At 43.0% G+C, this 57,671-nt stretch carries 45 protein-coding genes and 1 tRNA gene (1 of these 46 running past the window's edge); 26 read left to right on the forward strand and 20 right to left on the reverse strand.

Translation table 11 applies throughout. The features are described from left to right. Positions 1-249: 249 nt before the first annotated feature. The 3 genes from IEW93_RS04565 (at position 250) to IEW93_RS04575 (ending at position 3,551) form a co-directional block, all read left to right on the forward strand. A complete protein-coding gene (locus IEW93_RS04565) occupies positions 250-1,728 on the forward strand; it encodes an ATP-binding cassette domain-containing protein (protein WP_188737388.1) in 1,479 nt (492 codons plus the stop codon). 504 nt (positions 1,729-2,232) lie between these two features. After that, on the forward strand, positions 2,233-2,778 hold the full coding sequence (locus IEW93_RS04570; RefSeq protein WP_188737390.1) for a thioredoxin family protein: 546 nt from the start codon (positions 2,233-2,235) through the stop codon (positions 2,776-2,778). Between the two features lie 116 nt (positions 2,779-2,894). Continuing rightward, the gene (locus IEW93_RS04575) at positions 2,895-3,551 is read left to right on the forward strand and encodes a nitroreductase family protein (protein WP_188737392.1); all 657 of its coding nucleotides are present in this window, start codon (positions 2,895-2,897) and stop codon (positions 3,549-3,551) included. 80 nt (positions 3,552-3,631) lie between these two features. Here IEW93_RS04575 and IEW93_RS04580 read toward each other — a convergent pair whose 3' ends face one another. Beyond that, positions 3,632-4,921, reverse strand: a complete 1,290-nt coding sequence (locus tag IEW93_RS04580) for an alpha/beta fold hydrolase (protein WP_188737394.1) — start codon at positions 4,919-4,921, stop codon at positions 3,632-3,634. 199 nt (positions 4,922-5,120) lie between these two features. Here IEW93_RS04580 and IEW93_RS04585 point away from each other — a divergent pair, with 199 nt between their 5' ends. From IEW93_RS04585 to IEW93_RS04610, 6 genes are all read left to right on the forward strand, one after another. After that, the gene (locus IEW93_RS04585; protein WP_188737396.1) at positions 5,121-5,765 is read left to right on the forward strand and encodes an MBL fold metallo-hydrolase; all 645 of its coding nucleotides are present in this window, start codon (positions 5,121-5,123) and stop codon (positions 5,763-5,765) included. Between the two features lie 208 nt (positions 5,766-5,973). Beyond that, positions 5,974-6,993 carry an XdhC family protein gene (locus IEW93_RS04590; protein WP_188737398.1) on the forward strand — a complete coding sequence of 340 codons (1,020 nt, stop codon included), beginning with the start codon at positions 5,974-5,976 and terminating at the stop codon, positions 6,991-6,993. Positions 6,994-7,021: 28 nt separating this feature from the next. After that, positions 7,022-7,669: a nucleotidyltransferase family protein gene (locus tag IEW93_RS04595; RefSeq protein WP_188737400.1), complete on the forward strand. Its 648-nt coding sequence runs from the start codon at positions 7,022-7,024 to the stop codon at positions 7,667-7,669. Between the two features lie 9 nt (positions 7,670-7,678). Then, complete coding sequence (locus tag IEW93_RS04600; RefSeq protein ID WP_188737402.1) at positions 7,679-8,131, forward strand: (2Fe-2S)-binding protein; 453 nt, start codon at positions 7,679-7,681, stop codon at positions 8,129-8,131. Between the two features lie 2 nt (positions 8,132-8,133). Next, complete coding sequence (locus tag IEW93_RS04605) at positions 8,134-10,377, forward strand: xanthine dehydrogenase family protein molybdopterin-binding subunit (protein ID WP_188737404.1); 2,244 nt, start codon at positions 8,134-8,136, stop codon at positions 10,375-10,377. 190 nt (positions 10,378-10,567) lie between these two features. Then, positions 10,568-12,013, forward strand: a complete 1,446-nt coding sequence (locus tag IEW93_RS04610) for a methyl-accepting chemotaxis protein (protein WP_188737406.1) — start codon at positions 10,568-10,570, stop codon at positions 12,011-12,013. A 181-nt stretch (positions 12,014-12,194) separates the two neighbouring features. On the opposite strand, the gene xthA is transcribed toward IEW93_RS04610, so the two are convergent. The 10 genes from xthA to IEW93_RS04660 all read right to left on the reverse strand — a co-directional run bounded on the left by xthA (position 12,195) and on the right by IEW93_RS04660 (position 21,688). Further along, complete coding sequence (gene xthA, locus IEW93_RS04615; protein ID WP_188737408.1) at positions 12,195-13,001, reverse strand: exodeoxyribonuclease III; 807 nt, start codon at positions 12,999-13,001, stop codon at positions 12,195-12,197. Then, a complete protein-coding gene (locus IEW93_RS04620) occupies positions 13,001-13,300 on the reverse strand; it encodes a YciI family protein (protein ID WP_188737410.1) in 300 nt (99 codons plus the stop codon). Before IEW93_RS04620 ends, xthA begins: the two co-directional genes overlap by 1 nt. A 35-nt stretch (positions 13,301-13,335) precedes the next feature. Beyond that, on the reverse strand, positions 13,336-13,887 hold the full coding sequence (locus IEW93_RS04625; protein WP_188737412.1) for a septation protein A: 552 nt from the start codon (positions 13,885-13,887) through the stop codon (positions 13,336-13,338). Between the two features lie 103 nt (positions 13,888-13,990). Beyond that, positions 13,991-14,893, reverse strand: a complete 903-nt coding sequence (locus IEW93_RS04630; RefSeq protein ID WP_223419944.1) for a substrate-binding periplasmic protein — start codon at positions 14,891-14,893, stop codon at positions 13,991-13,993. A 103-nt stretch (positions 14,894-14,996) separates the two neighbouring features. Next, positions 14,997-15,800, reverse strand: coding sequence for a tryptophan synthase subunit alpha (gene trpA / locus IEW93_RS04635; protein ID WP_188737414.1), 804 nt, complete (start codon positions 15,798-15,800; stop codon positions 14,997-14,999). Further along, the gene (gene trpB / locus IEW93_RS04640) at positions 15,793-17,004 is read right to left on the reverse strand and encodes a tryptophan synthase subunit beta (RefSeq protein ID WP_188737415.1); all 1,212 of its coding nucleotides are present in this window, start codon (positions 17,002-17,004) and stop codon (positions 15,793-15,795) included. The genes trpA and trpB overlap by 8 nt, the downstream gene beginning before the upstream one ends. A gap of 56 nt (positions 17,005-17,060) precedes the next feature. Next, positions 17,061-18,464, reverse strand: a complete 1,404-nt coding sequence (gene trpCF / locus IEW93_RS04645) for a bifunctional indole-3-glycerol-phosphate synthase TrpC/phosphoribosylanthranilate isomerase TrpF (protein ID WP_188737418.1) — start codon at positions 18,462-18,464, stop codon at positions 17,061-17,063. Beyond that, positions 18,457-19,500 (reverse strand): anthranilate phosphoribosyltransferase, encoded by a 1,044-nt coding sequence (trpD, locus tag IEW93_RS04650; protein ID WP_283104346.1) that lies wholly within the window; start codon positions 19,498-19,500, stop codon positions 18,457-18,459. The genes trpCF and trpD overlap by 8 nt, the downstream gene beginning before the upstream one ends. Then, positions 19,500-20,102: an aminodeoxychorismate/anthranilate synthase component II gene (locus IEW93_RS04655; protein ID WP_188737645.1), complete on the reverse strand. Its 603-nt coding sequence runs from the start codon at positions 20,100-20,102 to the stop codon at positions 19,500-19,502. Before IEW93_RS04655 ends, trpD begins: the two co-directional genes overlap by 1 nt. A 29-nt stretch (positions 20,103-20,131) precedes the next feature. Further along, on the reverse strand, positions 20,132-21,688 hold the full coding sequence (locus IEW93_RS04660) for an anthranilate synthase component 1 (RefSeq protein ID WP_188737420.1): 1,557 nt from the start codon (positions 21,686-21,688) through the stop codon (positions 20,132-20,134). 449 nt (positions 21,689-22,137) lie between these two features. Between IEW93_RS04660 and rnm the strand changes: the two genes are divergently transcribed. From rnm to scpB, 4 genes are all read left to right on the forward strand, one after another. After that, entirely contained in the window at positions 22,138-22,998 is an 861-nt protein-coding gene (rnm, locus tag IEW93_RS04665; protein WP_188737422.1) for an RNase RNM, read from the forward strand. Beyond that, positions 22,995-23,615: an L-threonylcarbamoyladenylate synthase gene (locus IEW93_RS04670; RefSeq protein ID WP_188737425.1), complete on the forward strand. Its 621-nt coding sequence runs from the start codon at positions 22,995-22,997 to the stop codon at positions 23,613-23,615. Before rnm ends, IEW93_RS04670 begins: the two co-directional genes overlap by 4 nt. Before the next feature lie 33 nt (positions 23,616-23,648). After that, positions 23,649-24,437, forward strand: coding sequence for a segregation and condensation protein A (locus IEW93_RS04675; RefSeq protein WP_188737427.1), 789 nt, complete (start codon positions 23,649-23,651; stop codon positions 24,435-24,437). A 71-nt stretch (positions 24,438-24,508) separates the two neighbouring features. Further along, positions 24,509-25,186: an SMC-Scp complex subunit ScpB gene (gene scpB, locus IEW93_RS04680; protein WP_188737430.1), complete on the forward strand. Its 678-nt coding sequence runs from the start codon at positions 24,509-24,511 to the stop codon at positions 25,184-25,186. Positions 25,187-25,352: 166 nt separating this feature from the next. On the opposite strand, the gene IEW93_RS04685 is transcribed toward scpB, so the two are convergent. Then, the gene (locus tag IEW93_RS04685; protein ID WP_188737431.1) at positions 25,353-26,276 is read right to left on the reverse strand and encodes a LysR family transcriptional regulator; all 924 of its coding nucleotides are present in this window, start codon (positions 26,274-26,276) and stop codon (positions 25,353-25,355) included. Positions 26,277-26,462: 186 nt separating this feature from the next. Here IEW93_RS04685 and IEW93_RS04690 point away from each other — a divergent pair, with 186 nt between their 5' ends. The 6 genes from IEW93_RS04690 to IEW93_RS04715 all read left to right on the forward strand — a co-directional run bounded on the left by IEW93_RS04690 (position 26,463) and on the right by IEW93_RS04715 (position 34,443). Next, positions 26,463-27,542 (forward strand): efflux RND transporter periplasmic adaptor subunit, encoded by a 1,080-nt coding sequence (locus IEW93_RS04690; RefSeq protein WP_188737434.1) that lies wholly within the window; start codon positions 26,463-26,465, stop codon positions 27,540-27,542. A gap of 3 nt (positions 27,543-27,545) precedes the next feature. Further along, positions 27,546-30,629 carry an efflux RND transporter permease subunit gene (locus tag IEW93_RS04695; RefSeq protein ID WP_188737436.1) on the forward strand — a complete coding sequence of 1,028 codons (3,084 nt, stop codon included), beginning with the start codon at positions 27,546-27,548 and terminating at the stop codon, positions 30,627-30,629. Positions 30,630-30,829: 200 nt separating this feature from the next. After that, positions 30,830-31,702 carry a 23S rRNA pseudouridine(2605) synthase RluB gene (gene rluB / locus IEW93_RS04700; protein WP_188737438.1) on the forward strand — a complete coding sequence of 291 codons (873 nt, stop codon included), beginning with the start codon at positions 30,830-30,832 and terminating at the stop codon, positions 31,700-31,702. A 189-nt stretch (positions 31,703-31,891) separates the two neighbouring features. Further along, positions 31,892-32,221: a hypothetical protein gene (locus tag IEW93_RS04705; protein ID WP_188737440.1), complete on the forward strand. Its 330-nt coding sequence runs from the start codon at positions 31,892-31,894 to the stop codon at positions 32,219-32,221. A 239-nt stretch (positions 32,222-32,460) separates the two neighbouring features. Beyond that, positions 32,461-32,546: transfer RNA gene (locus IEW93_RS04710), tRNA-Leu, on the forward strand. A 535-nt stretch (positions 32,547-33,081) separates the two neighbouring features. After that, on the forward strand, positions 33,082-34,443 hold the full coding sequence (locus IEW93_RS04715) for a DUF4397 domain-containing protein (RefSeq protein ID WP_188737442.1): 1,362 nt from the start codon (positions 33,082-33,084) through the stop codon (positions 34,441-34,443). A gap of 88 nt (positions 34,444-34,531) precedes the next feature. Here the strand turns inward: IEW93_RS04715 and IEW93_RS04720 are convergent, their stop codons facing one another. Beyond that, positions 34,532-34,816 (reverse strand): HU family DNA-binding protein, encoded by a 285-nt coding sequence (locus IEW93_RS04720; protein WP_188737444.1) that lies wholly within the window; start codon positions 34,814-34,816, stop codon positions 34,532-34,534. 231 nt (positions 34,817-35,047) lie between these two features. Here IEW93_RS04720 and IEW93_RS04725 point away from each other — a divergent pair, with 231 nt between their 5' ends. From IEW93_RS04725 to rplY, 3 genes are all read left to right on the forward strand, one after another. Continuing rightward, positions 35,048-36,469 carry a L,D-transpeptidase family protein gene (locus tag IEW93_RS04725; protein ID WP_188737446.1) on the forward strand — a complete coding sequence of 474 codons (1,422 nt, stop codon included), beginning with the start codon at positions 35,048-35,050 and terminating at the stop codon, positions 36,467-36,469. A 278-nt stretch (positions 36,470-36,747) separates the two neighbouring features. Next, the gene (gene mepK / locus IEW93_RS04730) at positions 36,748-37,299 is read left to right on the forward strand and encodes a peptidoglycan L,D-endopeptidase MepK (protein ID WP_188737448.1); all 552 of its coding nucleotides are present in this window, start codon (positions 36,748-36,750) and stop codon (positions 37,297-37,299) included. A 123-nt stretch (positions 37,300-37,422) separates the two neighbouring features. Beyond that, positions 37,423-37,710, forward strand: coding sequence for a 50S ribosomal protein L25 (gene rplY / locus IEW93_RS04735; protein ID WP_188737451.1), 288 nt, complete (start codon positions 37,423-37,425; stop codon positions 37,708-37,710). Between the two features lie 115 nt (positions 37,711-37,825). On the opposite strand, the gene tamB is transcribed toward rplY, so the two are convergent. Together tamB and IEW93_RS04745 are read right to left on the reverse strand one after the other, a co-directional pair. Further along, complete coding sequence (gene tamB, locus IEW93_RS04740) at positions 37,826-41,683, reverse strand: autotransporter assembly complex protein TamB (RefSeq protein ID WP_188737453.1); 3,858 nt, start codon at positions 41,681-41,683, stop codon at positions 37,826-37,828. Further along, positions 41,680-43,470 (reverse strand): autotransporter assembly complex protein TamA, encoded by a 1,791-nt coding sequence (locus tag IEW93_RS04745; RefSeq protein WP_188737455.1) that lies wholly within the window; start codon positions 43,468-43,470, stop codon positions 41,680-41,682. Before IEW93_RS04745 ends, tamB begins: the two co-directional genes overlap by 4 nt. A gap of 210 nt (positions 43,471-43,680) precedes the next feature. Between IEW93_RS04745 and IEW93_RS04750 the strand changes: the two genes are divergently transcribed. The 3 genes from IEW93_RS04750 to hrpA all read left to right on the forward strand — a co-directional run bounded on the left by IEW93_RS04750 (position 43,681) and on the right by hrpA (position 49,461). After that, positions 43,681-44,715 carry an isoaspartyl peptidase/L-asparaginase family protein gene (locus IEW93_RS04750; RefSeq protein ID WP_188737457.1) on the forward strand — a complete coding sequence of 345 codons (1,035 nt, stop codon included), beginning with the start codon at positions 43,681-43,683 and terminating at the stop codon, positions 44,713-44,715. A 375-nt stretch (positions 44,716-45,090) separates the two neighbouring features. Continuing rightward, on the forward strand, positions 45,091-45,507 hold the full coding sequence (locus IEW93_RS04755) for a CBS domain-containing protein (RefSeq protein WP_188737460.1): 417 nt from the start codon (positions 45,091-45,093) through the stop codon (positions 45,505-45,507). Positions 45,508-45,585: 78 nt separating this feature from the next. Further along, on the forward strand, positions 45,586-49,461 hold the full coding sequence (hrpA, locus tag IEW93_RS04760; protein WP_188737462.1) for an ATP-dependent RNA helicase HrpA: 3,876 nt from the start codon (positions 45,586-45,588) through the stop codon (positions 49,459-49,461). A 614-nt stretch (positions 49,462-50,075) separates the two neighbouring features. Here hrpA and IEW93_RS04765 read toward each other — a convergent pair. The 3 genes from IEW93_RS04765 to ackA form a co-directional block, all read right to left on the reverse strand. Next, on the reverse strand, positions 50,076-50,531 hold the full coding sequence (locus tag IEW93_RS04765; protein ID WP_283104345.1) for a hypothetical protein: 456 nt from the start codon (positions 50,529-50,531) through the stop codon (positions 50,076-50,078). A gap of 1,139 nt (positions 50,532-51,670) precedes the next feature. Then, on the reverse strand, positions 51,671-53,818 hold the full coding sequence (gene pta / locus IEW93_RS04770) for a phosphate acetyltransferase (protein WP_188737465.1): 2,148 nt from the start codon (positions 53,816-53,818) through the stop codon (positions 51,671-51,673). A gap of 43 nt (positions 53,819-53,861) precedes the next feature. Further along, positions 53,862-55,064 carry an acetate kinase gene (gene ackA, locus IEW93_RS04775; RefSeq protein WP_188737467.1) on the reverse strand — a complete coding sequence of 401 codons (1,203 nt, stop codon included), beginning with the start codon at positions 55,062-55,064 and terminating at the stop codon, positions 53,862-53,864. A 191-nt stretch (positions 55,065-55,255) separates the two neighbouring features. Between ackA and yfbV the strand changes: the two genes are divergently transcribed. Next, positions 55,256-55,693 (forward strand): terminus macrodomain insulation protein YfbV, encoded by a 438-nt coding sequence (yfbV, locus tag IEW93_RS04780; RefSeq protein ID WP_188737648.1) that lies wholly within the window; start codon positions 55,256-55,258, stop codon positions 55,691-55,693. A gap of 53 nt (positions 55,694-55,746) precedes the next feature. On the opposite strand, the gene pflA is transcribed toward yfbV, so the two are convergent. Together pflA and pflB are read right to left on the reverse strand one after the other, a co-directional pair. After that, positions 55,747-56,484, reverse strand: a complete 738-nt coding sequence (gene pflA, locus IEW93_RS04785) for a pyruvate formate lyase 1-activating protein (protein WP_188737469.1) — start codon at positions 56,482-56,484, stop codon at positions 55,747-55,749. A 65-nt stretch (positions 56,485-56,549) separates the two neighbouring features. After that, positions 56,550-57,671 carry the final stretch of a formate C-acetyltransferase gene (gene pflB / locus IEW93_RS04790; protein ID WP_188737471.1) on the reverse strand. 1,161 nt of this gene lie beyond the right edge of the window, so only the last 1,122 of its 2,283 coding nucleotides appear in the window; the start codon falls outside the window, past its right edge; its stop codon occupies positions 56,550-56,552.

Raw genomic sequence — 57,671 nt, forward strand, 5'->3', positions numbered from 1 at the left:
GATAATGCGGATAAAAACGCTGCTAAAGTGGTCCTAAATCGCTATTTACGCGAATTAGAGCAAGCGGCATAAGTAATTAATCAGGTTCGGGCAGAGCCGTAGCGTCTGTGAAGTGAATTGCATTAGCAATCAGCAGCAGAAAGTCGATGATAAAGTAATTTATTATCGCCTGTATTCAGGAATCCCCGTCATTCATGGCGGGGAGCATGTCAATCAAACTATGTTAAGTGCGAAGAGGATAAACAGTAGATGGAAATAAGGTTTACCCAACTGAAATGCAGTTCATCGAGTGTTAGTTTAGTCATTGACGAATGGCTCATTGCGTCGCAGCAATCGTGGGGGATATTTAGCACAGAGGGTGATGTGGGCGCCACATTAGGCCAATTATTAACCCAACAGCCTCATGAAAAAAGTATCGATTATAGTGGCAAATTTGAAGGAGGCGATCCTTCAAAGGTGGCTGTCGTATCGCTACTGGAGCAGCAGTCATTACTCGAGGATATTTTAGCGTTTGATGACAGTGAAACACTTGGCTACTGCGATCCTAAAACCACAGTATTTGGGGTGATTTATGCTCAATGTCATGACAATGCATTAACCCATCAATTATTGCAGCAACTCGATTTAACCCATTTGAGTCAAAGCCATTTTACTCACTTATCAACAGGTGAGGGGCGCCGAGTGATGCTGGCGCGAGCAGTGGCAGCACAAGTACCGTTTTTGGTATTAGATGAGCCATACGCAGGGCTTGATGTAGAGCATCGCAAGACGTTAACGACCTATTTACAACACTTATCGCAAACCATGCAAATCTTGGTGGTGGTGTCGCGTGAAGAGGATATGCCCGACTGGATTGAGCATGTTGCGTTGTTTAGCCATGGAAAGTTAGACAGCGTGATGACCAAGGCACAGTGGGATAACCATCCGGTTATTAGCCAATTAACCGCACAGTCTGGGCAACAAAGTGAAGCCTTATTGGCACTTATCCGCCGTCATCGTCACAGTGCCAAGTTTGCCGCCCCAGTATTTGAACTGCATGATGGCCGAGTGGCTTACTCAGATAAAGTGATTTTTTCTGGGGTGAATTGGCGTATTGATAATGGCGTTCATTGGCAAGTTAAAGGCCCTAACGGCTGTGGTAAGAGCACTTTGCTTGGGCTTATTTTTGGTGATCATCCACAGTGCTACAGTAACGACATTGATATTTTTGGTAAAAAAAGAGGCTCTGGTGAGAGCATTTGGGAAATAAAACAGCATATAGGCATGGTGTCGTCGGCTTTACATATGCAATATCGTGTCAATTGCAGTGCGCTAGATGTGATTGTGTCGGGGTTTTATGACTCAATAGGCTTATATCAAAAACCGACACAGCAACAAGTGGCGATTGCCTCCGAGTGGCTAGCAATTTTGCACATGGGCCATTTAAGCAAAACAGCATTTAAACAATTAGAATATGGCCAGCAACGTTTATTGCTAATCGCCAGAGCGATTGTAAAGCAACCTACCTTATTGATCCTCGATGAACCCTACCAAGGCTTAGATTATTTAGGCAGAAGGTTGATTAAAAACTCCCTCGAATTGATAGCAAAAGAGCATTTGAGTCAGTTGCTTTATGTGTCACATTATCAACAGGATAGCCTTGATAGTATTAAGCATTTTATTGAGTTTGTACCAGATGAAAACCACCAGGGTTATCGTGCTTTGGTGAGCGGCCCGAGTATCGATTAACCAGTACGACTTACATAGCGATTAAACAGTCAGCTAGCAGTCGACTATCAATCGACTATAAATCAACTATCAGTTTACGATCTGCCTGCGATGAGTCGACTATCAGTTAACAAAAGTTGGCTGTTTTTGTTTTCTTAACTTGGTTTTTCATTGAAAACCACCAGGGTTATCGTGCTTTGGTGAGCGGCCCGAGTATCAATTAACCAGTACGGCTTACAAAGCGATTAAACAGTCAGCTAGCAATCAACTATCAATCAACTATCAATCAACTATCAATCAACTATCAGTTTACGATCTGCCAGCGATGAGTCGGCTATCAGTCGGCTATCAGTCGACTATGAGTTAACAAAAGTGGGCTGTTTTTGTTTTCTCAACGTGGTTTTCTCATTATTAAAAAAAAATTGAAAATGTTTCAATTTTTACCCTGTATATGGTGATTAATTATAAGCGTATGATGGCGACTTAGAGATTAACCCTCGTATTTAGCTTAAAAGGTTGACTGTTATGCTTCTTGATACGCCCATTTGTGATTTTGGCTGGAAAGCACCCGATTTTACGTTAAAAAATCCTAATGGTGATGTGTTTACCATGAGCGAACACTTAGGGGAAAAAGGCTTGTTGATTATGTTTATTTGTAATCACTGCCCGTATGTTAAAGCCATTGCAGCGCGTTTGGCTGAAGATACCAAGCTATTGATGGCAGAAGGCATCAATGTACTTGCAGTGATGTCAAATGACTACCAGGCATTTGATGCAGACTCGCCAGCCAATATGCTGCGTTTTGCCGAGCAACACGGTTTTACATTCCCGTATTTAGTCGATGAAAACCAACATGTTGGTAAGCAGTATGGTGCAGTGTGTACCCCAGACTTTTTTGGCTTTAATGCACAAGGTGAATTGCAATATCGCGGTCGTTTAGACGATGCACGATTACAAGATGATCCCAATCGTGTTCCTGAGCTGGTCAATGCGATGCAATTAATTGCCGCAACGGGTAAAGGGCCTAAACAACAAACAGCCAGTATGGGCTGTTCGATTAAATGGCGCTAATGCCCTTGAATAATGCTTTGTCAGCACAATATTAGCACCAGGGCAAAGTACTTAGAATTTTTGTTAACTATTTGATTGATTTAACCAGTCATATTTTATTTATTACGGAGCATCACATGACTCACGCTATTATTTCTGATTTAGAAAAACGTTACACAGCAAAACGTTACGATGCGACTAAGCGCGTATCTGCTGAAGATTTAGCTGTTATTTATGAAGCAATGGTGTTGTCACCATCATCAATTAACTCTCAACCATGGAAATTTATCGTGATTGAAAGTGATGAAGCAAAACAACGTCTTCATGACTCGTTTGCAAATAAGTTCCAGTTTAATCAACCACATGCTAAAGCGGCATCTCACACTATTTTGTTTGCTTACAACCCTAAGTATACTCGTGAAGATTATGCCAAAGTGATTGACCAAGGTATTACCGATGGCCGTACTAAGCCAGAAGAGCGTGAAGGTGCATTTGGTGCGTTTGCATTTGTGGATTTAAACACAGATGAAGCAGGTAACAACGCAGCCTGGACTAAATCACAAACTTATTTAGCACTGGGTAACACCATGCACACCTTAGCACGTTTAGGCATTGATTCTACGCCGATGGAAGGTGTTGACAGCGAAATGCTAGGACAGATTTTTGCAAAAGAATTAGACGGTTATGTGTGTGACGTTGCATTAGCATTTGGTTATCACCATTCAGATGAAGACTATAACGCTAAGTTACCTAAGTCACGTTTAAAAACTGAGCAAGTGTTACAAGTAGTGTAATTGTAAAACGGTAAAATCCCCATAAAAAGGGGCATAAGATTGAGTCTTATGCCCCTTTTTACATCTCACAATGTCATTCTTTAACGTAAACAATGGCCGCGATTAAGGCTAATAAGCTTGTCTAAAATATGCTCGCCGGCCATGCGAATACCATTATGTTCGTACTCTGATGTGAGCCAATATTTAAGATTACCCACTTGTTTAGCAGTTTCTAGGCTGTACTGCATCTCTACAAACATGTCTTCGCTGTAAATTGCTGCAGCCACAGGCACCTTGTTGTTTGCGAGTTTTTCAATATCGTACAACGCAGGCCAGTCTTTTTTAGCGGCAAGTAAATTGGCCGCTTGTTGTAATGGCTCAAGTTGCTCAAATTGCGAGAACATCCACGGGTAGATCATTTCGCCTGTAAATAACACAGGTTTACCCGGGCGATAGTTAAATTGCGGGTACTGATCTCTAACCCTGTGTGCAGCCCATGCCGAGGCGTGTTGTTGGCAATATATTGACTCGTGCAATAGCGCAAAAATGGGGTTAGTGTTGTAGTCGAGAAATTGGCTAAATTGATGCAAAAACAATGGGTTTACATCAACACCATGGGGCGTATCAATTAACGCTTGTTCTAACAAATAATAAACGGCCTCTGGCCCTTGCTCCATGCCGAGATTAATACCTAATAACTGTAACATTTCAACGGTTAATAGTTCACCAGTAGCAAGGTAGACTTTGTTTTCGAATAAGTGTTTAGCTAGGTTGTCGACTAATACTCTGGCATCACTAAAACGCGCAAAAAAGTCGTTATTTTTAGCGATAACACGCTGATAGGTGGCTTGATAGACTTCATCTGCAGTGCGGGTTAATGATGGAATACCACCAGTAATGTAAGCTTCTTTTAAGCCTTCTGGCGCGGCAGATAAATAATGCAACGCACAAAACCCACCAAAGCTTTGGCCTAAAATGCTCCATGGCTCACCAGGTGATAATTTAGTGCGAATGTATTCTGCATCGCGAATGATATTGTCGGCTCGGAAAAAACTTAAGTAGTCAGCCTGATCGGTTGCACTCATATAACTTAAGCTGGTGCCATTTATTGGGGTTGATAAGCCTGTGCCACGCTGGTCGAGCAGTAAAACGCGATATTCTGTTAAAGCGCGTTTTATCCAGCCAGTATTGCTCAGCGGTCTAACAGCGCCAAAACCTGGGCCACCTTGAAAAAACACTAAATAGGGTAGTTGCTTATGTTGATTTTCAACGCTTACAAGTTCACGGACAAAAACCTGAATGTGTTTACTCGGACTGTGTTGATAATCAAGTGGCACCGAGAAAAAATGTTTACGGGTTTTGATGTCTGCTAGAGTGCTATCAATTTGCATACATGTCCTACTAAGTCATTGGTTTTATATTGGGATACACCATGGTCTATGTTTGTTCCCAATATACAAGTTGATTAGCTATAGTGTACATCATCAATACAAAGCGTGATGCCTATCATATAAAATATGTATCTAGATCAACTCTGCTTAAGTAAAATTAACGCATAATAAACATATGAGCATAAGCCCGAGGTTGCCGATGAAGTATCAAATTATCCCCGTCACACCTTTTCAGCAAAACTGCAGTGTTATTTGGTGTGAAAAGACGTTAAAGGCTGCTGTGGTTGATCCCGGTGGTGATATTGATCGCATCATGGCAGAAGTGAGCAAGCTTGGGTTGAGCGTTGAAAAAATTTTACTGACACATGGGCATATCGATCATGTGGGCGGTGCGGCAACCTTAGCGAATAAGTTGTCTGTGCCGATTATTGGCCCACATGAGGCCGATAAGTTTTGGTTAGACAACTTAATGAAACAAAGCCAAAACTTTGGCTTTCCTCGTGCTGAGGCTTTTGAGCCTTCGAAATATTTAAATGATGGCGATGAAGTCAGTGTTGGTGAGCAAAAGATAAGCGTGCTGCATTGCCCTGGCCACACCCCTGGCCATATAGTGTTTTTTCATGCTCCGAGCGCGTTAGCCTGGGTGGGGGATGTGTTGTTTAGAGGCTCAATTGGCCGCACTGACTTTCCGCAGTCCAATCACCAGGACTTATTACATTCTATTACCACTAAATTGTGGCCATTGGGTCATAATGTCAGCTTTATTCCTGGCCATGGGCCTATGTCGACCTTTGCTGATGAGCGTCAACATAATCCGTTTGTGGCCGACCAACTGTTTGGCTAAATGACAGTCCATTTCTTTGTTGCATTGCCTTAGAAGGGAATAACCATTATTTCAACAATGCGCCTCAAACTGAACAGTCTGAGCGACTCTGATTGGTCACATAATTAATGGAAATGGTATAAAACATAAATTGAAACCATTGAATCTTTGCATTGTAAAGACAGTCTGTTAGCTTAAGAGACTGCGTTTATTATGATGGACTGTTTTCATGGTGCAACACCTTGTAGATTTACTCGATGCCTGGTTACCGACTTATCAAGAGGACTGGGTGCTTGCGGTGTTAACACAGGTGCAAGGATCTTCATACCGCAAACCTGGCGCGATCATGTTGTTCCATCCCATGGGGAAAAGCCTGGGTATGCTTAGTGGTGGCTGCCTTGAAGCCGATCTTCGTCGTCACGCTCAGCGTGCAATCCAAACCCAGCAAATATTGCAATTAACCTATGATGCGACTGACGAGTCTGATACCAGCTATCAGCTTGGCTGTGGTGGTATTGTGAATATTATGATGGTGTTGCTCAATAAAACGAATAATTACCTTGGTTTGCTTAAGGTTCATGACGCGTTAATGCGCGGTGATAGCGGTGTTTATCAGCTCAGTCTTGCTGACGACGGCGCTCCAAGCCATGCCATTACTGGGCAATATATAGAGCAACATAGTTGGCCTTCAGCCAAGATCAACTTAAACCGCAAAACAGAAAAAGTCATTCAGCAACACAATACAGTATTAAATATTCCGCTTAGGCCACCGGTGCATATTGGTATTTTTGGTGGTGGATTAGACGCTCAACCCCTTGCGCAAATGGCCCAAACAATGGGGTGGAAGGTGACGGTTTTTGATGAACGAACCGCTTATGCCCGCACTTATGATTTTCCTGGTTGCCAAATAATTAAGCACCCAATTACCAACATTTCTCAGGATATCCTAACCAGTTTAGATGCCGCTTTTGTTATGAACCATAACTTACAACTTGATGCTAAAACCCTAAATGCACTAAAGCCATTGGCATTAGCGTATATCGCATTATTAGGACCTGCGCATCGCCGAGACAAAGTATTTGGGATTGCAACGTTAAGCCTTGCTGATTTTAGCGGTTACTTTGCCGCGCCTGCAGGGCTTGCATTAGGCGGGGAGTTACCCGGTTCGGTTGCGTTAAGTATGTTATCTCAGTGCCATGGTGTGCTGTATCAGGCTAAATTAACTCGACTTGATAGCGTGATGGTATAACGATGATGCTTACCGAGATTGAGCTATTATGACTGAGCAATACACTAACAAGATCGCTACGGTGATTTTGGCGGCAGGTGCCAGTAGCCGGTTTAATGGCTGTAAAATGATGGCTAAAGTTCTAGGTGAAAAAAGCCTATTGGCCCACAGTGTTGAAACGCTTAAACAGGTTACTCAAGCAGCAAACATCGCCCCAGCGGCAGTGGTGTTAGGCGCGCACATTAACGATGACATTATGACGATGACACAGGGCGCGGTGCGTATTATTAATCGGCAATGGCAAACGGGGTTATCTAGCTCTGTTAAGTTGGCCGTGAATTATGCGATTGAGGCTAAATCAGATGCATTATTACTGGTATTGGCCGATCAAGTTGCGATTACAGCAAATGAGTATTTACGCTTAATTAATGCTTTTTTACAAAATAAGCAAACCTGTTGCAGTTTTTACCAACAAGATGTGGGTGTACCTGCTATTTTTTTAGCGCAAGATTTTAATGCATTAATGGCCATAGAAGGCGACAAAGGCGCTAAACGCGTGTTGAAACAACATGCAAAAAATCAACATTTAACTATTTTATCTATCGATAATGCCGCATGTGATATCGATACCCCAGCCGATTTAACGCGTTGGTTAAGTCAATGCAATAAGCCAGATGTAAGCGAATGCCCTAATTAAGGAGTGATTATGACAACCCCTACCCAAAAGTTAATGGTTAATGGAAAAGACTTTACCTTAGACGCAGACCCCAATATGCCGGTGTTATGGGCTTTACGAGATATATTAGGTTTTACCGGTACCAAGTTTGGTTGCGGTGCGGGTCTGTGTGGCGCCTGTACTATCCATGTAGATGGCAGCCCAATGCGCGGCTGTTTAACTAGCCTTAAGCAAGTGCAGGGCAAGCAAGTTACTACGATTGAAGGTCTTGAAGCACAAAAGCTTAAACAGGCATGGCTTACACATAATGTGCCTCAGTGTGGTTATTGCCAGGCGGGGCAGTTAATGTCTGCTGCGGCGCTGTTAAAAACCACTGCAAAACCTACAGATGCGCAAATTGATGATGCCATGTCGGGCAATATTTGCCGTTGTGGAACGTATCCGCGTATAAAAGCGGCCATTAAATCTGCGTCGGAGGCCTAATCATGACAACATTTACCGCAGTTGAAAATATCAGTCGTCGTAACGTGCTTAAGCTCTTTGGCGCCGTTGGTGGTGGCCTTGCCTTAGGTGGGACCAGTTTAGCCTGGAGCCCTATGGCGCTGGCACAAGACAAACAAGCCTTAATGAATTTATTTGTCGCCATTGGTGAAGACAACAAGGTGTATTTAACCTGTCATCGCTCTGAAATGGGGCAAGGCATTCGTACCGGGATCCCACAAGTATTAGCGGATGAGCTTGAAGCCGATTGGGACAAAGTGGTTGTGGTGCAAGGTTTAGCCGATAAACGTTATGGCAGCCAAAACACCGATGGCAGCCGCAGTATTCGTAAGCATTACTTACGTATGCGTCAAATGGGCGCAACGGCTCGTACCATGCTAGAACAAGCCGCAGCAGTGCAATGGAATGTGCCTGTAAGTGAGGTGTATGCCAAGGCGCATAAAGTGCACCACAAAGGAAGTAAAAAGTCTTTATCCTATGGCGCGCTGGCCGTTGCAGCATCTAAACTTACTATGCCTGCGTTAGATAAGGTGACGCTTAAACCAGAAAGCGAGTTTATTCATATTGGTAAGTCGCACACGATTGTCGATATGGACGCCATGCTCACAGGTAAAGCCAAGTATGGTTACGATATCAAGCTCGATGGCATGTTATACGCCAGCATTACCCGTCCGCCAGTACTTGGCGGTGATGTAGTCAAACTGGATGACACAAAAGCGCGCAGTATTGCGGGTGTGGTGGATATTATTACCTTGCCTGTGCCAAAAGGTGCGCCGTTATTTCAGCCCCTTGGTGGGGTTGCGGTTATTGCCACGAATAGCTGGAGTGCAATTGAAGCGCGCAAAGCCTTAGCGATCACCTGGTCTGAATCAATCAATGACAGCCATGATTCTGATGTTTATTTAAAAGCGTTGGTTGAGCGGGTTAAACAGCCTGGTAAGGTGATTCGCCAATTTGGCGCGTCGGTGACAGATTGGCCTGCAGATAACACGGTGAATGCGGTGTACACCGTACCTTATTTAACCCATGCCATGATGGAGCCGCCCGTTGCCACTGCAAGTGTGACGGCCGATGGGTGTGAATTATGGGCATCGACACAAACACCACAAAGCACTCAACAAAATGTAGCGGGTGCACTAGGCCTTACAGAAGAACAGGTAAAGGTGAATGTTACCTTGTTAGGCGGCGGTTTTGGTCGTAAATCAAAGCCCGACTTTAGTGTTGAGGCCGCAGTGCTATCACAAAAACTAAATAAGCCGGTTAAAGTGTGTTGGAGCCGTGAGGATGAGATCCAAAATGGTTATTACCATGCGATTAGCGCGCAACTGTATCAGGCTAAAGTTGATGATAATAAGTTACCGACAGCTTTGCTTGCGCGTACTGGGTTTCCGGCGATCAGTTCGACCTTTGCTGAAGGGGTTGAATATCCGTCAGATGGTGAGCTCGATTTAGGTTTTAGTGATGTGCCGCTAGCCCTTGAACACATTCAACTTGAAGCGGTTAAAGCCACTGCCCATACCCGTATTGGTTGGATGCGCTCTGTGTGCAATATTCAGCATGCGTTTGGTATAGGCAGTTTTGTGGATGAACTGGCTGTTAATGCCAATAAACCCTGTATCGATATGTGGCGGCAATTATTGGGTAAAGCCCGCATTGAAAACTTTGAAAACAACGGTTTTAAATACGGTAATTACGGCGAAGAGTTAGCCGATCATCCTGTTGATGTTGGGCGCTTTCTTAAGGTGTTAGATACGCTTGAAACAGTACTCGCTAAGGCACCTAAAGCGGCTAAAAACCAAGGTTGGGGAATGGCGATACATCGCAGCTTTGTCAGTTACGTTGCTGTTGCGACTTTGGTTGAGGTAGTTGATAACCAACTTAAGGTGATTAAATCTATTGCGGTAATGGATGCCGGTACTGTCGTGAATCCTGATCGCGTTCATTCGCAGTTAGAAGGCGCGGTGATTTTTGGACTAAGCCTTGCAATGATGGGCGACATTAGCTTTAAAAATGGCAAAGTGGTGCAGTCTAATTTTCATGATTATCCGCTGCTGCGATTACCTCAATGTCCAGATATTGAAACTCACATTGTGGCATCTTCAGCAAAACCTGCCGGTGTTGGTGAGCCTGGCGTACCACCAGTGGCACCAAGTTTAACCAATGCTATTTTTGCTGCTACCGGCCAACGCTACCGTGATTTACCGTTAAATAAGGTGTTATCAGTGTAGTGTGAATTGTGAGATATGTGAGCATGAACACTTAAGTTTTATCAGTCTAAGTCGATAATAATTAAGCAAAATGCCTAGGTGCAATTCTAGAAGCAATTCTAAACCCTAGGCATTTTACTCTAGCCTTTTCTCATTAATGTTATATTCAGCTATGGTTTAGCTTGCGGTCATTGCCTTAGGAAGCGTAACGATGAAACAAATCCAGTTTAGAAAAATTGACGCAATCATGATTAAGTTCAGCCTGAACGGTAAATTTTGGATTGTGTGTTCAATGGTTGCAGCCATTACTTGTGTGATTGCGTTACTTAATTATCAACACGCGACAAGGCTAATCACTGAGGCATCTCAACAAAGAGTTAATGCCAGCGTGCAAAGTTATGCTGCGGTTGCCAATAATCAAAATTTATTGGGCACGCAGTTGCAACAGTTTGCTACAGATAATCAGCTACAACTGTCTACTCGAGATAATTCTGGCCGCAATGGTGACACAGTGAGTGCATCGGCAAGTGTGGGTAATCAATATTTAACTCAAAGCCAACATGTTGTTGAGTGGGAACAAGCGCAGCTAAGTGACGCGCAATTTATGCTGATTATTGCCTTGGTCGGTTTATTACCCCTGTTTCAACTCAGTTACTGGATCTCAACCTCGTTAGGTGGTGGTCTTTGGGAAATGTACATGGCCATTAAACGCTTAGCCGATGGTGATTTAAGCTTTAGGCTTAATTTTTTTGGTACTGATGATTTTAGTTTAATTGCCAGAGACATAGACCGTTGTGCTGACAATATGAGTGAAATGGTCAAGGCCATACGAAATAATGCGCAAACGCTGGCAACCGCAGCCAATGAATTTACTAGCCAGGCCAACACCAATAAAGATCTTATTGATCAACAACATCATTTTTTAGATGCCGTGTCTCATGCGATGGAGCAAATGACCTCTGCCATTGCCGATGTATCACATCATGCCGGTGAAACATCATCAAATACCCAACAAAATGCCAAGCAGATGGCACTGAGTCAGAATAAGATTAATGATGCAGTTCAGCGAGTTAATTTTTTAACAGAACGCATTGCTGAGTCATTTGCGTCAGTTGAGCAATTGTCTCGCGAAGCCACTCAAATTAATGAAGTGGTGACCACCATTGAAAGTATTTCTGAGCAGACTAACTTGTTGGCATTAAATGCGGCGATTGAAGCTGCAAGGGCTGGCGAACAAGGCCGTGGTTTTGCTGTTGTTGCAGATGAAGTGAGAACGCTTGCAGGACGTACTCAACAGGCGACGGTTGAGATCCAGAAAATGATTGAAGGCTTACAAAAAGGCACAAAAAATCTCACTGGCATTACCAATGTGATTGTTGAACAGGCTCAGCAAGGTAGCTCAAGTATTAAGGCTGTAGGTGATGATATCACCCATATGACCGGCTCAATTAACGCGGTGTTCGATATGAGTAGCCAAATCGCTACCTCAGCAGAGCAACAAAGTATGTCTGCTGGTGATATTTCATCTCAAATTAATCACATACGCCAACAATCTGAAACCATCAGCCACTCTGCCAAACAGTCATCGGTATTAGCAAAAGATCTTAATGAATCATCAAAAGGATTAGCATCAATATTAAGCCAATATAAAATTTAACTTGGTTGCAATAATGTGATCATTGTTTCTACGCAATATCTGATCACTTATTTATTCTGATAGGTAATATTTTTTTTAAGTTTGCGTGCCGTTAATGGGCAGACTTGATAAAAAGGGTAAAAAAAATGCTACACCGATATTGGCGTAGCATTGTATACATCATTCACGAGTTAACTAAGGCTTAACTTAACGTGGTCCAAATAGGCGCATGATCAGACGGTTTGTCGATACCGCGTAAATCATAATCAACATCAGACTCAAGCAAGCGAGATACCAAAGATTGGGTCACTAAAATGACATCAATACGAAGCCCTCGGTTATCATCAAAGCCTTTACTGCGATAATCAAACCACGAATAACGCTCAGTGCGACTTGGGTGCAAGTGACGAAAACTGTCAATAAAGCCCCATTGTTGCAGGCGCGCTAACCATTCACGCTCTTCTGGCTGAAAACTGCATTTGCCGGTTTTTAACCAACGTTTTGCATTGACATCGCCTATGCCGATGTCTAAATCGGTGGGTGAAATATTAATATCACCAATAATTGCGATGTCTTCGTCTGCTTGATGGTGCTTTTCAAGATGCAGCATCAAATCTTGATAAAACTTACGTTTAGCAGGGTATTTTGTTTCATGGTTAATATTTTCGCCTTGTGGGAAATAACCATTGAATACGGTTAATATACGGCCATTATCTTGCTTGAACTGACCAATGATTAAGCGGCGCTGGGCCTCTTCATCGTCGGTATCAAACCCTTTAATAATGCTAATCGGCTCTGCTTTTGACAACATGGCAACGCCATAGTGGGCTTTGCCACCATGGTAATGTACTTTGTAACCCATTGCTTCAACGTCGGCGACAGGAAACGCTTCGTCGTGGACCTTGGTTTCTTGCAGGCCAATAATGTCAGGTGAGTGGCTGTCGATAAGCGCTTGCAATTGATGCAAGCGTGCGCGTAAACCATTAATGTTAAAAGAAACAATCTTCATTAAGGCAATACTCGTTTAAATGGCTTAACGATCACGCTTTTATAAACACCTGCACCAATATATGGGTCAACATCGGCCCATGCTTGCGCTGCTTCTAAAGAGGGGAAATCAGCCACCACTAATGAACCGGTAAAGCCTGCTTCACCTGGATTTTCGTTGTCTATTGCTGGGTGTGGTCCTGCAGTTAGCAAGCGGCCTTCGTCGGCTAATGCCTGTAGACGCGCTAAATGCTCTGCACGCACTGATAAACGTTTTTCTAGGCTATTTTCTACGTCTTGAGATGAAATCATGTACCACATATTGACGGCTTCCTTTTTGAAATTCGAATGGATGATCATTGACCATCATCTGGTTTAGTTGGGTCATCTTGCATATGTTTATAAAGATAAACAACGGTTATTACAGTGTTGATTAGGGTTAGGGCTGTAAGGCCAAACACTTTGAAATTAACCCAGGTTTCAAGCGGTAAACTAAAAGCAATATAAATATTAGCGAGTCCACATAATACAAAAAAACTGACCCAATACCATGTGACCTGGGTCCAAATTTTGTCGTCGACTTTCATTTCTTTGCCTAACATGCTTTTAAGCGCAGGTTTTCCCATGACTTGTGACACAATTAACCCTATTGCAAACAATGCATAAACAATGGTGACTTTCCATTTAATAAAGGCGTCATCATGAAAAAACAGGGTGAGTGAACCAAACACTGTGACCATTGCAAATGTTGCTAAGTGCATTTTTTCTATGTGTTTATACAATAGGTAAGTGACAACTAATTGAATGGCGGTTGCCACGATTAACACACCGGTTGCGGTGTAAATATCATAAAATTTGTAAACAGCAAAAAAGATCACTAAGGGTAAAAAATCTAACAGTTGCTTCATAAATATCTCAGACAGAATGGGTTTAAAAAACCACAGTTGTGGTTTATCCAACGATACAATTAAGGGGTGATTGTACATGAGCTTAGTAGGTTTATGAACCGTATTAGCTGCTTGGAATGTGTTTAGGTTCTAGGGTTAGCCACATTGGCTTTTCGTCGAGTAGTGCAGCGGTTTTTTTTGATAAGTTTGGGTTGTGTAGTGTGATTTCTATTCGTTTATCTAATTGTGATTTCTCAATCATATTTTTGGTGATTGGGTGATGGTAAAATAGCTGATCAAAACTGCCATCTGCAATTGATTTTCTTAGTCCATATTCAATACGCTGCGCGAGAGGGGCGTTGTCTTTTCGAACAAAAAAATAAATAGGTGCTGGGTATTTCAGTAAAAACTTTTTCTCTAACACAAGGTCTGGATAGCGAGCTAAGTCTCGCCATGGTTCATGTATTGACCGTGGGTAATAGTCAAAACGTCCTTTTAGCAACATGTCGATAAGATGTTGATCGTTGCCCCTAACAACGTTAAAACCGTTGCTGTTCAGTATGTCGACATCGGGCCAATCAGCACCTTGGCCTATTAAGGTTTTTTTGATTTGCGCCAAGTCCATTTGTTGAAATTTATCGTGATCGTTTTTGCGAATAAGCCCAATGCGATAACTCATTAGCCCTTTGAGCAATGGGATATATATGGCTTGTAGCTGCTGCTCTCTTTCTATGCTTGTCATTGTCCATACAACATCAATCATATTATTGTCGGCAACCATTTTAAGGGCACGCCCTTGATTCATTTCAATCATGACAGCATTTAATTGATAGTCACCATATTGATCGCGACTGTTTTCTAAGGCGAGCTTAAGTAAGGAAATAAAGTAAGCTTGTTTGGGATTTATACCACCAATGGCAGCATTGTAATTGATAGTGGTTATTGGGGGAGGGCTAACCTCATGCGCATAAACACGGCACATTAAACATGCTAAAGAAAGCGTTAAAATTTTTATCAACCAATTCATCAGCTCACCTCCATGTCCATGTTATAGATTAGTATGGTTGAATATAGTAAATAAAAAAAGGAGCAAACTATTTGCTCCTTTTTATAGTGAGATAAAATACATCTTAAGTTGCAGCTTTCATCTCAGTTGTAAATGCTGCAAGCTTAGCCAAAAGTGTGGCTTCGTCATGTTGGTGCGCTTCAATTATTTTAACCACTGCCGACCCTGAAATTGCCCCAGCTGCGCCTGCGCTAATAGCTGCACGCACTTGCTCTGGTTCTGCAATACCAAAACCCAGTAATGGTGGTGGCGCATTAAACTCAGTAAGTTGAGCTAATATTTTTTCAATCGGTTGGCCCGCTTTTGATTCGGTGCCCGTAACACCAGCACGCGAGAGTAGGTAAGTATAACCTTGGCCATGCTCACTGACTAACTTTAAGGTATCGGCATCGGCATTAGGCGGTGCAATAAAAATCGGCGCAATACCGTGAGCTTTAGCTGCCTGACTAAAAGGGGCTGACTCTTCAACCGGCACATCGGCAATTAATACAGAATCAACACCAGCTGCTTGGGCTTTGGCGTAGAATGCATCAATACCATTAGCAAACACTAGGTTAGCGTACAGTAATAATCCTATCGGTAAATCAGGATGTTGCGCACGAACTTTTGTGATGAGCTCAAAGCAATCACTGGGAGTGGTGCCTGCAGCTAATGCGCGTAAATTGGCACCTTGAATAACCGGGCCGTCTGCGAGCGGGTCTGAAAACGGAAAACCTAATTCAAGTGCGTCTGCACCGTTATCTACCAAGGTTTGAATAATTTTTAACGACAGCTCTAGGCCTGGATCGCCAATGGTCACAAAGGGAACAAAGGCACCTTTTTGTTGTGCTTTAAGGGCTGCAAATGTTGTTTGATAACGGTTACTCATTGCCGCTCTCCTGTTGCTCTTTTTTGGCTGCAAATATGTCTGATACGGTGAAAATGTCTTTGTCACCACGGCCTGATAAGTTAACCACTAATATGGTTTCTTTGGTGGCTTCTTTGGCTAACTTAACGGCGTAGGCTAGCGCATGGGCAGACTCTAATGCGGGGATAATCCCTTCGCTTCGAGCTAGCTCTTGGAACATGTCTAATGCTTCATCATCGGTTGCAGACTCATAACGAGCACGGCCAATGGCATTTAAATGTGCATGCTGTGGGCCAACAGAGGGGAAATCAAGCCCAGCTGACACTGAGTATGACTCTTCAATTTGCCCTGCGCTGTCTTGCATTAGCGGTGACTTCATGCCAAAGAAAATACCGGTTTTACCGTGTTTAAGCGGCGCGCCATGCATTGGGGTGTCGATACCTTTACCGGCAGGTTCAACGCCAATTAATTCAACTGATGGCTCATCGATAAAGTCGGCAAACATGCCTATGGCGTTTGAACCACCACCCACACAAGCGATCACGGCATCAGGCAAGCGGCCTTCTTTTTCAAGTATTTGCTTTTTAGTTTCAGCGCCAATCATACGCTGGAACTCACGCACAATTGTTGGGAAAGGGTGAGGCCCTGCGGCTGTACCTAATAAATAATGCGCTTTGTCGTAACTTGCAGACCAGTCGCGCATGGCTTCGTTACAGGCATCTTTTAGGGTGGATGAACCCGAGGTCACTGGGATCACTTCTGCGCCCATCAACTTCATGCGGAACACGTTTGGTGACTGACGCTCAACGTCTTTTGCGCCCATATACACTTTACATTTTAAGCCTAAAAGTGCACAGGCTAGGGCGGTGGCAACACCGTGTTGCCCTGCACCGGTTTCGGCAATAATTTCTTTTTTACCCATGCGTTTAGCAAGTAAAGCCTGGCCTAATACCTGGTTGGTTTTATGTGCACCGCCGTGGAGTAAATCTTCACGTTTTAGGTAAATTTTTACCATCGGGTTTGGACTTAAGTTACGGGTTAGGGTTAATGCTGTTGGGCGGCCCGCGTAATTTTTTAATAAATCGTTAAATTCAGCATGAAAACTTTCATCTTGTTGTGCATCAATAAAAGCCGCTTCAAGTTGCTTTAATGCTGGTACTAAAATTTGTGGTACGTACATACCACCGTATTCGCCGAAATAAGGGTTAAGCTTGAGCTCGGTCATAAATGTTCCCTTTGTATAATCGTGTTATCGCTAAAAAATGTTTTGTAAACAATAAACTAGTTACGTCGCAATTGGGTAAAGGCGGCAATCAGTTTTTGATGATCTTTATGACCAGGTGCTGATTCTACCCCAGAGTTAATATCTACCCCATAAAAGCCTTGCTGACTGGCTCGATACACATTGTCTGGCGTTAAACCGCCAGCCAACATGGCATCGGCTTTATTGTCGATATTTGCTTGCCAATTAAAGGTTTGGCCTGTGCCGCCAAATTGCTCGGCTGATTTGCTGTCGTATAAATACTTGTCAGCCCCTGTTGGTTTGTGCGCCACTTCACCTGTTTGGCTATCGATTGCAACGGCTTTCCAAATTTGTGTGCTGAGCTGTTTTTGCGTGAGTAATGCGCGCAGGGCATCAATTTCAAGTTCGGTTTCATTGCCGTGTAATTGCACCGCAAATAGCTTTAGCGACTGGGCAAGGTTTGCTATTACGTCAGGCTGTTCATTAACAAACACGCCGACCATGTTGAGGGCGATGTGTTGTTGCTGCATTTGGGCAATAAGTTCTGCTGCTTTTTCTGCGCTAACGGCTCTTGGCGACTTAGGGTGGAAAATCAATCCACCAAAAACCGCGCCGGCTTTTGCTACCGCGGCAATGTCGTCAATGCGAGTTAACCCGCACACTTTATTATTGCCGTAAATCAATTGCCGACAGGCTAAATCGATATCGGCTTGCGCCATGATAGAACTGCCAACAAGATAACCGTGTACCAGCGGATTTAAACGGCGAGTTTGCTGATGGGTATAAATACCTGACTCACTAATGACCACGCGATCTGCAGGAATAAGCGGCGCTAAACGTTCTGTGGTGGCTAAGTCGGTGCTCAAGTCACGCAAGTTTCGGTTGTTAATGCCAATAATCGGGGCGTTGAGTGCAATGGCACGATGCAATTCAGGCTCATTACTGACTTCGGTTAAGGTATCAAGTTGATATTTAGCCGCTTCGTTAGCTAGTTGGCGATATTGGTCATCATCAAGCACTGATAGCATTAATAAAATGGCATCGGCCCCTTGGTGAGCAGCCAGTTTTACTTGGTATGGGTCTACAAAAAAGTCTTTACAGATAATGGGTTGAGTTACTCTGGCGCGCACACGAGGAATGTAGTCCATGTCGCCTTGAAAGAACGCTTCGTCGGTGAGTACCGAAATCCCAGCTGCGTATTGCGTGTAAATGTCGGCAATGGCTTCAACATTAAAATCTGCGCGAATAAGGCCTTTTGAGGGACTGGCCTTTTTACATTCTAAAATATACTGTGCGTTGGGCGCTTTTAAGGCATTGTATAGGCTGCGATCAGATATCTTAGGTTGTAAACTGGCTTCAGGAAAGCGCAGTTTCAGGGCCGCAATATGGGCAACTTTGGTATCAACGATGCGCGTTAATACGTTACTTTCAGGGTTACTCATTGGTTTCTCCAGCTTGGCTTGCCGCGGCTAAATCAGTTAAAAGTGTATAGGCTTTGCCTGTTGCTAAGGTGGTTAAGGCTAACTGTGTGCCTTGCGCTACTGAGTCGCAAATACCGCTCACATATAAGGCACACCCTGCATTGATGGCAACGGCGTCACGGTGAGCAGTCTGGCCTTGGCCTTGTAAAATCGCCTGAGTTATCAGTGCATTGTCACTTGGTTCGCCGCCCGTAAGTGCATTAATATCAGCGCGGGTTACCCCAAGGTCTTCAGGAGTGAGCTGGTATGTACGTACAAGACCGTCTTTTAGTTCTGCAACGTGGGTAATATCGTGCAGAGCCACTTCATCTAGGCCGCTACCATACACCACCATGGCGCGTTTTACACCAAGGGCATTAAGCACTTGAGCTATCGGTTCTATTAACTCGAGTTTGTACACGCCAAGCAGCATTGCTTCAGGCTTAGCTGGATTGATTAATGGCCCAAGCACATTGAAAATGGTGCGGGTTTTTAATGCCGCTCTTACAGGTACTGCATGTTTTACACCGCCATGGTAATGGGGGGCAAATAAAAAGCATAACCCGAGTTTATCTAAGCATTGGCTTGCGGCTTCAGGCGTCATGGTTAGGGCGATACCGCAATGAGATAATAAGTCAGACGAGCCCGATTTGCTCGACACGCTGCGGTTGCCATGTTTGGCCACTTTAGCGCCAGCAGCTGCAGCTACAAAGGCCGCGGTGGTTGAAATATTAATAGTGTTATAGCCATCGCCACCCGTGCCGACAATATCGATAATACCGCTTTCAATCGATGCCGCTGAGCGAGGGAAAGGCTTGGCGGCTTGTCTTAACGCATCAGCAGCACCGGCTATTTCGTCAATGGTTTCGCCGCGCATTTTTAACGCGACTAGCATTCCTGCCATGGTGGCCGGTTCCATTTCGCCTGTAATGATGTGGCTAAATAATTGGGCGGTTTGTTCGCGATTAAGTGGTTGGCCTTGATAAAGGATGTCGAATAAAGGTTGTAAGTTTGCCATTATGCGCCTCCATTTACTGTGTTGTCTTGAGTTAAATAGGCCAATGTTTGGGTCAGTAATTGACTGCCTAAAGTGGTTAGTATTGATTCTGGATGAAACTGAAACCCTATGGCTTGATGCTGTGGGTGTAGCAGTGCCATTGGCATGTCGTCGGTGGTGGCTATCACTTCAAGGCAATCGGGTACACGGGTGGCTACTAGGCTGTGGTAGCGGGCAACTGGCAGCGGCGAGGGTAAATTTGCAAATACGCCTGTGCCATTATGAATGGTTGGGCTGGCTTTGCCATGAACCACAAAAGGTGCGCGCTCTACTTTGCCACCGTAATACTCGGCCAGCGCTTGATGACCTAAACAAATACCTAATATGGGCACTTTGCCTGCAACTTTACCGATTAATTCCATCATGCAGCCCGCTTCGTGCGGGGCACCTGGGCCTGGTGATAATACCAACGCCGCTTTACTGGTTTCGTTAATCAGTTTATCTGCTAAATAGTCGGCGCTTACATCGTTACGGTAAATTAATACTTCACAACCTAAACTGCGAAATTGATCTACGAGGTTGTATGTAAATGAGTCGAAATTGTCGAGTAAGTATAATTTCATTTTGCTGCTCGGTTGTGCGGTCGTGTTGCTCATAGTCCACCTCCCATTTTGATGGCAGAAATCACTGCCTGGGCTTTTTGACGGGTTTCATCTGCTTCGGCTTGGGGATCTGAGTCAAATACCACTCCGGCACCGGCCTGAATATAAGCAACGTCATTTTTAACAAAGGCTGAGCGGATAACAATACAGGTGTCCATGTCGCCTAAACCGTTAACATAACCCACAGCCCCGCCATAACTGCCACGACGGGCTTGTTCAGCTTCGCGCACTAATTGAGATGCACGTACCTTTGGCGCACCGACTAATGTGCCCATGTTCATACAGGCCTGGTAAGCATGCAATGCATCTAAGTCCAGACGTAATTGGCCGGTGACTCGACTGACTAAATGCATCACGTGGGAGTAACGGTCTACTTTAAGTAATTCAGCCACTTTACGACTGCCACTTTGGCTAATACGGGCAATGTCGTTACGGGCCAAGTCGACCAACATTAAATGCTCAGATAGCTCTTTTTTATCTAAACGCAGCTCAAGTTCAATGCGGCTGTCCAAATCAAAGTCGATTTCACCCTGGGCATTTTTTCCGCGCTTGCGGGTACCAGCAATTGGATACACTTCGACTTGATTGCTGGCCGCGTCGTATTTCAAGGCGCTTTCTGGTGAGGCACCAAATAAGGTGAAATCTGGGCCGCGGAAATAAAACATGTATGGGCTTGGGTTGGTCAGTCTTAAGGCGCGGTATGCCCCTAATGTATTTGGGCAAGGTAAGCTGAAACAACGAGACGGCACAACCTGGAAAATATCGCCCGCGACAATGTGCTCTTTTAAATCCACGACTGTTTTTTTGAATTGCTCGTCGCTGATATTGACTTGTGCTTCTGCGTTAATTGGGGTTAGCGCCGCGACTTCGTTTAGTTGAGTGCATTTTTGGCTGACTTGAGCCACTTGAGTTTGTAACTGTGCTGTAATTGCAGGGTTTTGATTAAATTGATGACTCACGATATCGGCTTGCTTGGTTTGGTGGTCAATTAAAATCAAGGTTTCTGCAAGATAAAATAAGTAGTCAGGGCAATCGTTATTGGCATTAGGCGCTGCTGGTAATGGCTCAACTGTGTCAATTAGGTCATAAGCCAGTACACCACCTAAAAATAAGTCTTCAAACTTTACAGGGTTGTTTGTGTGAATGTGCTGCACAAACATACGTAAACCATCAAGCGGCGATGTCGACTTTAAACGTGCGTCTTCGTCTTGTAACTCGGTGGCTTTTTGTAAGGTGACGATTAATTGATTAGGTTGGTGTTGCAAGCTTGCGTGGCTAAAAAATGTGGCAATCGGCTCGAGTAAGCTGGCGCCGTTGTCGGTTAATGCACTAAACGTCAGTTGATAACCGTCACAGCGGATCATCATTGCAGCATGGGTTAATACGATGCTTTTAAGGTGATCTTTGCTTTCAACTTCTGCTGATTCTAGCAGCATGGTGTGCGGCGCGTTGTGTGTTACATGCTGATACAGATTGAGTGGATCTGTATGGTAGGTTAATGCATTTTTTTGCGTCGTAACCTGAGCGATTTGATATTGTGTTGTCACTATGCTGCCGCTCCTTGTGGATGTTTATTCATTGTTAAGTTCGCCTTGCTGCTGTTCAACCCTTCATATTTTTATGGGCTAAATAACAAGAAAGCCCACATCTCTGCGGGCTTTCTGGTAAAATCTTGTCTCTTAAAAATGAGCACAACGCTTCACACCACCCGTTAATTTGGGAAGTGCCACCACCAAGTAATGTGTAATGAAGCTAATGTATGTGTCATTGTTAATCGCTACGTTATGCTGCGTGTTTTGTGCCTATAGGAAAACCCAGCTGGGCCTTAATGTCAATTGAATATTTCTCAAAAATAGTCAAAAAATGCATATCACAACAAAGGCTGGTTATTTATTGCACTTAAATGGCAGCGAAACGCCAAAAATAGTTGTTATTAACTGATAATTATTCATTAATCCCAGCAGTATTTTTATTGGTATTCTTGTACAATAAACAAATGATTACAGACACTCTATTGGCCGATCTCCACAGCCACACAACCGCCTCAGACGGTCAACTGACACCAACGCAATTAATCGCTCGCGCTATTGAAAAGGGCGTTGAGATGTTTGCTATTACCGATCATGATACCGTGGGTGGCCTTGCTGAAGCGCATGTTGCTAACCTTGCACATGACACACCGTTAAGCTTAATTAACGGCTGTGAGATTTCGACTCGCTGGAACAGTTATGATATTCACATTGTTGGCCTCAATATTGACATAACCCACAGCGGATTATTAGATTTTTTAGCGCATCAACGACAACTGCGTGATATTCGAGCACAAGAAATCGGCGAACGACTTGCAAAAGCGGGTATTGACGGTGCGTACGAAGGCGCAAAAGCCATTGCGGGCGATGCGGCATTAAGCCGAGGCCATTATGCCCGTTGGTTAGCTGACAATGGTCATGCCAGTGATATGCCCAGTGTGTTTAAACGATTTTTAGCTCGTGGCAAAACCGGTTATGTGCCCAATAATTGGGGTGATATGGCCAGTGCTATTGCACACATTCATCAGGCGGGCGGCCTGGCAGTGTTAGCACACCCAAGCGGTTATAAGTTGTCTGTTAAGTGGCTCAAGCGTTTAGTGCGTGAGTATGCCGAGGCGGGTGGCGATGCAATGGAGGTGGTCTTAGGGCAGCAAACTCTCGACGATCGCAACAACCTTATTGCACTGAGTAAACAGAATAATCTGCTTGGATCTGTCGGCAGCGATTTTCATTTTCCTAGTAATTGGATTGAACTAGGCAAAAACTTATACCAACCCCAGGGTGTTGAATGGGTTTGGCAATCACAAAATTGGATGGAACGGACATGAGTCAATTTTTTTATATTCATGATGAAAACCCACAAGCACGGTTAATAAATCAAGCAGTGGCGATCCTTAAACAAGGTGGGGTGATTGTATATCCTACTGATTCAGGTTATGCATTAGGCTGTATGATTGGCGATAAAAATGCCATGACGCGGATGGTGCGTATTCGTCAGATTGAAAACGACACTAACTTTTCTTTGATGTGCCGGGATTTGTCTGAGTTGGCAAATTTTGCTCGAGTAGATAACCAAGCCTATCGTTTACTTAAAAGCTGCACTCCTGGGCCATACACCTTTATTTTTAAAGCGACAAAAGAAGTGCCGCGCCGTTTACAGTGCGATAAAAAACGCACTATTGGTATCCGTGTGCCAAACAACTTGATTGCATTAGCACTGCTTGAAGCGCTTGATGAGCCCATGATGAGCACCAGTTTGGTGATGCCAAACGAGCAGTTTGCTGAGTCAGATCCGGAGCATATTCGCGATATTTTAGAACATCAAGTTGACGGCATTATCCATGGCGGTTATTTGCCAGAAAAGCAAACCACGGTAATTGACATGTCAGAAGATGAAGTGGTTATTCTTCGTCGGGGTGCTGGCGATACCAGTGCATTTGAATAGGCCACTGTTCATTTTGAGTCTTAAAGGATAATCATGCAAGGCAGCCAACAAAGCCTTCCGTTAGCGGTGGTGCGTGGTCAAGCTATACAAAGCATGCCAGTTGATTTGTTTATTCCACCAGAGGCACTCGAGGTATTTTTAGAAACCTTTGAAGGGCCGCTGGATTTGCTGCTGTATTTAATTCGTAAACAAAAGCTTGATGTGGTTGATTTACCCATTCAGCAAATTACCCATCAATATTTGGCCTACATTGAAATTTTAACTGAAGCGCGTATTGAGTTAGCGGCAGATTACCTTGTGATGGCGGCCACCTTGGCGGAAATTAAGTCACGATTATTATTGCCTAAAATGGCTCATGAAGACGACGAGGAAGAAGATCCTCGAGTGGTATTGATAAGGCAATTAAAAGCCTACGAAGTCATTAAACAAGCGGCTGCCGATTTAGATGAATTACCACGAATTGATCGCGATGTATTTCAAGCCTCGGTAGCCGCAGCGCCAGGTATTAAACCTGTTGTGGTGCCGCCTGAAGTGTCTTTAGCAGATATTGCAAGGGCATTTGGCGAGGTGTTAAAACGTATTGATGCCAATGAAAATCACCACGTAAAGCGTGAGCAGTTATCAACGCGTGAGCGCATGAGCCAAATATTGTCTATGTTATCGAGCACTGATTATATCGGATTTGAACGTTTGTTTGACGTAAGTGAAGGCCGAGCGGGCGTTGTTGTGAGCTTTTTAGCGTTAATGGAATTGGTAAAAGAGTTGCTGGTGGAGCTGGTACAAAATGAGCCGTTTTCGCCTATTTATGTTAAAGCGTTTTAAATTTATCTTTATTTTATTTACCTTGTAGCTTGCTCAAGGTTGTTATCTATTTGCCTGCCGAGTCTTACGCCATGAATCAAATTAACGACATTCAACTTAAGCAACTTATTGAAGCCAGTTTATTTGTTTTAGGCAAACCGTTATCAGTTAAAGCCTTAAAAGAGACGGTGTTAGCCGATTTTAGCGTGTCACGCACGCGGATCCAGCAAACTCTTGATGAACTGCAACTAGATTATCAAGACCGGGGTGTGCAATTAGTTAAAGTAGCTAGTGGTTACCGTTTTCAAACTCAAGAACTCCTCAGTCCCTTTTTACAACCTTTATGGCAAGAAAAAGCCCCTAAATACTCACGTGCTACTATGGAAACCCTTGCCGTAATTGCATATCGCCAGCCGGTGACTCGTGGTGATATTGAGCAAATTCGTGGTGTTGCTATCAGTAGTCATATTGTTAAAAGTTTACTTGATCGCCACTGGATTAAAGCCGTTGGCCATAAAGAAGTGCCGGGTCGGCCAGCTTTATATGCAACAACTAGCCAGTTTTTAGATTATTTTGGGTTAAAAAAGTTGGCCGATTTGCCCGCGTTAACGGATATGGAATCGTTACACGCCTTATTCGATAAAGCCAGTATTGCCTTAGATGACGATGAGGACATAGACGAAGACAAGGTGGCGATTGAAAATAACAGCAGCCTTGATGTAAACGATAACATTATGATTGATAAAAATAAGCCAACGACGTTGAATTAATTTTCTGCCATCGTTGAGCAGCTTAAAGGGTCTTTGTTTTATACCAATCAGGATAAATAAGTGATTGGTAATTGCAGCGAGCTAGTTGTTCTATCTTTATAATGTTTAACGACGTGATAAGTGACGTTAACCAGTAACAATGATCACATTGTAGTGCCGATTACTATTATATCCACACTTGAGTATGTTGATCTGATTTTTCGTGAGGTTGCTCAGGGAGTTCATTGAGCATGTAGTCAAGTAAACGCTGAGCGGTGAGACTTAAAAATCGACGTGACGGATACACTAAAAACACCACACCCACATAGGGTTGGAGTTCATTAAACAAACGAATTAACCTGCCTTGCTCTACATCGTCATGACATAGCCCCTGTGGTAAATAACCAATACCGCGACCTAATCTTGTTGCTTCATATGCGAGTTGAATACTGTTAGTGCATAAATTGCCCGTAACGGCTTGCATAGCATCGTTGGCCAGTGGCACTTCGCTAAAGGTTTTACCATTAGGAAAGCGAAACAAAATTGAGTTGTGTTGTTCTATGTCCGTTATGGTGTTGGGTGTGCCCGCTTTGGCTAGGTAGTCTGGGCTGGCAAAAAAACACATCTCTTCGCTTAATATGGGTTTGGCGACCATATCCAGTTCGGTAAAGGTTTCGTTCACCATAAAAGCAATATCAATATTATTGCGAACCATATCTAAAGGTTCGGTGCTGGTGATAATCTCGATTGAAAGCTTAGGGTTTGCGTCCATGAAAGCAAATATCTTGCTTACAATGTTCATTATCTGCGGAACAGGAAACATTAAAATACGGATGTGACCGCTGAGTTCGGCTTTATTGTCGGTAATGTCGGCAATGGTTTGATCTAAATCAGCTAACATTAACAAGGTTTTTTCGTAAAAATGACTACCCGCAGAAGTCAATAATATCGAGCGACTTAAGCGATGAAACAACTTAATATTCAATGACTCTTCTAACGACAACAACCTGCGGCTGACGGTCGATTTTGGCAAGTTAAGTAAATTTGCAGCTTCCAGTATGCTGCCGGTTTCTACGATTCGGTGAAATAAAGCAATATCTTCGGTTTTCATTGATTAGGCTCTAGATTATTACGAACTTGTCAAACTCAAATTATGGGATTGATACTCCCAAACAAACCCATTTATTGCAACTGATAATCAGCGTATTGTTAGCGTACATTTGTCAATTTTTACCTCCTGCGGACTTATTATCATTATATTGATGTCCGTCGTGTAACTATCACCAAGGATTTTTCGATGAAACATCACTCAATGTTATGGTTAACATTGCTTGCTACTGTGCTTATTGCGGGTTGTTCTCAAGCAGAGAAACCTCCAGAGCAAGAAGTCATTCGTCCTGTTAAATTATATGAAGTGTCGGAGTCGGCGGCTAATCAAATACATAAGTTTCCTGCTAAAGTGACCGCCAATAGTCGTGCTGAATTGTCGTTTAGAGTATCTGGGCAATTAGTCAAACTTGATCTTGTTGAAGGGGAGCAGGTTAAAAAAGGCTTTTTATTAGCCATGCTAGATGACCGTGATGCCAAAAATAATTTGATGACGAGTGAAGCCAATTACGAGTTTTTGTCAGCAGAGTTTACCCGTAATCAAGCCATGTTTAGCCGTCAATTGATATCTCAGGCAGAATTTGACAGCAGCAAAGCACAGTTAAAAACCGCTAAAGCGGCCTTAGAAGCGGCCAAAGATCAGCTAAGTTATACTCGTCTTGAAGCGCCATTTAGCGGCACGATTGCTAAGCGCATGGTAGACAACCATCAAATTGTGCAAGCTAATCAAGGTATTTTAACGCTACAAAATAATCACCTACTTGATATCAGTATCCAGGTGCCTGAAGCCATAGTGGCAAAATATGCACAAAAAGTAACCCACTCTCTAAAAGCCAAAGTGCGTTTTAGTGCCATGAACGATAGAGAGTTTGACGCTCAATTTAAAGAGTACTCAACTCAAGTTACTCCTGGTACGCAGGCTTATGAGGTGGTGTTTTCATTAGAGCAACCTAAAGATGTGCAATTGTTGCCAGGCATGAGTGCTGAACTGGTTATTGTTCAAAGCGCGAATGATCATGGTGCCTTTACTGCCATTGTGCCAATCACCGCGGTTGATAAAGATGACAGTAACGGCATGGTGACTGTTTGGAAATTTGACGCGACAACAGGAGAGGTGAACCCGGTAGATGTCACTATTGGTCGAGTCAGTAATGAAGGGGTAGAGGTGTTAACCGGCTTAAATAAAGGTGATTTGATTGTGGCTGCTGGAATATCACAATTGGCTACAGGCATGAAAGTGAAACCTTTACGCTGGCAGCGAGGAGTATAAGCGATGAGTGTTGCGCAGTACTCTATTAATAATAAAGTCATTAGCTGGATGTTTACACTTTTGCTACTTATTGGCGGCAGTGTGGCATTTACAGGGCTTGGGCAATTGGAATTTCCTGAATTTACCATCAAGCAGGCGTTGGTTATTACCGCATACCCTGGCGCCTCACCTGAGCAAGTAGAAGAAGAGGTCACGCTACCGCTAGAAAATGCTCTACAGCAGTTAGATGGGGTGAAACACATCACCTCAATCAACAGTGCGGGATTATCACAAATTCAAGTTGAAATTAAAGACAGCTACGACAAGCAGCGTTTACCACAAGTGTGGGATGAAATGCGCCGCAAAGTCAGTGATACCCAAGGATCATTACCACCAGGTACTGGCACACCAAAAGTGATAGATGACTTTGGTGATGTGTTTGGTATTTTGCTTAATTTATCGGGTGATGATTTTAGTAATCGCGAGTTAAGCAATTATGCCGATTATTTACGTCGTGAATTGGTCCTCGTGCCTGGCGTTAAAAAAGTGTCTGTTGTGGGTAACATTACTGAGCAAGTTGTTATCGAAATATCGCAACAAAAACTGTCTGCCCTTGGGTTAGACCAAAATTACATTTATAGCCTGATCAACAACCAAAACGTGGTGTCTAATGCCGGTAGTATTGTAATAGGAGATAATCGAATTCGATTACACCCAACCGGTGAGTTTAGCTCTGTTAAAGAGTTATCGCGTCTGGTGGTGAGTTCGCCGGGCAGCACTGAGCTGATTTACTTAGGCGACATTGCTCGCATTGCCAAAGAGTTTGATGAAACCCCCAGCGTGATTTATCACAACCGTGGTCAGTTAGCTCTGAGCTTAGGGATATCATTTTCAAGCGGCGTCAATGTGGTTGAAGTTGGCGAAAGAGTCAGTGAGCGCCTGGTGCAACTTGAGTCTCAACGACCCATTGGTATGGCATTAGATACAGTTTATAACCAAAGCCATGAAGTTGATAAAACGGTTCAGGGTTTTTTAATTAACTTACTTGAATCGATAGCAATTGTTATTGCTGTGTTGTTGTTATTTATGGGCCTACGTTCAGGTTTATTAATGGGGCTTATCCTGTTACTGACCATTTTAGGTACTTTCATTATGATGAAAGTATTGGGAATTGAACTACAGCTTATCTCTTTAGGCGCGCTGATTATTGCGCTAGGGATGCTAGTCGATAATGCCATTGTGATCACCGAAGGGGTACTCATTGGTTTACAGCGTGGCAAAACGCGTTTAGAAGCCGCTAAACTTATCGTGTCGCAAACACAGTGGCCGCTTTTAGGGGCAACGGTTATTGCCATTATTGCCTTTGCGCCTATCGGATTATCACAAAATGCCGCTGGAGAGTTTTGCCGTTCGCTATTCCAGGTGTTAATGATTTCATTGTTCATTAGCTGGATTACGGCGATTACCTTAACGCCATTTTTTTGCAATGTGATGTTTAAAGATGCGAAACCCGGCGATGAAGAAACAGATCCTTATAAAGGGTGGTTATTTGTTGCTTATCGCGGCACATTATCAATTGCTCTGCGCTATCGCCTAGCATCTATTCTATTAGTGTTGGTTATGTTGGTGTCGGCCGTGGTGGGTTTTGGGCACATTAAAAATGTGTTTTTTCCGGCGTCAAACACACCCATTTTTTTCGTTGATGTATGGATGCCAGAAGGCACCGATATTAAAGCGACAGAGCGGTTTGTATCGCAAATAGAACAACAATTGATGCAAGAGGACCAGAAGAACAATACCGGCATGGTGCATTTGTCTAGTGTTATTGGGCAAGGCGCTCAACGGTTTGTGTTACCTTATCAGCCAGAAAAGGGCTATGCCGCATTTGCACAACTGATCATAGAGATGAAGGATTTAGAGGCCGTGAAAGCATACATGCCTCAAGTTGAACGCGACTTGGCGCAACATTTTCCGCAGGCTCAATATCGTTTAAAAATGATGGAAAATGGCCCGTCTCCAGCGGCTAAAATTCAAGCGCGTTTTTATGGTGAAGACCCTGAAATATTGCGTGCATTAGCGACCCAGGCTAAAGCAATTTTTAATGCTGAGCCTGCAATGGATGGTGTTCGTCATGATTGGCGTAACCAAGTACCGGTGATCCGCCCGCAATTACTCAATGCTCAAGCGCGTGAGACCGGGATCAGCAAGCAAGATTTAGACAACGCCTTACTGCTCAATTTTAGCGGTAAACAAATTGGTTTATATCGCGAAACCAGTCATTTATTACCCATAGTGGCAAGAGCACCAGCCGAAGAGCGTTTACAGGCTGATAGCTTATGGAAAATGCAGATTTGGAGCACAGAAAACAATACCTTTGTCCCTGCAACACAGGTTGTCAGTGAGTTTACTACTGAGTGGGAAAACCCATTAGTAATGCGCCGCGACAGGATCCGCATGTTAGCTGTGCTTGGCGATCCTAAGTTGGGCTCTAACGAAACGGCAGACTCTGTGCACCGTAAAGTAAAAGCACAAGTAGAAGCCATCGAACTACCCGCCGGTTACCGTTTAGAGTGGGGCGGCGAGTATGAATCCGCTGGTGAAGCGCAAACGGCCGTGTTTAGCTCAATTCCACTGGGGTATTTGGCGATGTTTTTAATTACCGTATTATTGTTTAATTCGGTAAGGCAGCCTTTAGTGATTTGGTTTACCGTGCCACTTGCGGTGATTGGAGTCTCGGCAGGGTTATTGATATTTGATGCTCCATTTAGCTTTATGGCGCTGCTTGGTTTGCTCAGTTTATCTGGCATGGTGATTAAAAACGGTATTGTATTGGTTGAACAAATCAACCTTGAACTTGATGATGGCGCCGCGCCAACGAATGCACTTGTGCACTCATGCGTTAGCCGTGTACGCCCTGTGATGATGGCTGCAATTACCACTATGCTGGGGATGATACCGCTGATAAGTGATGCCTTTTTTGGCTCAATGGCGATTACCATTATCTTTGGTTTAGGCTTTGCGTCATTACTCACTTTGGTTGTATTGCCCGTGATGTACAGCTTATTGTTTAACATTCGATTTGAGCGCCAAGACTTTGCCCGAGGCTGATCTTGTCGATAATGAGTGATTAATCTGCCGAGGTATTCACTTGCCTCGGCGGTTTTTTTTGCTCGTTTGTTACATTCAGCGTATAATATTGTCACTTTTCTAATTGTATGCGTCAGTGGCGGGTACAATCCTAAAAAGACAATAAAGCAAAAGTAATTAACTATTTGCTTTTTATAGAATTTCTTAAAGAGTCCCCGCTAATGAGTGAAAAATTGCAGAAAGTCTTGGCCCGTGCAGGCCATGGCTCCCGTCGTGAGATGGAGGCATGGATTGCTGCAGGCCGAGTTAGTGTAGACGGTGAAATTGCCGGTTTAGGTGATCGTGTAGAGGCTGATGCCAAAATACGCATTGACGGTCGTGCAGTTTCATTAAAGTCAGCTGACGATATTGTGTGTCGTGTGCTGGCTTACCATAAACCAGAAGGTGAAATTTGTTCTCGCAAAGATCCTGAAGGCAGAACAACTGTGTTTGAACGCTTACCTAAAGTGCGTGATGCCCGTTGGGTGGCCGTTGGCCGTTTAGACATCAATACATCAGGTTTATTGCTATTTACCTGTGACGGTGAATTAGCCAATCGTTTGATGCATCCATCTAATGAAGTTGAACGTGAATACGCGGTGCGTACTTTTGGTGAAGTACCAGAAGCGGCAGTGCAGCGCTTGCGTACAGGTGTAACCTTAGAAGATGGTCCAGCGCAATTTGATACCATTAAAGCCGCTGGTGGTGAAGGTATTAACCAGTGGTGGCATGTGACCCTACGTGAAGGACGTAACCGTGAAGTGCGTCGTTTGTGGGAATCACAAGACGTGCAAGTAAGCCGTTTGATCCGTGTGCGTTACGGCCAAGTTGAGCTTCCAAAAACGTTACCTCGCGGTGGCTGGATTGAATTGCCTATTGAGCAAGTCAATTATTTGCGTCAACTTGCCGGCCTTGAACCAGAAACTCGTTCACTGCTTGGTACTGACAAACACAGTGTTGCCCGTTCTAAAGTAAAAAGTGCTAAAATCCGCCGCGCTGTTCGTAAGCATAAAGTGGGTTCAAACCACGGAAAACCTACACGTCAACGTGACTAATCACTTGATGTCGATATTTTTTAAAAGGTCACGAAAGTGGCCTTTTTTATTGGCTAATAATGAGAGATTAAATCTCTGTAATCCCACTTGTTTAAAGCCTAAACTCAGATATGATCGGAACCATTAATTTAGGTTTTACCGTATAGCTTCTGTATGAGGCTAGGGTATTGTTGAGAGTGATTAGACAAGATGAAAAAACTGTTTGCTGGTTTGTTAGTAACATTAGTTGTAGGTTGTGCATCAGCACCGAATTGGGAAGGGATGTCTGAGCGCGAAATTAGCCAATGGAAATCAATTGGTTTTGATGCCACTCAGGCTCAAAACTGGCGAGTGCGTGGTTTTGATGCAACCGAGGCAAACGGGTGGGTTCAAGCTAACTTTAGTTTAGATACCGCAACGATTTGGGCAAAAGAATCGTTTAACGTTGAAGAAGCGCAGGTATGGTCTGAAGCAGGCTTTGATATTGAAGATGCAGTGACTAATCGCAGTAAAGGGCTCACACCCGTTAGAGCAAATTAATGGTATGAGGTTTTTTAAGCGTGACCTTGTTGTTAACTCACTCACTTTGTTCTAATTTAAAACAAATTGACGAATTTTAAAGCGTTCAGTTAGCTCGAGATAATATTTTTGTTGCTTGGCCTAAAAAAATCAGTAAAGTATGCACCAAGTTAAACGGGACGCGAAAAACGACCTAGTTTAACCCGCTAAAACACTGAATTTAGTGCATTGATATTTGATATCAAAACACGAAAAGTTTTGCCCGAGTGGTGGAATCGGTAGACACAAGGGATTTAAAATCCCTCGCTGAATAAGCGTGCCAGTTCAAGTCTGGCCTCGGGTACCATTATAATCTCTAGTAATAGAGAGTGGTGTAAAAAAGCCTCAACATTAGTTGGGGCTTTTTTATATCTGTAATTTGGGTCTTATCGTTAGCTTTAACGTTTAAAGTTCAATTTCTAAGTCCCTCGGGTTCTGGTAGAACAGCAAGCGTGCCACTCTTCGTTACGAGAATAGTCTGGCCTCGGGTACCATTCTTATAGTAAGAAATTACATACGCAAGTATTGTGTAAAATAGCCTCAACATTAATTAGTTGGGGCTTTTTTATATCTGTAATTTTGGTTTTATCTTTAGTTTTAACGTTTAAAGTTCAATATCTAAGCCCCTCGTGCTCTGGTAGAACAGCAAGCGTGCCACTGTTCGTTACGAGAATAGTCTGGCCTCGGGTACCATTAATTACTAAGTTCCTTGCGCTTAGATTTAACATTAGTCGTCGAGGTTTATCAAAACCATTGCAGTAAAAAGTTGCTGATATTTTGAACCGATAAAAAATTCAAGCCGTATAGCAATTCGTCATAACATTATATGAGGAGTTACTAACATGAAACGGATTTACCCAATTGCAGTGTGTTTATCGCTGATCGGTTTAACAGCTTGTTCTGACGATGATGACAAAGTGGTCACCGAGCCTATGATGAATTACTCCCAATTAAGAGTGATTCATGCTGGTAGTGATGCCCCTATGGTCAATGTATCTATTGATGGTAACCAAGTACTTTCTGGTGTCGATTATGCGATGTCCAGTGGTTTACTTGAGGTGACATCAGCATCATACGACATCGATGTAGATGCCATTTTAGCTGATGGTACAACGTTGACTGTACTTAACACTTCCTTAATGGCAGAGCCGGATATGGAATATACGGCCATTGCACTGGGGAAAGTGGCTGATGAGACGTTATCATTAAAACTTGTCAGTAATCCGGTTGCTGACATTGCAGCTGGTTATGCCAGAGTGCAAGTACTGCATGCCGCGCCTTCAGTTGACCTTGTTGATGTATATGTTACCGCGCCTGGTGATGATATTAGCGCGGCCAGCCCTACGGTTTCTGCAAATTACATGCATGTCAGTACTCAGTTAGAAGTGCCCGCAGGGGATTATCAAGTGCGCATTACGGCATCAGGTTTGAAAGATGTTGTTTATGACTCAGGCACGATAGCATTAAGTGACATGACGGATTACTTTATCAGTGCGATCCCCAATACGTGGTCTGGTGACGCCCCAGTGGCACTGCATGTTGCGCTTGCTGATGCTGAAGTGATTGTAAATGATGTTAATAGTGGCAGCGATATAAGAGTCGTTCATGCTGTGGCTGATGCACCGGCGGTTGATGTGTTTCTTGATGACGCCACAGAGCCTGCTGTAGATATGTTGTCATTTGGCAATGCAACAAATTATGTCAATGTCTTTGAAGGTTCACACACTGTGACTGTAGCCGCAGACGCTGACAATGATGTTGTCGTTATTGATGCTGCATCGGTGTCACTCGCATTAGCTAAAAGCTACAGTGTGCTTGCCGTTGGCTCATTAACAGATAATGCCATCGAACCTCTTGTTTTAGATGAGCTGACTCGCCGAGTTGCTACTGAGGCGAAACTATCGGTTGTTCATGCTGCTTATTCAGCGCCTGAAGTTGATGTTTATTTAACAGACACCGCAGACATTACAGACGCTACACCTGTGTTATCTAGCGTACCTTTTAAAGCATCATCTGGCAGCCTTAGTGTAACCCCTGGTACTTATAACATTAGTGTGACTGTAGCTGGCACTAAAACAGTTGCAATTGGGCCTTTAGAGGTCACATTAGACGCGAGTGGCGTCTATGCTGTTGCTGCTGTCGATAATGTGGGTGGCGGAGCTCCATTTGGTGTGATTTTATTGGATGATTTTACTGCGATGTAACATTTATCAAGATGGTCTTTGAAAACGGCTTGTCGCACTGGGGATAAGCCGTTTTTGTTGCCAGATGAACAGAGCCTGTGATGGTCAATCAGGCCGTATTATTATTCAATATTTGTTTTAAACTTGGCGAAGCTTTAAAACTGGGTTGGTTAAACCCTTCTATTTCTATGGTTTCACCTGTTTGTGGATTACGGCCTATTTTGGGTAAATGGAAGCGTAATTCAAATGTACCAAATTGGGGGATGTAAATTTTTTCGCCTTCTGATAAACCTTGATGAATAACCTGTAAAATTTGCTCAAGTTGTCGCCTTGCTACAGTTTGTGAGATATCCATTTTATGGGCCATGGATTGAATGAGTTGCTTTTTATTCATAACGTTTCTACTGCTTGACTGCGTTGGGCGCCCGTTATAGCAATTAGGGATCAGTGTTGAAAGTTGTCTGTAGATAAATTCATGTTAAACGACTATTTTTTAAGTAGATGGGTATTTGTTGAACGCTAAAGTAACCCTTTGGTATTAACTTTTGTTGTGAAAATGTTTCTGCCATTTCACTGTGATGGTAAACGTGACAATATAAAGGTGTCGAAGGTGATGGAGTGCAGCATGCTGAGTCAATTTACACGACCAAGACAAGCGAGTGTTATGGGCATTTTATTGCTTTGTATATCCTCATGCGTATTTGCAGACAACACCACTCAGTATGACAACCTCATTCAACATTTACAGTTGCAATACCTTGCAGAACCTACAGCACAGCGGGCGCAATATTTAACCATATTGCAGACTGGGTCGGCGGCCGAACAATTGGAATACATTGATATTATTCAGCGCAGTGTCGCGTCATTTTGGCAACAAAAACAGGTTCCATTAGCATTTGATACCTTAGACGAAAATGCGTCTGTGGTCGCAAAAAATATCGCATTAGAGCCCGCCGTCACCGATTATCTTGGCGTGGTTAATTATCTACGAAAATTAATGTGGTTAGCTGAAACACAAACATGGCCAACCATTGCTCCTGAAGGGTTACTTCGTCCTGGGGATGTGCATCCTAGTATTAAACAAATCAGTCAACGTTTATGGCTGCTGGGAGATGCGAATGAATATCTTGCAGATGAGTTAGTGTACCAAGACACTTTAGCCCAGAGCGTAAAACGTTTTCAGTCACGACATGGTTTAACATCAGATGCTGTTATAGGCCCTAAAACCTTATTTTGGCTAAATCAAACACCCCAGCAGCGTGCAACACTGCTCGCAAAAAGTTTTGTTGAGAAAACCACTTACCTAAGTCAATTACCACAACCTTATTTATTGATTAATATTCCGGCTTTTCAAATGGTGTTAGTTGATAATGATGAAGTTGTGCTGGCGTCGAAAGTCATTGTGGGTAAACCCGCTAGGCAAACACCACTCATGACAGGTCAAATATCTAATGTGATCATCAACCCAACCTGGACAGTACCACGGCAACTTTTACGTCATGATATTTTGCCGCAAGTTAAAGTAAATGGTCATTACTTTAAAGATAGGCATTTTGATGTGTTTGATTTTGATGGCAACTTAGTGATTAAAACGCCTCAGCAATGGCAGGTGGAGGCCGCTGGTCGTTTTCCTTATCGTGTCGTGCAGCGTCCCGGCGGCGATAATGCTTTAGGCCGTTATAAATTTCATTTTAATAATGATCAAAGCATCTATTTGCATGATACACCAACAAAATCATTGTTTGCGAAGGCTGACAGAGATTTGTCATCTGGTTGTGTGCGAATTGAAAAAGTACAACAGTTGGCCGACTGGTTTGCGAAGCAATTAGTGATTGATAAGCGTACCTGGCATCGTTTACAAAAAGATTACACGACCACTCAATGGTTTGCGTTATCGGGTACATTACCGGTACATATGGTGTACTGGCGTGCCTGGGTAGATGATGCGCATATTGCTCAGTATCGTCATGATATTTACCAATTAAGCCCAGTGGCTCCTGCTAACTTACTAAGCCAAAAAATGCGCCCACAGGCGATTGTGCAATAGCGATTACGATTACCCGCTAATTGAATAAACTGGCTTTGATGAATAAAAGTTAATCATTTGCTATTAATGTCTAACCATCTGAGCCATATCACGTCTTCGAGTTTTGTCTTTGTTTATTATCCCATCACAAATAACCTTACTTGCATTTTTAGCCATTAATGTTTAATTTACTTGTCAATTGGGTAAAAAAACAACAATAGCTTGGTTGCTATTGTGATGACGAAATCGGGTTTTAACTCGATATGTTATGTAAACGAATAATGTTAAGTGGTGTAAAAATGACAATTGAGTGTCTAACTCGTAGACAAATATTATTAGGGCTAAGTGGTGTTGCTGTCGCAACCATGTTACCTAATACCGCACAAGCCAGCCGTTCGACTCATGGCGTTAAAAATCTTCACTTTTATAATCGACACACAGGTGAAAGAAGCCAAGGCAGTTTTTGGGTTGATGGGCAATATCAAGCCGAAACCTTATCAGAATTTAACCAGGTATTACGTGATCATCGCCAAAATGTAGCGGCTCCTATTGATAAGCGATTATTTGAATATCTGCATAAATTACAGCTTACCTTAGATAATCAAGACGAAATTCATGTTATTTCAGCTTATCGTTCACCAAAAACCAATCATATGTTGGCATCTAAAAGTAAAGGTGTTGCTAAGAAAAGCTACCACATGAAGGGAATGGCGATGGACATTGCTATTCCAGGCGTAAGCACTAAAAATCTTCGTGATGCCGCTGAGTCATTAAAGTTAGGTGGTGTAGGGTTTTACCCAAGAGATGGCTTTGTGCATATTGATTGTGGCCCGGTTAGGCGCTGGGGTTAATTAAACACAGATTTGCTTGTGAGATAGTTGTTGCTGTGGTAACATCCGCGCGCTTTATTTGAGTCATTGTTGGTCGAAAACAATGACGCCTTCATACTTTATTATTTATTAAGTGAGTGACTAATGTCTTACACAATTAACGCACAAACCCGCACTGAAATCGGGAAAGGTTCGAGCCGCCGCCTACGTCATGCTGGTCAAGTTCCTGCAGTGATCTATGGTGCTGGTCAAGAGCCTGTTTCTATCAAGTTTGCACACAAAGATATCATCAACATCCAATTAAACGATGATTTCTACACTTCTGATTTAACTATCGTTGTAGATGGTAAAGAAGTTAAAGTACGTGTACAAGCTGTTCAACGTCACGCATTCAAGCCAATGATTGAACACGTTGACTTCAAATTTGCTTAATCGCTAATTTGAAAAAAAGCGCCTAAGGGCGCTTTTTTTGTGTCTTAAATTTAGGCTAAAACCTTAAGTAGCACCTGGATCCCCAATAAAAATATCTGAGGGCGGAGCCTAGAACCTAGTCGATTTCGAAACTGTAGTAGATATCTAATGACTGGCTCAAGGTACTTGATACACTCTCAAGATACAGTTGTGATAATAAATAATAGCGTACGGTCATTTCATACCCTGGGTTAAATACCCCAACGCCATACTTAATCATAAGATCGTCGCCAATATAACCACTAACAGCGACTTTACCATCATCGTTTGTGTCGAGTTGCACATTAGAAAAACCAAATTTTTCAATTAAGCCCGTTGCTGTATTGCCTATGCTACTCATGGCGCCGCCATCAAATTGTGCACCTAGGCTTAAGGCGGCTCCCATCATGAGCGAGTTACTTTGATCATTTGACGTTGAGGTAAACCCTTTCCCAGTTAAGATATAAGAGAGGACTTCTGCCTGTTCTTTGGTCGGGCTTGAAAACAAGGTTACCGCTGGACGCATTGGCGTTCCGGTGACTCTCACACCTGCGGTAATATCTTCATCTTTAATGTCTTTTGTTGCTTCAATGTTGAGGTTAGGCGCTTCTACTGGCCCTACAAATTGCACTTCACCTTTGTCAATGGTTAGCGTTTGCCCCATAAATTTATAGGTGCCTTTGTTTACTTTGATGTCACCAAACAACATGGGCGGTTTAAAGGCCTGTTGTTTCAATACGAGGTTACCTTCAAGCTTACCTTGCAAGCCCATGCCATCGATGGTGAGGTTTTTACCTACATTAACATTAATATCGGCAATAACGGCATACGGACTAGTTTTGACAACTTGTTCAGAAATTGAATCATTAAAAACCACGTCATTTGATACTGCGACACCGCCTTCGGCTAAGGGGACTATTTTAATTTGGCCTGACGGTATGTTCACTTTACCTTTAACTGCAAACTGTTGTCGGTCGAACGTCATGTTAAGATCGGGAGAAACATTCAAAATGGCCAACGGAGGTTGGATAACGGCCAGGTCACTGCCTTTTACGTCTATATCTCCACTAAATTGACCTTGTGGCCAGGCGAGCGTGCCTTGAGCGACAACTTGGCCATCGCCCATGTGCCATTGGCCATTGAGTTGTCCTTGTTGGCCTTCAAGGGCTAATGATAAATACAGCTTGTCAATTAGGGTTGGATTTTTTGACAGCGCAAATGCCCCGTCACTGAGTTTGATGTTGCCTGACACACTTGGATCCATTAACGATCCTGCTAGCGTTAATCGGCTAGACAATATGCCTTCTAGAGTCGCTAGCCGTGGGAAAAACTCACCAAAGGGGGCGAGGTTTAATTCATTTATATTAATATCACCTTGCAGGGTCCGGTCTGGTGTAATGTTAACACTGAGCTGGCTTTGCCAATTGGCGATCCCTGCTGAGTCAAAACTTAAGGTGCTGGTAACCTGTTTTTCATCGAGAGAGGCATGAAATAGCAATTGTTGATAGTCAATGCTAACAGGTTTCGTTTTCGCTCTGGTTAAGGTGATGTTGCCCGGCATTAAGGTAAATTGTAAATCTGCTGTTGGTTTTTTTCCTTTATTCCAATTCACCTGGCTTGTTAAGGCAGCTTGGCCATTCCAATTCAGTTTTTTGGATAACACAGGTGCAAATAATTGCCCAGGATTACCACTAAAGCTGATATTGGCTTGGCCTGTGCTCCCTAAATTGACCTCGTTTACTAAACACAGTGTGTTGTGTGGGTGCACTAAACAAAAACGACTAAGGTTACCGCGCTGTTTAATCTGGTCCCAATTGAACTTGATGGGTGTGTCTTGTCGCCATATGCCGAGTACATTTTGCAGGCTGAGTTGGGTAAACTGCCCATTAAACTGTTGTTTCTCGAGATTACTATTACTGAGCAGCTCAGCATTTAGTATTAAGTCGCCCAAGGTTGTTAATGAAGTTTGTTGCTTGAGTTGGTCGCCTTCACTGAGCAGGGTTAATTCACTGAGCTTGTTGTTGTTCCAAAATAGTAGGTTGTTTTTAAGCTCAACTCGATAACTGTGTTGTTCAAATGGACGATAGTTTGCTAGCAGCGTCATGCTGTCTATTTTACTGCCGTTATAGCTGAGTTTATTGATTTGCGCGTCAACATCGACTATTGGGTTTGCGCTCGTGCCGTTCACATCGACTTTTGCGAAAATATTACCCCGTCCGCCAGCTAGCCATTGGCTTAAATCTGGTACGTTTAACTCAGCGTCGATATCCCATATGGTGTCAGCGGTGCCATTTATCAGTAAATTAGCGCCTAGGGCATTCGCTTGAAGGTTATCTGCATTAATTGCTAGGGCCTGATTGACCTCGATGTGGCCTTGTAAATTTAATGGGTAGCCATTCAACCTACCGGTTAAATTGGCTTTATCTATAGCGACTTTCCACTTTTTATCACCCACATTCCCTTGGCTGCTAAACGTACCGCTGAATTTACTTTTAACCGGGTTAAATTGGGTGAGATAGTCAATATGCTGTAATTGAATGTTATCTGTGCTGACGTTGGCTTGCCAAACAAGGTTATTTTTGTAAGACAGTTGCCCATCAAGATCGATGTTACCTGCAATAGATTGAATATTAAGCTTGTTAACGGTCAGCTTTTGTTGGCGATTATTAATATCGGCCACAATGTTTAGATTAGGATGAAAAGGCGTAGTGAGTTGACCCTCAAATTTAGCCACTAAGTCGTTTAGATTACCTTTACTGTTTAATTGTTTAATTTGAGCAATATAGTCGGGTTTTTGCAGCGGCCACTGTATGTATGTGTCTTCAAGGGTAACCTGGTAATTAAGTTGCTCAGTGGTGAGATTAATTGTAGACGCTAACTTAAAACGATTTTTGCCTTTTGCTAACGCGATGATATTGAGCAGGCTTAAATCTTGTGTTAATTCAAGCCTTAAAGATTGCTTCGTTAACCCAGGCAGCTCAGTAACTTGATCTATGTTTGCTTGGAGTTTCAAGGTAAGTGGGTAGTGTTCGACAAAGGCAATATCACCAATAATATTGGCATTACCATAGTCATGTGTAATGTCGAGTTGAGTAATACCCAGTTGATATTGATTAAAGCTCGCTGCCAGGATGATGTGGCTAAAATTATCTTGGCGCTGGCCAATATTGAGTTGGCTATTGGTTGCCTCAAATTGCTTAACCTTGATTGGAAAAGGCATGAAAACTTGCGGTAACTTTGCCAGAGGCCATTCACTGTCTTGTGACTGAGGTGTATCACTGGCGTTATCATCATTTATGGGGATATTAACGATTAACCCCTGGCTTGTTAGGAACTCAACGTGCAAACCACTGTCATTCCAAATGGCTTCTGTTGCAAGTTGGTCAGCGTGATAACTCATGTCATTAACAGTTACATCGACCTGGTCAAGCGTTGCCTTGTTAACGCTAATACTGATAGGCAGTATTAGTTCTTGTGGTTTTTCATTTGTTGGTTCATCTAGGTGAGGAGTATCAATCTCGCTGGTTGGGATCTGTTCAGTAACAATATCGACATTGACTTGACTCGCTGATAGGTTTGACACGCAAACCTGCTTATTAATAAGGCAGCTAGGTACCCAGTCAAGTTCTACATTTTTAGCATAAACCTCGATCCCGTCCATTTGCCAAGACAATTGGTGTAATTTAAGCGCACTGTTCAGCGTACCCGATTGATATTGGGCACTGACATTGCTAACAAATTTATCAACCAAAAATACTGTCACTTTACTGCCAAAAGGCGTGCCGATAGACACGGCAAATAGCATTAACATAATTAATGGCACATAAATTAGAATGCGGGTGTAAAGCTTAAAGCTGCGCCACATTTTTACACCAAGACTCAATGGAGCAGGCTGCTTTGGGGCAGGTTGCTCGAGGCTTGAATGTTCAGTTTGTTGTTGCGACTTATCTATCATAAATCAGTCCCCATCGTTAAATGGAAACGGTATGAACGTGCGACAGTTTCGGTTTCTTTTAAACCAAAACCGAGGTCAAGCTTGATTGGGCCAATTGGTGAAATCCAATGTACGCCTCCACCAACAGAAACCACGGGTTCAAGTTGGCCGGTATCAAAGGCATTACCTGCGTCAACAAAGCTAGCGACCCGCCAGGTTGGAGTGAGATAGTACTGGTATTCTATGCTGCCCACGGCTAAGTAACGACCACCGACCACCTGGCGTGACAAGCCATCATCACTGTTGGTGTAGTCGATGTAAGGACCCAGTTCCTGGTAGCTGTAGCCTCGAATGCTTTGATCGCCACCGGCAAAGTAGCGTAGCGACGGCGGAATTAAACTTATGTCATCTTCGTCAGCGATATTGGCGCCTAAGTCCACGCGTGCAACAAAGCGATGGTTATCAAATAGTGTTTCAATCCATTTGAAGCGTGCCTGTAAACGCGCTAATCGAATGGTTGACCCCAATGATGGGTCGGCATATTCCAGACTGTATGTTTGCCTAAAGCCCGATTTGGGATCTAACGTATTATCGCCGCGTATAGTTTGAGTTAGGTTATAGCCCATTAAATAAAAACGTGGATCATAGTCTGTGTCTTCTTGCTCATAAAATTCGCGAATAGACTCAACAGAGTAGCCGTATAACCAGTTACTTTTAGATCGTTTTTGTCTTGAAAGGCCTATCAAGTATTTTTTAGATTCTAATTGACCTGTGTTGTCGAACGAGCGACTTTCTTCATCATAATCTTGTGTTACCCCGTAAGTGTCACGCAGTATGCCTAATTTTACCTTTAGTTGATCATCTAGTGGATGACTGAGCGGAATGGTGTATGTGGTTAAAATTTTAGGCCGATCTGGTGACCACTCAGCACTGGTTTCTTGAAAATGGCCATAACGGTTTATTTGCGGTGTTCGCCAAGTTAATCTCACTCTTGGTTCAAAAGTGTCATCGGTGCTGTTGCCTATGTCTGCACCTAAACCCACTTCAATCAGGTGGCTTGGTCTTGGGCTTAATTCCACTTTGATCGGGATTAAGCCATCACTGATTTTGTCCACTTGAGGCAATACTTTAATGTTACTAAAGTAGCCCGTATCCAGTAGGTTGCGGTTAAATTCAGTTAATTGCTGGGTAGCATAGGGGGCATCTGCTTCAAACGGGATTAACGCGTCGATGACATCATCGTTTAAGGTGTTTCCTTCAAAAGTAACATCCCCAAATAAATAGCGTTTACCTGAGTCAAATTGCAAGTTGATTTGTGCGGTATTGATGTCTCGATTAATGCTGATTTCAGACTTAGTGTAATGACCATCGAAATACCCCCGAGCCAAGGCTAAGGTCACTAATTGCGATTTTAATGCTTCATAAACACCATGGTTGAGCGTATCACCTGGCTTAATTTTGAGGCTGTTTAACCATAATGCAAACCTATCATCTTGAAGCATTTCACCTGTAAAGTTGATGTCCACCCACTGAATAATTACCGGATCACCGGTGACGATATTGAGATTAAGCTCCCAAGGACCTGAATCAGTTTCTTTTATATCTATGTCAACTATTCCGTGATAATAGCCCATTGATTCTAAAGCATCTTGTGTATTGTCATCGACGGTAAATAAAAAGGCTCTGCGCTGCACGTCAGATTCAGGAAGGGTGCCCAAATGGGCAATAATGTTATTCTCAAGCTTTTTGTTTACCCCTTCAATTTTCACGTTTAGCCAGCTATTTTCTGCCAGCACAACGCCTGACATGAATAGAGCCAAAGAAAAAACAATTAACTGACTGAATGTAAATCGTTTAGTGCACAAATTAGGCAAACTTTCCAAAAGTGGTGCGGGTGATGTGTATCACCATAATTAAGTTACTATTGTCGCTATAAAGACGAAAAGTCGCAACAATATCATTGTAATAAGTCAGATAAATGGTTACAAAGATATACGTGTATCAAGGACTTGCCGATCATGAATAAATTATATTTAACCTTTGCCCTATGTTTAGGCCTTAGCGCTAATAGCCTACTCGCTCAAGAACAAAGCCCGATCACCATTGCTATTCATGGTGGTGCTGGCACCATTAATCCTGAAAATTTGACCGAAGCACAACAACAAGCATACCGAGATAAGCTGACAGAAGCGGTTAACAGCGGCTATAAGGTATTAGAGCAGGGAGGCGACAGTGTTGATGCGGTTAAAGCCGCCATTAACATTTTAGAGAATAGCCCATTATTTAATGCTGGCGTTGGCGCAGTGTATACCTTTGATGGCGGTCACGAGCTTGATGCCTCAATTATGGACGGTAATACCATGAATGCAGGTGCCGTTGCTGGGGTAAAACACATTAAAAATCCGATTGATTTAGCAATATCCGTCATGCATAAATCTCCCCATGTCATGTTGTATGGCGATGGGGCAGAGGAGTTTGCCTTAACCCAGCAATTTGACTTAGTGCCTAATAGTCATTTTGATAGCGCGCATCGTTATTCACAATTGCTTGATGCCAAAGCCAGTATTATGAAGGCCGAACAAGCTAACGGTGGTGATTATCAAGCGTCGGTTAACCACTTAAAGGAGCATTATAAATACGGCACAGTTGGCGCTGTTGCGCTTGATAAAAAAGGGAACTTAGCGGCTGGCACGTCAACCGGCGGAATGACGGCGAAACGCTTTGGTCGTATTGGTGATTCGCCCGTGATTGGTGCAGGTACTTATGCTGAAAACGGCGTGTGTGCGGTATCGGCAACAGGCCATGGCGAATATTTTATTCGCTACCATGTTGCTGCAGACATATGTGCCAAAGTTAAATATCAACAACTAGGCATTAATCAGGCTGCTGATGAAGTGATAAATCAAACACTGTTTAACGCTGGTGGAACCGGCGGAGTTATCGCTATTGATAACCAAGGCAATGTAGCAATGCCATTTAATACCAGTGGTATGTACCGCGCAAGTCGTACACAAGGACATGCTGTAAACGTGAAGATATGGCGCGATAAATAATCAACCCAATAAAAGATGAAGTTTTAGTAACATAGGCGATTAAGCTAATCGATTAAATTTACTTTCCAGTTGAGTAATTTTGACTAAACTTAACAAGTAGCCTCAACTCTGGATAATAAATGCATTTTAAACAGCTCTTTGTACCGATAACCTCAAATTTACTTGCAATACACCAACTATTGACCTGTAAATTGACCTAGCTGTTAGCACAAGCTATTAGTACAAGTTATTAGCACAAGTGTTAAGTTTGAATGTATGGTTTGGAGTGATTGATAAAATCATGGTTGTTTATTCATCTCCTAACCAGAGCTGAGGTTCAGTAACAAAACAAATGCGACGTTATTAGACGCTACTTATTTGTGCTTTGGGGGTAATATGGATTCGATAAAAATTAACGATCATATGGATAGACATCCAGTTTTATTAACCGCTAACATGTCTCTTGCAATAGCGGTTGAGCAATTATTAAAGAGTAATAAAAGTGGTGCGCCAGTTGTTAGTGCTAGCGGTGAATTAGTTGGATTTTTATCGCAGCAAGACTGTTTAGCTGTCATGCTAAAAAGCAGTTATCACTGCGACATGACAAGTACAGTGTCTGACTGCATGAAAAGCCCTGTATTAACCGTTTCACCGGATGAAAGTATTTTAGAATTAGCCGAGCAAATGTTGGGTGCAAAACCTAAAATTTATCCAGTAGTTAATGGCGGTAGAGTGGTTGGTACTATTAACCGCACCAACGTATTAAAAGCGATGAACACTTATATGCAGCAGTGTTACTTATCTCCGGCATAACAATCGTTAAAATCATTACCATTATGCTGTTTTCCTTGCTAGGATCGCTTTTTTTCGATGTAAGCAAGGGAATCAGATTTGAATTCGGACCTTCACCCGCTATCTAAGGCGTATCTTAATCTTTGTTATCAAACCGATGCGGCTAAAATCCGTCGTCGTTTATTTCGTATTAATAAAGAGCCCGAGTCTGAAAAAAAATCTCAAACCATAGCCAAGCTTACCGAGGACGCAGAAAAGGCCTATGCTAAAGCGCAGCAACGTCTGCAAGATCGGCCTGTTATTAGTTACCCAGACGAGCTCCCCGTATCGCAAAAACGCGAAGACATCGCTTCTGCCATTGCCAATAATCAAGTTGTAATTGTGGCTGGTGAAACGGGCTCCGGTAAAACCACTCAGTTGCCTAAAATTTGTTTAGAGTTAGGGCTAGGCACTCGTGGACTTATAGGGCACACACAACCGCGTCGTTTAGCTGCTCGCAGTGTTGCTAATCGTGTTGCCGACGAGCTTAATAGCCCATTAGGTGACGTGGTTGGTTTTAAAGTGCGATTTGCAGATGCGATAAGCGAAAACAGCTATATAAAGCTGATGACCGACGGCATCTTGCTGGCTGAGCTAACATCAGATCGTTATTTAAATCAATATGATGCCATTATTATCGATGAGGCACACGAACGAAGCCTAAACATCGATTTTATCTTGGGTTATTTAAAGCAAGTGCTGAAAAAGCGCCCAGATTTAAAAGTCATTATTACCTCCGCCACCATCGATGTAGATCGTTTCTCTAAGCATTTCGATAACGCCCCAGTTATTGAAGTGTCAGGACGCACGTTTGCTGTTGAAACACGTTATAGGCCATTGGTGCGCGATAACGATGCCGACTTAGATGTTAGCGATGGCATTTTTGCTGCGGTAGATGAACTGATAGCCGAAGGCCCTGGCGATATTTTGATCTTTATGAACGGTGAGCGCGAAATTCGCGACACCGCTGATTTATTGCGTAAACAACAATATCGCGATACCGAAATACTACCTTTATATGCTCGTTTGTCTTACGGCGAACAATCGAAAGTATTTAAAAACCATATTGGTCGGCGCATTGTATTAGCCACCAACGTGGCCGAAACCTCATTAACCGTGCCTGGGATCCGCTATGTGATTGACCCTGGTACGGCACGTATTAGTCGCTACAGCTATCGCACTAAAGTACAGCGCTTGCCAATTGAGCCGATATCGCAAGCCAGTGCCAATCAGCGTCAAGGCCGATGTGGTCGTGTTGGTCCGGGTATTTGTATTCGCCTATACGATGAAATGGACTTTATTCAGCGTCCTGAATTTACCGATCCTGAGATTTTACGTACTAATTTAGCCTCAGTTATTTTGCAAATGTTGGCCATTGGTTTAGGCGACATTGCCGGTTTTCCATTTATTCAGCCGCCAGATCAAAAACACATTCGTGATGGCTTTTTATTACTAGAAGAACTACAAGCCGTTAAAAAGCAACGTGGTGAGTTAGTATTAACCCCATTGGGCAAAGATTTAGCTAAAATTCCACTTGATCCTCGTTTAGCCAGAATGGTTATTGAGTCAAATAAGTTAGGTTGTTTACATGAAACCTTAGTGATCACCTCTGGGTTGTCTATTCAAGATCCCCGTGAGCGTCCGATTGATAAAAAACAAGCGGCCGATGAGTGTCATCGACGTTATGCTGATAAAGACTCCGACTTTGTCAGTTGGATAAAACTGTGGGATCACGTTAAAGACCAAAAGCATGAACTGTCGGCGAGCCAATTTAGAAAACAATGTAAAGATGAGTATTTAGCCTATTTACGTGTTCGCGAATGGCAGGATTTGTATACCCAAGTTAAGCAAGCCGTCCACGAACTTAAGTGGCGTGTGAGCGACAATGCTGCAAGTTATGAGCAATTACACAAAGCCTTGTTATCAGGTTTGCTCAGTCACATCGGTTTTAAAGGTGAAAACAACGAATATTTAGGTGCCCGTAATCGTAAGTTCTTTGTGTTTCCTGGATCGCCATTAGCCAAAAAAGGCCCTAAATGGATTATGGCAGCCGAACTCACAGAAACATCGCGTTTGTTCGCCCGTTGCTGCGCCAAAATAGAGCCTGAATGGCTCGAGTCTTTAGCCAGTCATTTAGTGAAAAAGAACTACCTAGAACCCCACTTTGAAGCCAAAGCGGGCAGTGTAGTCGCGCTTGAAAACCAAGTGCTATACGGCTTAACCATCGTTAATCGTCGCCGGGTGCAATATGGGCCAATTGATGCAGTTGAGGCGCGTGAGATTTTTATTCGTAGTGCATTAGCAGAAGGGCAATTACAAACCAAAGAGGCCTTTTTTGTTAATAACCAAAAACTGCTTAACGACATTGAATCGTTAGAGCATAAGTCGCGTCGCCGTGACATTTTGGTGGATGAACAAGTGCTAGTGGATTTTTATGAGCCTTTAGTTCCGGCGGGTATTTACAATGCGCCACTTTTTTTCGCCTGGTGGAAAAAAGCACGCCAAGAAACTCCTGACTTACTCGATTACAGCCAAGCATTATTAATGCAGCGTAGTGCTGATCATATTTCGGCACTGGACTTCCCTGACGTGTGGCATAAGGCCAATTTGGCCTTGCAAGTCAGTTATCATTTTGAACCAGGCAATGTCGACGATGGTGTGTCGGTGCACATCCCGGTAGCGCTGATAAATCAAATCGACGACAGTGACTTTGATTGGTTAGTACCAGGACTGCGTGAAGAAAAGCTGGTGGCCTTGATTAAGTCACTACCGAAAAATTTACGCCGCAATTTTGTGCCTGCCCCCGATTATGCCAGGGCCTGTTATCAAGCAATGAAACCCTTTGAATTGCCAATGATAGAGTCAATGTGTAAGCAACTGCTGCGCATGAGCGGTGTGCGTATTACTGCTGATGACTTTGACTTAACCCAATTAACTGAACATCTTAAAATGAACTTTAAGATTGAAGATGATAAAGGTGGTTTAGTGGCTCAAGGCCGAGATCTAGAAACGCTAAAAGGGCAGTTACAAGGCGTTGTAGCCAAAGCTATTCGTAAAGTGGCAGACAAAGGCATTGAACAGGAGGCCATCACCAGCTGGACATTTGGTGATTTACCGGTTCAATACCAGCAGCGTAAAGGCAACTACGAAGTTAAAGCCTACCCGGCCCTTATTGACAATAAAACGGATGTGTCGATTAAGCTTTTTGATGACGAGCACGAAGCTAAGCGTCATCATCGAGTGGGCTTACGCAGGTTGTTGCTAATCAATATTCCGTCGCCCGTTAAGCATTTACAACAAGCGTTACCCAATAAAGCCAAATTGGCCATGTACTTTAACCCGTTTGGGCAGGTACAAATATTAATTGAAGATATTATCAATGCGGCTGTGCAGCAGTTACTTGATCAAAAGCAATTAGATATACGCAACGAGGCACAGTTTGAACAGGCTAAAGATTGGGTTCGTCAGGAGCTTAATCCTACCGCTGAGCACATTGCATTACATGTTGAGCAAGTTTTAACCATTTACCAGCGAATTAAAAAACGTTTAAAAGGTAAAATCAGTTTAGATATTGCATTTGCAATGAGTGATATTCAAACCCAGTTAGACAGCTTGGTGTACAAAGGATTTGTGGAAGATTGCGGCTGGCAGCGATTACCTGATGTTGCCCGTTACCTTAAAGCAATCGAAAACAGGTTAGAAAAACTGCCCGTTGATCCCACTCGTGACCGTCTACATATGCACAGTATTAGTAAGGTGCAAGAAGCGCTGACGGCACAACTGGCTAAAGTGCCTCGCTCTCAACCTGTGCCAGAGCTATTGGTTGAGGCCAGGTGGATGATTGAAGAATATCGAGTGTCGTGCTTTGCTCAAGTGTTAGGGACGGCCTATCCGATCTCTGAAAAACGGATCCTTAATCATATTAGTCAGGTTTAGTTTATGAGTTTGGTGAGTCTTTGAGCTCAGCCCTAAAACCGATGCCATGCATCGGTTTTTTGTTTCAAGATGAAAGTCTTTCAGTTTTTTATCTGTAAAACACTGTTTTTTGCATTTTTAAGCCGATTTAACATTCAAAACTGAAAGTTTTTTGTAATTCTCATTTTAAAGTACACTCAGTATTGATATACTCCCCAACAAGAAGAAAGTGATTGTGCTTTTCTCTGTAAGGTAAATGTCATCCCATCAGCATGCTGTGTTATTGGCGCTAAGTCACAAACAGTATGCTGTTGAAATAATAAGACAGGCCTCCCCCCTACAAAACGACCTAAAAAGATTGGAGTGATTATGGAAGTTCATGAATACGAAAATGCTTACTATCAAGTAAAAGATGACGTGTTAGAGTCTTTACCTTCTGACGAAGAGTAAGATGATTGAACGAGCATATTGATGTGTCAGCAAGAAAGTGGCGACATTAAATACTCCGACACCGAAAACAAAAATAGCAGCCTAGGCTGCTATTTTTATTAGTGAAATACTTAATTTTCTAAATTATACATTACTACTTTCAATAGTTGTGTGTGAATGGCGAAATGGATTAATGCCAATCAGCACTAGCCTTCAATTCTGCCTTTTTCAGGTAAGATTTCTACAATGACCCATGTACTGCCTTTTTTATGGAGGCGTATTGTTCGATCGTCAACCCACTGTCTGCCGCCTTTCAAGCCTTCCATTTTGACAACGACCGTGACGTCATCAGTAAACTTTCTGAAAAAGTCGATATCAATTTCATCAATCGACATCGTCACTTGTTTCATTGATAAGCCGAGAACATGACGTTGAACCGCTGAGGCAATGTGATAGTGATCCATGACTTCTTGAATATCTGGTGCAACAAATTGCTTTGCTTTTTCAACATCATTATCTACGTAGATAGCTTGAAAAAAACCAAGAGAAACTTGCTCAGGGCTGAGTTTAGGCTGTGCATTGGGGTCTGTTGACTGTTCACATGCACTCAAAAAAAAGACGAATAGTAGGGTAATTAATGTTATAGGTTTTATGGAAATCATTAGTCGATAACTCTATATTTTTGAACGTTATTTTTACCCTGGGCCTGTATTGACCTTTCAAGGTTGTTTTTGCCGCCAATTATTGGCCATGACTCACTGCGAGGTCGAGATGTTGTCTTGTAGGTATTCTACATAAAAAGTCGATAACACTGTAAAATGGCCGAAAAGCCAGCCCAATGCAGGTTAACAATGTTTTACTCTTTGTTGAGCGATTCTATATTTAACAACTAGTGCTTGTAGGGCCAGTAGCAAAACTCTCTTCAATAAACATGCTTTTAACTTAAATAGCACTCAACCAGCAAAGATCAACAAACCCTAGTATCTCGATTTATGACTGGACTGACAAGCTCAGAAGTGGTTTTAAAACTTAGGCGTTTAAAAGCTGAGCAATGGCTAATTTCACTATCACTGTCTTATGCTCGTTTGTTGATATCACAAGTGTGGTTGTCGCATTGTGGTAAGTCGTTTGTTGAGAGGGGTGGCTGTGTTTATTACCACTGATTTGAGTCGGTATCATGATGTAAGGCCGCAATGAGGGCAAGCATGTTAATATTAGTGGTGCGTAAATTAAACAAACAAAAGCTAGATTTTGCGCAGTTAGTCACTATTTATGTGGGTTAGCGCCACATTTACTTGACGATTCAAACAACGCGTGTCATATATGAATACATCGTATATGAATACATTAGTGAATTAGATCATATTTGATCGTTAAACAAATACGCTAAGATTAACCTTGATGCTTGTCGTTGTAGTTTTATAACGAATACAGGCGTCAAAAAAGTTAATGTTATCCACAGATTCTGTGGACAAGATTGTTGATGACTGTTAGTTGCGTTTGTAACGTCATGATAATATTGTTTTTTATTTTGTGGTTAAAAATGCCGCTTCTGTAGTTATGCCTCATTTATTCACCTATTAGCCTCAACTTTGCTTAAGTGTTAGTCAATCATGTTGAGCTTATCAATTGTTCAATATCTTACATTTAATTCTTAACGTTACAGTGATAACAAGGCCGCTGCTAATAGCGAAAGTGAATTGTTACTGTCTTGCTCTGCTGTGGAAGTGGTATTCATGACTCAATAAAAAAGCACTGATTAACCATCAGTGCTTTTTTGTAGTCAACTTGCTACTTATTACTACTTATTGCTGTTTTGCGATGCTTGAATCGCCGTTAATGCGATGGTGTAAACAATATCGTCTACCAAGGCGCCACGAGATAAGTCGTTAACCGGTTTAGCCATACCTTGTAGCATAGGGCCAATACTGATCAAATCGGCACTTCGTTGTACCGCTTTGTAAGTTGTATTACCCGTGTTTAAATCTGGGAATACAAACACAGTCGCTTTACCTGCTACAGGGCTGTTAGGCGCTTTAGATTGTGCTACGTTTGGCATCACTGCCGCATCGTATTGCAATGGGCCATCAATCACTAAATCAGGGCGTTTTTCTTTTGCAATGCGAGTCGCTTCACGAACTTTATCCACATCAGAACCCGTGCCAGAGTTACCCGTTGAATAACTGATCATGGCAACGCGAGGTTCAATACCAAATGCTTTGGCTGATTCTGCAGATTGAATGGCGATGTCTGCCAATTGTTCTGCATTTGGATCTGGGTTGATTGCACAGTCGCCATAAACTAACACTTGATCAGGCATTAACATAAAGAAAATGGATGATACTAGGCTTGAGCCTGGTGCTGTTTTAATTAACTGTAGCGGTGGGCGAATGGTATGAGCGGTTGTGTTCACGGCGCCAGAGACGATACCGTCAACCTCATTTTGAGCTAACATCATAGTACCTAATACCATGTTGTCTTCGAGTTGTTCGCGGGCAACCACTTCGGTTAGGCCTTTGCTACGGCGAAGTTCAAGCATAGGTTCTACGTATTTTTCGCGTGCATTTTCTGGCTCGATAATTTCAATGCCGTCACCTAAAATCACATCTTGCTGCGACGCCACACGTAAAATTTCTTCACGGTTACCAATTAACACACAACGTGCAATACCACGATCGGCACAAATCGAGGCCGCTTTTATGGTTCTAGGCTCTTCACCTTCAGGAAGTACAATGGTTTTACGAGCTGCACGAGCAAGCTCGGTTAGTTTGTAACGGAATGCTGGAGGCGACAAACGGTGTTCACGAGGTGAGTCTTGAGTGACGCTCTCGATCCAGGTTTGATCAATATGACTTGCTACGTATTCTTGCACTCGTTCAATTCGCACCGCATCGTCAACGGGCACTTCATGATCGAATCGTTGAATATTGAGCGATGTCTGCCAGGTGTTAGAGTCGATTAAAAATACTGGTAAGCCCGTTTCGAAGGCTTGCTCACATAATTTCATTACTTCTGGTTCAGGCTGATAGCCACCCGTTAGCAATAGTGCACCGATTTTAACGCCATTCATGGCGGCTAAACAGGCTGAAACAATCACATCTGAACGATCGCCTGAAGTCACTAATAATGAATTGGCTTTAAAGTGAGTCAACATGTTTGGAATGCTGCGTGCACAAAAGGTGACACGACGCATACGGCGAGTGTGCATTTCACCAGCGTTGATGATTTTAGCATTTAAATGTTTTGCTAAGTCAGAGGCTCTTGGTGAAATAAGCTCTAAATTATATGGCACACTACCTAAAATGCGCAGCGGACTCTTGCCCGGTAATTGAAACATACCAGAACTGTCGGTCACATTAGTTTGCTTGTCATCAAAGACGTCTGATAAGTCAGGACGCGTACGACCTTCTTCGTCAACGGGTGCACCAATTTTGTTGATAATGGCACCGATAAGACGCTTGTTTTTTTGCCCACCCCAAGAGTTGAACGCAATTTCTAGGCGGTTCATTAACCCATTAGGGGTGTCGACACCCGGAGTGGCGATAAAGATAACATCGGCATCAAGTGCTTTTGCGATTTCATAGTTGATGTCGTCTGCAAAAGGGTGGCTACGAGTTGGCACTAACCCTTCAATCACTAGTGTTTCTGTGTTGCTTGCGCACTCTGCTGCACGAGCAATGATTTGCTCCATTAGCACGTCTTGTTGCTCAGATCGAATTAACGCTTCAGCATGTTCCATGCTGTATGGTTCTAATGGATTGACGGTAGGCGATGTACTCAAAATGGTGGTTGAGCGTTCTGGACCTGTGTCACCTGAGCGAATTTGGGCAATGGGTTTAAAAAATTGCACCTTAACGCCTTTGCGTTCTAGTGCCCTAACCATTCCTAAGCTAAGTGACGTTAAACCAACGCCCACGCCAATCGGAATTAGCATAATATTACGAGACATGAAAACCTCTTAAACTTTGTTGTTCAATAAAACAGTATCGAATTTATTTTGCTGCAATTAACTTGATTGCATCTTCGGCAATAACCCATTCTTCATTGGTTGGGATAACCATTGCAACCGTGCTACCCGCTTTGGTAATCACACCTTGTTGGCCAAAGCGAGCGGCTTTGTTCAGTGTGTCGTCAACGTTAAAGTTAAAGATTTCAAGCAAGTTAAGCACTTTTTCACGGATGAGATCTGAGTTTTCACCGATGCCGCCAGTAAAAATAATCGCGTCTAAACGGCCTAATGGCACTGTGTATGAAGCAATGTATTTGGCTAGGCGATAGCAAAAAATGTCTAATGCTAGTGTCGCGCCTTTATGGCCATCTTGGTAACCTTCTTCAATGCCACGGCAATCATTTGTTAGCTCAGAAATGCCTAATAAACCGCTTTGTTTGTTGAGCAGGTTATTCACTTCATCTAGGGTGTAACCCAATTGTTTAACTAAATGGAAAATAATTGACGGGTCTAAGTCACCACAACGCGTACCCATGACTAAACCTTCTAATGGAGTTAACCCCATTGATGTATCGACGCTTTTGCCACCTTTGATAGCCGTTACAGATGCGCCATTGCCTAAATGAGCACAAATCACATTGGTGTCTTTTATGTCTTTACCTAATACTTTTGCCGCTTCTCGGCTGACAAATAGGTGGCTAGTGCCGTGCATGCCATAACGACGGATACCGTGTTCGCGATACAATTTGTAAGGTAGAGCATAGACATAGGCTTTTTCTGGCATGGTTTGATGAAATGCTGTATCAAACACCGCAACTTGTGGCAGGTCAGGAAAAGAGGCAATAGCAGCGCGAATACCAATTAAGTGCGCAGGATTGTGTAATGGTGCAAGTGACGCGCAGTCTTCAATGCCTTGGATCACTTCAGGGGTGATAATCACAGAGCGAGTAAATTTTTCACCACCGTGTACGATACGATGACCAATGGCTTTAATTTGGGCGGCCAATTGCGGTTGTTGGGCTAAGATTTTATTAACGATAAATTCAACCGCTTCACGGTGTGCGGTGAACGCGCCAAGTTTGGCTTCGTTTTTACCACCATTAAATTTCCATTTAATGCGCGAATCTTCTAAACCAAAACATTCTGCAAGACCAGAAATTTGTTCATCGCCTGATTGAGCATCAATGATGGCAAATTTTAATGATGAGCTACCGCAGTTGAGGACGAGTACTAATTTATCTGACATGTTAACGCCTTTTAAGTCAATGAAGCTAAATGAAATAATAAAATCCATTTTGTGTAACGTTGAATTCAATCGTTACCCTGGGTGTATCTCCACGAATTGTGTACGCTATAAACTAGTGTATTTAGAACAATTCTCTGTATTATGCTAATGTAAAACCCTTGTACTCAGTTGTTTAGGTACCTTGATTGAACATGAATGTAATAACGTTATTTATAGATGGTCGCCGTTATATGAAGACCTGGCCTATGGTGCGACAATTGGGGTTATATTTCCCTGAATATCGTGTTGTCAAAGCCACACAATTAGCCATCATTGTGATGCCAATTTTGGGTTTGTTTGCCGCAGTCAGTCAGCTTTATGTATTGGGCTGGGACTTTTTACCGCAAGCCATCACTGTATTACTATTTTTTATCAGCTTACCTATCCAAGGCTTGCTGTGGTTAGGATGGCGAGCGCGACATCCTTTGCCGTTGTCATTATTTGATTGGGGCAACCGGCTCAGTTCAACCTTGACTGAAATGGGCGTTGCTTGCCAACCATTAAGCGCTAGAGCCTGTTATTTAGACATGGCTGCTATCTTAAAATTGGCCTTTGAACGTTTAGACCGAAGTTACTGGGAAGAATTATAATTCATCCTGTAATTAAACGGTCGCTAATTTACCTTAAAAGACCATAATCTAGTTTAATATGTTGCTTTTATGCCTCTTTCTAAAAAAACATGTTGCAGTTGTTGCAAAGTCTTTTCACTCGGTGCATGAACATTCGCCAATGCATATTCTTCACCAAAGGCTTGCCACTTGTGCTCCCCAAGGGCGTGATAAGGGAGTAATTCTACTTTTTCAACATTTTGCATAGGTTTAATAAATTCAGCTAATTCAATCGCCGACTCAACATCTTCTGTAAATCCAGCCACTACCACGTAGCGTATCCAGGTTTTAATACCGCGTTTGGCAAGGTATTGAGCGAATTGCAAGGTACGATGATTACTGACTTTGGTTAAATCGATGTGTTTGGCATCATTCATTTGTTTGATATCAAGTAGCACCAGGTCAGTATTGTCGAGCAGCTCGTCAATGACGGGTTCATATTTACGAACAAAACCATTGGTATCTAAACAAGTATGAATGCCTTGCGCTTTACATGCTTTGAACAATTCACTGACAAATTGTGCTTGGAGTATTGCTTCACCACCGCTGGCGGTGATACCGCCACCACTGGCATCGAGAAACGGCTGATAAGCAATCACCTGAGCCATAATCTCTTCAACCGACATAAGCTTTCCACCCTCTAGATCCCATGTGTCACGGTTATGGCAATATTGGCAGCGCATCAGGCAGCCTTGCATAAATGTGATATAGCGGATACCGGGTCCATCAACTGTACCAAATGATTCCACTGAATGTATGCGACCTAACGTCATTGGGGTTCCTTAATGTCGAAAAAAAGGCTGTATCGAAATGTCGATACAGCCCATTTTAGCAGAGACTACAGACCTTTAGTGAAAGTACGTGTAATGACGTCTTGTTGTTGCTCAGGTGTCAGTGCGTTGAAGCGTACAGCGTAACCTGATACACGGATGGTTAATTGTGGATACTTATCTGGATTCACAATCGCATCTTCAAGCATTTCACGGTTCATCACGTTCACGTTTAAGTGTTGACCACCTTCACGATTGGCTTTGCTGGCAAAATAACCATCCATTAATGATGCCAAGTTGGTACGGCGACCTGAGTCATCTTTTCCTAATGCATTTGGCACAATTGAGAAGGTATAAGAAATACCGTCTTGAGCGTGAGCAAATGGCAGCTTAGCCACAGACGTTAATGAAGCAATCGCGCCATTTTCATCACGGCCGTGCATTGGGTTAGCACCTGGTGCAAATGGGGCACCTGAGCGACGACCGTCTGGTGTGTTACCGGTTTTCTTACCATAAACCACGTTAGAGGTAATGGTTAAGATAGACTGCGTAGGAATGGCATTGCGATACATTTTCTTATCGCGAATTTTAGCCATAAAACGCTCTACTAAGTCACAGGCAATGTCATCAACACGTGGATCGTTGTTACCAAATTTTGGATAATCACCTTCGATTTCAAAATCTACGGCAATACCGTCTTCATCACGAATAGGTTTAACTTTTGCGTATTTAATAGCAGACAGTGAGTCAGCTGCAATGGATAAGCCTGCAATACCGCATGCCATGGTACGGCGTACATCACGGTCATGAAGGGCCATTAATGCAGACTCGTAAGAGTACTTGTCATGCATAAAATGAATTGCGTTTAGTGCTGTCACGTAATGTGTCGCTAACCAATCCATTAAGCCGTCTAAACGAGACATCACATCGTCAAATTCTAATACGTCACTGGTAATAGCATCTGCTTTAGGCGCAATTTGGATTTTAAGTTTTTCGTCAACACCGCCGTTGATGGCATAAAGCATGGTTTTGGCAAGGTTAGCGCGAGCTCCGAAGAACTGCATGTGCTTACCGACAACCATTGGGCTTACACAACATGCGATAGCATAGTCGTCTGACTCGAAGTCCGGACGCATTAAGTCATCGTTTTCATATTGAATTGAGCTGGTGTCAATTGATACTTTAGCACA

This window comes from Shewanella inventionis (genome assembly GCF_014641855.1).
GTDB lineage: Bacteria > Pseudomonadota > Gammaproteobacteria > Enterobacterales > Shewanellaceae > Shewanella > Shewanella inventionis.

Excerpts from the sequence above, each read along its gene's own strand:
- rnm (WP_188737422.1), top strand. The coding sequence starts at position 22,138 with ATGATTACAGACACTCTATTGGCCGATCTCCACAGCCACACAACCGCC.
- xthA (WP_188737408.1), bottom strand. The coding sequence starts at position 13,001 with ATGAAGATTGTTTCTTTTAACATTAATGGTTTACGCGCACGCTTGCAT.
- IEW93_RS04750 (WP_188737457.1), top strand. The coding sequence starts at position 43,681 with ATGAATAAATTATATTTAACCTTTGCCCTATGTTTAGGCCTTAGCGCT.
- yfbV (WP_188737648.1), top strand. The coding sequence starts at position 55,256 with ATGAATGTAATAACGTTATTTATAGATGGTCGCCGTTATATGAAGACC.
- IEW93_RS04595 (WP_188737400.1), top strand. The coding sequence starts at position 7,022 with ATGACTGAGCAATACACTAACAAGATCGCTACGGTGATTTTGGCGGCA.
- IEW93_RS04725 (WP_188737446.1), top strand. The coding sequence starts at position 35,048 with ATGCTGAGTCAATTTACACGACCAAGACAAGCGAGTGTTATGGGCATT.
- trpD (WP_283104346.1), bottom strand. The coding sequence starts at position 19,500 with ATGGCAAACTTACAACCTTTATTCGACATCCTTTATCAAGGCCAACCA.
- IEW93_RS04580 (WP_188737394.1), bottom strand. The coding sequence starts at position 4,921 with ATGCAAATTGATAGCACTCTAGCAGACATCAAAACCCGTAAACATTTT.
- rluB (WP_188737438.1), top strand. The coding sequence starts at position 30,830 with ATGAGTGAAAAATTGCAGAAAGTCTTGGCCCGTGCAGGCCATGGCTCC.
- IEW93_RS04705 (WP_188737440.1), top strand. The coding sequence starts at position 31,892 with ATGAAAAAACTGTTTGCTGGTTTGTTAGTAACATTAGTTGTAGGTTGT.
- IEW93_RS04745 (WP_188737455.1), bottom strand. The coding sequence starts at position 43,470 with ATGTCAGGCGTTGTGCTGGCAGAAAATAGCTGGCTAAACGTGAAAATT.
- IEW93_RS04720 (WP_188737444.1), bottom strand. The coding sequence starts at position 34,816 with ATGAATAAAAAGCAACTCATTCAATCCATGGCCCATAAAATGGATATC.
- IEW93_RS04630 (WP_223419944.1), bottom strand. The coding sequence starts at position 14,893 with ATGAATTGGTTGATAAAAATTTTAACGCTTTCTTTAGCATGTTTAATG.
- trpA (WP_188737414.1), bottom strand. The coding sequence starts at position 15,800 with ATGAGTAACCGTTATCAAACAACATTTGCAGCCCTTAAAGCACAACAA.
- IEW93_RS04685 (WP_188737431.1), bottom strand. The coding sequence starts at position 26,276 with ATGAAAACCGAAGATATTGCTTTATTTCACCGAATCGTAGAAACCGGC.
- tamB (WP_188737453.1), bottom strand. The coding sequence starts at position 41,683 with ATGATAGATAAGTCGCAACAACAAACTGAACATTCAAGCCTCGAGCAA.
- IEW93_RS04585 (WP_188737396.1), top strand. The coding sequence starts at position 5,121 with ATGAAGTATCAAATTATCCCCGTCACACCTTTTCAGCAAAACTGCAGT.
- IEW93_RS04690 (WP_188737434.1), top strand. The coding sequence starts at position 26,463 with ATGAAACATCACTCAATGTTATGGTTAACATTGCTTGCTACTGTGCTT.
- pta (WP_188737465.1), bottom strand. The coding sequence starts at position 53,818 with ATGTCTCGTAATATTATGCTAATTCCGATTGGCGTGGGCGTTGGTTTA.
- IEW93_RS04655 (WP_188737645.1), bottom strand. The coding sequence starts at position 20,102 with ATGAAATTATACTTACTCGACAATTTCGACTCATTTACATACAACCTC.
- IEW93_RS04670 (WP_188737425.1), top strand. The coding sequence starts at position 22,995 with ATGAGTCAATTTTTTTATATTCATGATGAAAACCCACAAGCACGGTTA.
- trpCF (WP_188737418.1), bottom strand. The coding sequence starts at position 18,464 with ATGAGTAACCCTGAAAGTAACGTATTAACGCGCATCGTTGATACCAAA.
- IEW93_RS04765 (WP_283104345.1), bottom strand. The coding sequence starts at position 50,531 with ATGATTTCCATAAAACCTATAACATTAATTACCCTACTATTCGTCTTT.
- IEW93_RS04675 (WP_188737427.1), top strand. The coding sequence starts at position 23,649 with ATGCAAGGCAGCCAACAAAGCCTTCCGTTAGCGGTGGTGCGTGGTCAA.
- IEW93_RS04715 (WP_188737442.1), top strand. The coding sequence starts at position 33,082 with ATGAAACGGATTTACCCAATTGCAGTGTGTTTATCGCTGATCGGTTTA.
- IEW93_RS04755 (WP_188737460.1), top strand. The coding sequence starts at position 45,091 with ATGGATTCGATAAAAATTAACGATCATATGGATAGACATCCAGTTTTA.
- IEW93_RS04575 (WP_188737392.1), top strand. The coding sequence starts at position 2,895 with ATGACTCACGCTATTATTTCTGATTTAGAAAAACGTTACACAGCAAAA.
- IEW93_RS04570 (WP_188737390.1), top strand. The coding sequence starts at position 2,233 with ATGCTTCTTGATACGCCCATTTGTGATTTTGGCTGGAAAGCACCCGAT.
- IEW93_RS04620 (WP_188737410.1), bottom strand. The coding sequence starts at position 13,300 with ATGTGGTACATGATTTCATCTCAAGACGTAGAAAATAGCCTAGAAAAA.
- IEW93_RS04625 (WP_188737412.1), bottom strand. The coding sequence starts at position 13,887 with ATGAAGCAACTGTTAGATTTTTTACCCTTAGTGATCTTTTTTGCTGTT.
- IEW93_RS04695 (WP_188737436.1), top strand. The coding sequence starts at position 27,546 with ATGAGTGTTGCGCAGTACTCTATTAATAATAAAGTCATTAGCTGGATG.
- scpB (WP_188737430.1), top strand. The coding sequence starts at position 24,509 with ATGAATCAAATTAACGACATTCAACTTAAGCAACTTATTGAAGCCAGT.
- mepK (WP_188737448.1), top strand. The coding sequence starts at position 36,748 with ATGACAATTGAGTGTCTAACTCGTAGACAAATATTATTAGGGCTAAGT.
- IEW93_RS04565 (WP_188737388.1), top strand. The coding sequence starts at position 250 with ATGGAAATAAGGTTTACCCAACTGAAATGCAGTTCATCGAGTGTTAGT.
- ackA (WP_188737467.1), bottom strand. The coding sequence starts at position 55,064 with ATGTCAGATAAATTAGTACTCGTCCTCAACTGCGGTAGCTCATCATTA.
- rplY (WP_188737451.1), top strand. The coding sequence starts at position 37,423 with ATGTCTTACACAATTAACGCACAAACCCGCACTGAAATCGGGAAAGGT.
- pflA (WP_188737469.1), bottom strand. The coding sequence starts at position 56,484 with ATGACGTTAGGTCGCATACATTCAGTGGAATCATTTGGTACAGTTGAT.
- IEW93_RS04590 (WP_188737398.1), top strand. The coding sequence starts at position 5,974 with ATGGTGCAACACCTTGTAGATTTACTCGATGCCTGGTTACCGACTTAT.
- IEW93_RS04610 (WP_188737406.1), top strand. The coding sequence starts at position 10,568 with ATGAAACAAATCCAGTTTAGAAAAATTGACGCAATCATGATTAAGTTC.
- trpB (WP_188737415.1), bottom strand. The coding sequence starts at position 17,004 with ATGACCGAGCTCAAGCTTAACCCTTATTTCGGCGAATACGGTGGTATG.
- IEW93_RS04600 (WP_188737402.1), top strand. The coding sequence starts at position 7,679 with ATGACAACCCCTACCCAAAAGTTAATGGTTAATGGAAAAGACTTTACC.
- IEW93_RS04605 (WP_188737404.1), top strand. The coding sequence starts at position 8,134 with ATGACAACATTTACCGCAGTTGAAAATATCAGTCGTCGTAACGTGCTT.